The sequence below is a fragment of the Halorubrum sp. B53 genome (assembly GCF_059752395.1).
The window spans coordinates 84,480-142,150 of the sequence record NZ_MWTH01000012.1; the positions used below are offsets into that span (position 1 = coordinate 84,480).

Here is a 57,671-nt window from a genome sequence, read left to right on the forward strand (position 1 = left end):
CCCCCACCTCGACGACCTCGCCGGCCTCGAACTCCTCGGCGAGGTCGGCCTTGTCGTCCCACAGCGTGACGCGCACCCGACCCGTCTCGTCGCCGACGGTGAGGTTGGCCACGCGCCCCTCGCTGCCGTCGTCGCGGTCGAACGTGCGGATCGAGTCGGTGTCGAGCACCTGCCCGACGAGGTCGACGTCGGAGGCGCCGAGCGAGAGGTCCTCGACGCGGTAGGTGTCGAGCACCTGCACGTCGACCTCGGCGTCCTCGTCGGGCTCGACCTTGTCGGCGCTCACTTCAAGCCCGCTGTACCCCTCCTTCGGGCGGCCCATAACGCGGAGCACCTGGCCGACCTCCAGCTGCTCCTCGGCCGCCGCGGCCATCTCGTCCCACAGCGCGACGCGGACGGAGCCGGAGGCGTCCGCGACGTCGACGTTGCAGACGCGGCCCTCCTCGGCGTCCTCCTCGTCGCGCTCGAACGTCTTGATCTCGCCGATGGAGGTCACCTTCCCCAGGAACTTCACGTCGTTCATCCCCGGCTCGATGTCGGCGATGGTGTCGGCCTCCTCGTCGCGCAGCTCGTGGGCGATCAGCATCGCGGCCGTCTCCTCGTCGGCGAGCCCGCCCATCTGCTCGACCTTGTCCTCGACGGCTGCCTCGAACTCCTCGAACTCGACGTCGGTGTCGAGATCCTCGTAGACGTCCTCTATCACTCCCATACGCGTACCTCCTGAGTTGTCGAGTCCGCGGATAAGCGTTGTCCTTGCGGGGGTCTCGCGCCCGGATTCGTGCGCGCCGCCGGTCCGTTCCGGGGCGTCGTCGCACGTCGGGCCCGCGGCGTCGCTGTCGCGGATCGGGGTTCCGTCATACCCGTTCATCGGTCTCCTCGATACAAAAGGTGTGCAATCCCCGCGCGGTCACGCCGGCCGGGTCACGTCGCATGCGACCTTCCGCCACGGGACTCACGGACCGTAACCGTCTTAAGTTCAACCGCGGTACGTTCATTTGAGTCCTGGTAGGGTAGTGGACTATCCTCTTGGCTTGCGGAGCCAGGGACCGGAGTTCAAATCTCCGTCAGGACGCTCACTTTGCGGCTGTCTCACTTCGTTCGACAGCCGCGGCGTTCGGTCCTGACGTGCCCCACGCTCGGTTCCCTCGCGCAGGACTCCGTCAGGACGCTCACTTCTCGCAGGCGCTCCGCGTCCTGACTTGCCCCACGCTCGCTTCGCTCGCGTGGGACTCCGTCAGGACGTTTTCGGATGCACCAAACGGCGAGCATCGCGAGCCGTGCGTGGGTTTCGCGCTGCACGCTCGTTCGCAATTTAAACGAGCTGTGGCGCGTGCCTCCGAACGCCCAACAGGGCGTGAGGAGCACGCGCGAGGGACGCGGCGACCGTAGGGAGCCGCGAGGCTGGGGAGGCGTGAGGCTGCGGTTGCGGCGCGGGTGGGACTCAAAGGGGCAGCCGCGAGGATAGCGCAGGCGTTCACGAGAGCTTTGCTCTCGTGAGCCGATCAGAACGCAACGCGTTCTGATGACGACACAAGCACCGCAAGGAGGGAGCGAAGCGACTGACTGAGGAGCGCAGCGAGCGTGCGCTATCCTCGCGACTGGGGTTTGGAGGTGTTCACCGTCCAGTCACCGACCATTTACTAACGGGCCAAGAGGTCGAGTAACGATCCCTCGTTGGAAAATATTTATAAACAACCGAGCGCCGGTCGGACGCTCTTTGCCCTCGCTCCGCGAACGGACGGTGCCTCTCGGTCGCTGACCGAGACAACGTCTTAATCGTGCGGGTGGAACCGGTCCATCGCCTTCCTGACGGCGTCCGTGTCGCCGATGAAGGTGACGTGGTCGCCGTACTCCAGCACGCTGTCCGCCGACGGGACGTGATTCTCGCCGTCGCGGCTGACGACGGCGACGAAGGTGCCGTCGGGGATCTGCGCGTTGAGGTCGCGGATGCTCTTGCCGGCGAGATTCTCTGAGGTCACCTCGACCTCCTGTACGTCGTGGCTGTCTCCGAGTTCGCTCATCCAGTGGGTGATCGCCGGCCGCTCGATCTCGTCGTCGATGGCCACCGCGGTCGCCGTCGGCGAGTCGATCCCCTTCACGCCGATACTGTCGAAGGCGTCGACGTTGTCGGGCTCGTTCACCCGCGAGTACACCGACTCCACGTCGAACTTCGTGATCGCCAACTGGCACGCGAGGAGATTGATGTCGTCGTCGCCGGTCACCGTGATCACTCGCTTGGCGTCCTCGACGCCCGCGCCGCGCAGGTCCGCCGTGTCGCTGCCGTCGCCCTCGTACACGGTGAACCCGTCCGAGCGCGCTCGCTCGGCCTCTTCGTCGTCGTTCTCGACGATGACGACGTACTCTCCCCGTCTCTCCAGTCGTGTGGCGAGCGCCCGGCCGACCCGACCGCCGCCGATGATTATCGTGCGCATTGGTGACACTCCGAGGGCGTCGCCGATCTGCCGCGCGAGCCCGGCCTCGATCGCGACCGTCGCGAAGATGACGGCGAACACCGTCCCGACGAGCAGTTCGCCCGCCGCCACGTTCCCCGCGAGCTCGAGCTCGATGGCGAACAGCGTGGCCACGCTCGCCGGGATGATCCCGCGCGGGCCCACGCTCGCGAGGAAGAGCCGTTCCGGCCGGGTGAACCGTTCGACGCCGAACGTCGCGATCAGCGCCCCGAGCGGTCGGAGCACGAGCATGATCACGAGCACGAGCCCGACCGCGCCGACGCCGAGCGCCGCGATCGCCTCGACGTCGATCAGCGCGGCCAGCGAGATGAAGACGAACGAGAGGACGACGAGCGTCGTGTTCTCCGCGAACCGCTCGATCTCCTCTCTGTGGTCGATGTCGAGGTTCCCGAGCAGGATGCCGCTCGTCGCGGCCGCCGCGATGCCCGCCTCGGCGGCGACGGCCTCGGCGGCCGCGAACGCCCCGACCGCCGCCGCCAACACGAGGAACTGCGACGCCTGCACGTCGCGCTCGGGGACGAGGTCGCTGTCCAACAGGAGGTAGATCACCACGGCCGCGAGTATCCCCGCGAGCACCCCGACGCCGAGCCGCTTGACGAACGAGAAGAGGGTCGCCGGCACTCCGAGGTCGTCGAGCAGCAGCGTCTCGAAGATCACCACGGCGACGATCGCGGCCGTCACGTCGTTGACGATCCCCTCGGTCTCCAGCGCGGTCGCGACGTGGTCCCTGACGCGGACCACGTTGAGTATCGGCGTGATCACGGTCGGGCCGGTCGCCACGAGCAGCGCCCCGATCAGCAGCGCGATCTCCCAGTTCGCCCCCTCGAAGAACCGGACCGCGGCCGCCGTCCCGAGGAACATCACGAGGGCGCTGACCGTCACCAGCCGGAGCGACACCGTGGACGCGCCGCGGATCCGGTCGATCTGTAAGGCGAACGCCCCCTCGAAGACGATGATCGCGACGCTGATCCCGACGATGATCTCGAGCCCGTTCCCGAACGTCTCGAGGGTCACGAGCCCCAACACCTCCGGTCCGAGCACGACGCCGATGAGGAGATAGAAGATGACGCTCGGCACCTTCAAGCGGTGAGCGACGAGCTGGACGACGAGTCCCGACACGAGGATCGCCGCGATGACCGGCAACAGGCTAGACACGTCTACCGCCCATACGTCCACCGTCCTCCTTAGTGTACTGGTGGGAACGCCCGGTCCCGCCGACCGGATCCTCTCTCACGAATGATTGTGAGAAATATCTCTCCCGCGGAAAATCACGCTATTGATCAGCACACACGGGTAACTATTAACTCGGTTCCTCCTCTGCGTGGGAATAGCCCGAGCGGACTCCCCCCGCCGGGCGCCCCACCATGACCGACCGCGACCCCACTCCGACGTTCGCCCCCCTTTGGAGCGTCGAGAAGGGGATCCGCGGACCGGTCGTCGCTCGCCTCGACGCCGTCGCCGCGTGACCCCGACGCGGGGGCGGTCGGCCCCGCCCGCCGAGGCGAGCGCCGCCTTCTCTCCGTCCCCCGCCGCTCCAGTCGTTTCACCTAGACCCGGTAGCTCAAGCGGCAGAGCCTCGGGGTGAGGAATCGACTCCCTCCCGGGTCCGTATGGCAGCCCCACCCTGCCACCGCGCGACCGACGTCGCGCTCCGGGTGGCGGTCCCCCGCGACGCCGCGGGCGACCTCCGCGCCGGCGTCCGATCGAAGCTCGACGGTCGCGACGGCGTCGACGTGACCGACGTCGACGTCGTCGACCTCCGCCCCCGCCTCAACGACCTCGCGGTCAAGGTCGACGCCTCGGTTCGGCTCGCGCCGGACGCCGAGGTCGCCGACCTCACCGACGTCGTCGGGGTGTCGGAGGCCCGTCCGCGAAAGCGGGCGGCGACCGACGGCGACCGATGACCGATCGCGGGCGACGATCGGACCGCGACGGACGCGACACGGTCCCCGACCGACGAACAGCCACCGACCGCGGCGCGAGGCCCTCGCGCCATCCACCCCATCCGACCATGAGACGAGACCGACCCCCCTCCAGACGCACCGTCCACCCCGACCCGCACGCGGGTCCCGACCCGACCGCGCCCCTCCCGTCGCCGCGCGTGATGGCCGTCTTCGCGGCGTTCCCCGTCGCGCTCGTCGCGGTCGCCTCCTTCCCGGTGGCGGCCGCGCTCGCGCTGGCCCTGGTCGTCGGCGCCGTCGCCGGCGCGGCGATCCAGCGCCGGTACCCGAGCGCCGTCGACCGGACGCTGCCGGTCCCCGGCGGCGACTCGACCGCCGCCAGCGACCGCTGATCCGCGCCGGTCGCCGCCGCGACCGCTCCCGTCGGCGAGATCACCGCTGACGCGTTTCCTCCGCCGACGAACTCCCCGCTGACGCGTTCCCTCCGCCCCCGCGGCCGCTCCGCTCTGTTTTAAATAGCACTCTCTGTCTTCGCGCGCCGAGGCGCGGGCGTCGACGTGTCTCGGCCTTTTTATATCGCCGCCGCCGACGGCCGGGTATGACCGATCGCGACTCGGATCCTCGCGCCGACGCCGGGGGAGTCGACGCCGGGGACGCTCCGCCCGTTCCCGCGGCCGTCGCCGCCGGCGCCGCCCTGTTCAACGAGGGTCACGTGCTCGCGGCCCACGACCCGTGGGAGGCGGCGTGGCTTCCCCTCGACGAGGGCGACGACGAGCGCCTGCTCCACGGGCTGATCGCGGCGTCGGCCGCCACCCACCACGCGACCGAGGGCAACTGGTCCGGCGCGACCGGCTGCGCGAGCAACGCCGTCCGGTATCTCGGCGGTCTTGACGAGGGAGAGGACCACGATGCCGACAAGGGAGAGGACCGCGATGCCGACGAGGGAGGAGTCCGCGGCGCCGACGAGAGCGAAGACCGCGGCGCAGCCGACCCCGCCCGCGGCGTCGACGTCGCCGCCGTCCGGGAGTGGTGCCGACGGCTCGCGGGCGACCCCGAGACGGTCGAGCGCGCCGAGCCGCCGGCGATCCGCGTCGAGGGCGCGACGCCGGAGTTCGCCGATCTGGACCTCGCGGCGGCGCTGCTCGCGGCCCCCGCGCTCGCCGAAGCGGTCGACCACGGCGACGAGGCGACGTTCGAGACGGCCGCGGCGCTCGCGCGCGAGGAGCGCGGCACCGGCCGGACGCGGTTCGCGGAGCTGCTCTTCGCGTTCCTCCGCGAGCCGGACGCCCGCCCGCAGGTGGCCGCGCGGCTCGCGGACCACGTGGACTTGGCGGAGCGGAAGCGACGCGACGTCGACGACCTCTTTTAAATAGCGGCGCCGGACGCGGTCACGCGCCGTCGGTCGGCGTGTCGGGGTCCGACGGGAAGTTCGGTTCCGCGGGCGGATCCTCGGCGACGGTGGGGTCGCCGTCCCCGTCGCGGTCGTCCTCCGCAGCGTCCTCCTTCGGTTCGCCCTCGAAGGTGTAGTTCGCCGAGTTGTCGGCGGGGTCGTAGCCGAGCGCTTCGCGAGCGCGCTCGATGGAGTAGTAGCGCCGGTCGTTGTCCGAGATGCCGTAGACGATCTCGTAGCCGTACTCCGCCTGCAGACACCGGTCGAACAGGTGCGCGCAGTCGCGGTGCGAGAGCCACATCGCCTGCCCGCGCTCGTACTCCCGGGGCGGGTGGTCCTTCGTGAGGTTCCCGATGCGGACGCAGACGACGCTCATCCCGTGCTCGTCGTGGTAGAGGCGTCCGAGCGCCTCGCCGGTCGCCTTCGAGACGCCGTAGAGGTTCCCGGGGCGGGGGAGCTCGGTCCCGTCCAGCCGGTAGTCGTCGTCGGTGCGGTAGAGGTCGGGCGTCCGGTCGTCCGTCTCGTAGCCGCCGACGGCGTGGTTCGAGGAGGCGAACGCGAACTTGTCGACGCCCGCGTCGACGGCGGCGCGCATGACGACCTGCGTCCCGTCGATGTTGTTGCGGAGCACCGAGTCCCACGGCGCCGTCTTCCGCGGGTCGCCGGCGAGGTGGATGACGGCGCCGACGTCCGCCATCGCCTCTCGGACCGCCCGCTCGTCGGTGATGTCCGCGACGTACCGGTCGGCGTCGGTGACCCCGTCGGGCACCTTCGCTGCCGGGAGCGGCTCCCTGTCGAGGAGCCGCCAGTCGTAGTCGTCGCCGATGCCGCGGAGGATGGCCTGCCCCACCCGTCCGCCGGCGCCCGTTAGCAGGACCGGCTCGTCCATTCGGTCGTACGTGGGCGGGAGACGGGCATATAACACACGGTTCGGCCACGCTCCGGCGGTCGCCGTCCGGCCTCGTACCGACCGTCGCGGCAGCCGGGCGCGGCTCCCCCGGAGAGAGTCGCGAAAACGAGACGCGTCCGCGTTAGAGCTTCTCTCGGGCGACCGAGACGCCCGTCGGCGTGATCACGATCTGGTCGTCGCCCTTCTGGACGATGTCGCCGTCGACCTCCTGGGCGACCTGTCGCAGCTCGTCGATGATGTGTTCGACCGTGCGGTCCGACGTTGAGTGGCGGGTGATGTCGGCGATGACGAAGTCGCCGTCGTAGACGGCGTCTTTGATCGGGATGACGTCGCTCTGGTCGCCGATCTCAGCGATGTGTACCTGCATCCCCGCGTCCGCATGCGCCTCGGCGAAGTCGTCGAGGTCGAGCTCGACGTAGTCGTCGACGGAGCGGTTGCCGCCCCCGCCGAGGATCTTGCTCATGATGCCCATACACACCACACGCCGCGGTCGGACATTAGTTCTTACGTCAGACGCACCGCCGGGCCGGTCGTCAGCCGTTCCCGTCGAGCCGGTCCTCCCCGTCGAGCCGATCCTGCCACTCCTGTACCCGCGCGAGCAGCTCGACCGGCGCGGTCGCCGCGACGTCGACGTCGGTCAGCTCCTCGACGACGGCGCGGGTCTCGGGGCCGAGCCGGTCTGCTTCCGCGGTCTCCGCGCGCTCGGTCGACTCGGCGACCCCTCCCGAACCGCCCGAGGCCGACTCCGGACCCGTCCCGTTGCGCCCTCCCGCGGGATCGGGCGCGTCCGACTCGGCGGCTCCGCCGTCGTCGCCGTCGCCCGCGAACGACCCAGACGAGAGGTCGAAGACGACCTGCTTCGTCCCCTCGCCGCTCCCTGTTCCGTCCCCCGCGTCGCTCTCGCTCCCCTTGCCTCCGCCCCGCGACCCCTTCGCCTCGATCGCCTTCTCCTCTCGGAGCCGGTCGAGCACCTCGTCGGCCCGCCCAACCACCGGCTCCGGGACGCCGGCGAGGTCGGCGACGTGGACCCCGTACGACCGGTTCGTCGGCCCGTCGCGGACCGTCCGGAGGAACGTCACCTCGCCGTCGCGCTCGTCGACGGCGACGTGGACGTTGGCGACCCGGGGGAGGTGGTCGGCGAGCGCCGTCAGCTCGTGGTAGTGCGTGGCGAAGAGGGTCCGCGCGCGCACCTCGTTGTGGAGGTACTCGGTCGCGGCCCACGCGATGGAGATCCCGTCGTAGGTGGCGGTACCCCGACCCACCTCGTCGAGGATGACGAGCGAGTCCGCGGTCGCCGAGTGGAGGATGTTCGACAGCTCCTGCATCTCGACCATGAACGTCGAGCGCCCCTGCGCGAGCTCGTCGAGCGCGCCGACGCGGGTGTAGATCCCGTCGACGAGGCCGACCGTGGCCGCCCGCGCGGGGACGAACGACCCCGCCTGCGCGAGCAGCTGGATCAGCGCGGCCTGCCGCATGTACGTCGACTTCCCGCTCATGTTCGGCCCGGTGACGATGAGGAAGCCGCGCTCCGCGTCGAGCCGGAGGTCGTTCGGCACGAAGTCCGTGGTTCGCTCGACCACCGGATGCCGACCGGCCTCGATGTCGAGCCGGCGCTCGTCGGTCAGCTCGGGACGGGTCCAGTCGTTGCCGGCGGCGTGGGTCGCCAGCGACGCGAGGGCGTCGACCTCGGCGACGACCCGCCCGACGTCCTGGAGCAGTTCGGCGTCGTCGGCGACCCGCTCGCGTAACTCCTCGAACAGCTCGTACTCCAGCTCGCCGCGGGCCTCCTCCAAGCGGAGCACATCCCGTTCCCGCTCCGCCAGCTCGTCGGTGACGAACCGCTTGGAGTTCTTCAGCGTCTTGATCTCGCGGTAGTGCTCGGGCACCTGGTCGGCGACGGACTTGCCGACCTGGATGTAGTAGCCGTCCGTCTTGTTGCGGTCGACCGTGACGTGGCTGAGCCCGTACTGGCGCTTCTCCCGCTCCGCGAGCGTGTCGAGCCACTCCGTCGCCTCTTCGTGGCTCGCGATCAGCTCGTCGAGCTCGTCGTCGTACCCCTTTCGGAGCAGCCCGCCCTGCGTCTTCGCCTTCGGCGGGTCGTCCGCGAGCGCGTCGGCGAGCTCGCCGTGGAGAGCGCGGGCGCGCTCGCGGTCGAGGCCCTCCAGCACCTCGGCGACCGGCGACTCGGCGAGCTCGCTTCCCTCGACGGCGTCGACCATCGCCGGCACCAGCGCGAGGGTGTCGCGCACCGAGAGGAGTTCGCGTGCGCCCGCGCTCCCGCTCGTCGCCCGCGCGGCGAGCCGTTCGAGGTCGTACGCGTCTCCGAGCGTCTCGCGCAGGCGGTCGCGCGCGAGCGCCGCCGACGCCAGCGCCTCGACCGCGTCGAGCCGCCGGTCGAGCCGCGCCCGGTCCCGGCGCGGTCGCGTGAGCCACTCCCGGAGGAGCCGCCCGCCGGCCGCGGTGACGGTGTGGTCGACCGTCTCGAACAGCGACCCCTCGCCCTCGCCGCGCATCGTCTCGGTGAGCTCGAGGTTACGCTGGGTCGTCGCGTCGACGTCGACGTGGTCGCCGTCGCCGTACGCCGTGAGCCGGGTCATCGACGCGAGCACGCCGGCGCCCGTCTCCTCGACGTAGCCGAGCACCGCGCCGGCCGCGCGCAGCGCGAGATCGGAGTCGATACCGACGCTGTCGGCGGTCTCCCGCCCGAACTGCTCGCGCACGGTGTGCGTCGCCCGCCCCGGCGCGAACGCCTCCGCGTCGAAGAGGGAGACCGACCCGGAGAGGTCCTCGCGGACCGCGCCGAGCAGCCGGTCGTCGTTGCGGACGCGGGGGCCCGGGAGCACCTCGGCTGGGTCGAACCGGTACAGCTCCGCCCGGAGGTCGCTCTCGTCGTCGACCTCGGTGACGAGGAACCGCCCGGTGGTGACGTCCGCGAGAGCGAGGCCGTAGGGGCCACCGGCGTCGTCGTTCTCGGTCGCCGACGCGCCGCCGGTCGCCGGCGCGCCCGCCGCTCGCTCGTCGTCCTCGCGAACGACCGCCGCGAGGTACCGCGCGTCGTCGTCGGCGGTCTCCAGCAGGGTGCCGGGCGTGACGACCCGCGTAATTTCCCGGGCGTGCCCGTCGTCCGTCTCGTACTGGTCGGCGACGGCGACCCGGTAGCCGCGCTCGACGAGCGCCTTCACGTACGGGGTCAGCTCCGAGAGCGGCACGCCCGCCATCGGGTACGACGAGCCGTGCGAGGACTTCTGTGACACCGTCAGGTCGAGCTCGTCGGCGACCAGCTCCGCGTCGTCCGCGAAGAACTCGTAGAAGTCGCCGCACTGCATCGCGAGGACGTCCGCGTCCGTCTCCGCCTTGAGATCGAGGAACTCCCCGACGATCCCCGTTGCCATATACCCGTACTCCCGCCGTGGGCGGCTAAAACCCTACGGGTGTCGAGCCGAGCGACGACGCTACCCGACCCGGTTCCGACGCGTCACCGTCCGGTGTATCACACCGGAGACGGCGAAGAGCACCGCGAAGAGGATCGCGTACGTGTACCCGGAGACGCTCGCAAATGGGGCGGTTCCGATCGCCGCGGCCCCGCCGAGCAGCCCGCAGACGACCGCAAGCCCCACGTAGTACTCGCTCCACAGGATCTCGTTTTCGGAGACGACCTCGAGGTACACCTCGAGCTTGCGGCTCTCCTCGGTCAGCGAGACGATCCCCCTGTCGGGCTCGTACTCGATGAAGCCGCTGTCGGCCAGCTTCGGCAGGTGCGACTGATGGAGGGCCGTGTAGACGCGCTTCCGCTGTTTGTACGTCACTTCGTTGATCTCGCGGTCGTTCTCCCACGCGGCCAGCTGCTCGGCGATGTCCCTGACGCGAGCGTCGTCGCCGTTCTCTTTCAGGTACGTGATCACGTTTCGCCGGCGGCGGTTGCTCAGTGCGGTGAACACCTCGTCGCGCGAGGGGCCGTCTTCCCCGCTCGACGCCGTTTCCTTCTGAATGCTGAGTTGGGGTGACATTTGGTTTGGGATGACATAGCGCGGGTAGATAGACTATCCATACAGATTGGCACCGGACAACATATCACTTTCTATTATTTTCCCGGTAGTATAAAATATGAATTTTGATCGGTTAATAACCGTCTCACCGCCGTATGTTTGATAGTTATGTATTATTCTAGAGCTTAGACGAGGCTGTTCGCGGCCACGGCTGGCGGCGTCGGGTGCTCCATCCCTCACGGGTCTCCGAGCTCCTTCGCGCCGTAATCGCCGCCGCGCGAGGCGGTATGGCGTCCATACATACGACCGACCGGCGCCTCTCGGGGGGTATGACGACCTCACACGACACTCGTCTCGGTCGGCTCGACCGGCTTCGTCGCCCGGAGTACACCGGTGAGAACCGCTGTCTTCCCTGCACCGCGGTCAACGTCGCGATCGCGGTCGCTGCCGCCGCCGCGATCGCCGTCGTTGCCGCGATCGAACTGGCCGCGCTCGCCCTCGCCGTCTCCCTCGCGGCGATCTGGCTGCGCGGCTACCTCGTCCCCGGCACGCCGGAACTCACGAAGCGCTACCTCCCCGACCGCGTGCTGCGGCTGTTCGGGAAGGGCCGCGCCGCCGCGCCGCCCGCCGACGTCGACGCGGAGTCGTACCTGCTGTCGGCGGACGTCCTCGTCGAGACGCCCGACGGGGCCGACCTCTCGTTCGCGCCGTGGTTCGCGTCCGCGTGGAACGACGCCCTCGACGAGATGCGCCTCGACGCGAGCGTTGCCGACGCCGCGGACGCCTCGGTGACCGCCGGCGCCGACATCTCGGTGACCGCCGCCGACGCCCCGATGACCGCCAACGACGACGCCGGCATCGCTGCCGACGTGGCGGCGCTCGCGACGCTCACCGGCGTCGACGGCGACTCGCTCTCGCTCGACTGGCGCGGCGGGACCGCCTTCGCGTCCGCCGACGGCGAGCGCATCGGTCACTGGGAGTCCCGCGCCGCGTTCCTCGCCGACGTCGCCGCCGACCGCGCGTTATCTGACCGCGTCGACGACTGGACGGCTCTCCCGCTCGCGGCGCGGAGCGGCGTGCTCGGTGCGCTCCGACTGTTCGTCGAGGAGTGCCCCGCCTGCGAGGGTCCGGTGAGCCTCGAGGAGCGCGTCGTCGAGTCCTGCTGTACGAGCTACGACGTGGTCGCGGGCCGGTGTACCGCCTGCAACGCGCGGCTGTTCGAGCTGGACCTGCCGCCGTCGCTCGCGGCCGAATAACACGTTGTGACCGATTGTTTCGTGGTGGATTCTGCCGAAGTTCCAGCCGCTCATTTATAAACGGTTGACGGCGGATCGGCGGTGAACACCTCCAAAGCCCCAGCCGCTCATTTATAAACGGTTGACGGCGGATCGGCGGTGAACACCTCCAAAGCCCCAGCCGTGAGGGGCGCGCACGCTCGCTGCGCTCCTCAGTCAGTCGCTTCGCTCCCTCCTTGCGGTGCTTGGCTTCGCCTCCGCGCCCCTCACGGCTGCCCCTTTGAGCCCCACCCACACAGCACCGCACCTCTCACCTCCCCAGCCTCGTCGGTGGTCCTCCGCGTTGCTCCGGACCACCGACTCCCTCGCGCGTGCGACTCGCGACCGCCGAGGGCGGCCGCTCGCCGGCGCGCGCCGACCGCAGCGTTCGTCTGTTTATATATAGAATCGGCAAGTCGCAGAATTCGTCGTTCGTCTCAGCTTCGGGGCCGCGACAGCAGGCCGCTGCGTCCGATCCGGAACTGCCGGAGCACGGAGAAGCGGTTGACCCACAGCTGGTACGCGCCCGTGAGGGCGAACGCGCCGAGCGAGAGGCTCGTCCAGAGGACCGGGTCGATCACGGAGGCGACCGGGGCTTCGAGCAGGATCGCGAGCAGGACCGTCAGCGACGCGATGCCGAGCGCGCGGTACAGTTCCGACCACGTCACCCCGCCCGTGGCGACGATCTCGGTGTACAGGGACACGTCCCGCGCGTGCCGCGACAGCTCGATCGTCTGCGTCTCCCGGTCGTACTCGACCACGCCGACCGCTTCCAGCTTCGGCAGGTGCGTCTGGACGAGCGAGGTGTACACGCTCTCGCGACAGCGCTTCGGCGGCGGGTTCTCGCCTGTCTCGCGGCCCGCCACCAGTTCGGAGAGCTCGTGGACCGTCACCACGCCGCCGACGCTCCCGAGCTGCTCGAGGGCGCGCCGACGGCGCTCGTTCGCGAGGATGGAATACACCTGCTCCGCCGGAAGGACGTCGGTTCTGAGTTTCATGGGTGGGGGTCCGACGCTCCGCGCGGCACGGAGATCGGTCGTTGACGCTACATCTTCCTTCGAGGGGATATGTATGCGCTCGCTACCCCTGTTCGGACCGTGTTTCGTGGTACCTTATCCCGAGATTCGGCTCTTCGAAACCGATAGCACGCGTCCCCGTGGACCCCGTCGTTCGGTTCGGATCGCCCCCGATCTCATCTTCGATGCGGCACGGATCCCGTACCGCCCCCCGCGTTCGAAGTACGGGGTTCCTGCCGCCGATCTCGCCCGGAGTAGGGACGCCGGACCGCCGGTCGAAGGCGGCCTTTGACCGTCGGCACCGTCCGTTCTACCGAATCGAAGCCTCCGTTCCACGGTGACGTGGCTGCGCGTAACTAGGTGGGTATCCCTCGGAGGAGAGAGTAACCGATTCGGTCAGCCCAGCGCGGACGGGACGCGGGTCGGGGGAGAAACCATGAGCCAAGACACAAACGACACAATCGGACTCTCGCGGCGCAAAGTGCTCGCGGGCCTCGGCGCCGTCGGCGTCGCGTCCGCGGGCGCGGGACTCGGTACCACGGCGTACTTCAACGACACCGAGTCGTTCCAGGGCAACACGCTCACCGCGGGCGAGCTCGACCTGAAGCTGGACTACAAGTCGACGTACCTCGGCGGTCCCGGCCGTCTGGACGACGTCGTCGACATGGGCTACCCGGACGCCGAGGACCTCGGTGACGGGCGGTACCTGCTCGATCAGGCGCCCAGCCCTGCGGACATGCAGGCATGGGAGGACCTTGTTACGGGAGAGGAGTTCGACTTCTGTTCGCCCGAGGCGGACGAGTTCCTCGTCAACGGCGACGGGATCCCGATCTTCACGCTTGACGACGTGAAGCCCGGCGACTCCGGCGAGGTCACGATCAGCATTCACATCTGTGACAACCCCGCGTACCTCTACCTCGCGGGCGAGCTGACCGAGAACGCGGAGAACGGTCAGTCCGAGCCCGAACTGGCAGCCGAGGGCGAGGACACAGACGGCATCGGCGAGCTCGCCGACGCCATCGAGGTCTGCGTCTGGTACGACGAGGACTGCGACAACGTGTACGAGCCCACCGGTACGGGCCAGCAGCAGGAGCTGGAAGTCGCGCTCGTCAGCGACGTCTCCGGCTCGATGAGCGGTTCGATCGACGACCTCCAGGCCGCCGCGAACGGGTTCGTCGACAACCTCTCTGCCCCGGACGAGGCCGCCGCGATCTCGTTCAACAGCTCCGCGTCGCTCGACCAGGAGCTGACCACGAACTACCAGGCCGTCAAGGACGCCATCAACGCCTACAGTGACGGTGGCGGCACGAGCATCGACCTAGGTATCGACGTTGGTGCGGACGAGCTCCTCAACGGGAGCAACGCCACCCCCGGCGCCTCGAAGGTGATGATCCTGTTGAGCGACGGGAACTCCAGCGCCAGCGCCGCGAACGCCGCGGCGGACGCCGCGAAGAACGCGGGCATCCGCATCTTCACGATCGCCCTCGGGAGCGCGAACACCTCGCTGCTCCAGAGCCTCGCGAGTTCGCCAGACGATGCCTTCGTCGCGCCCGACCCGGCCGACCTCGACACCGTCTACGCCGAAATCGCGCAGATCGTCCTCGCGGGCGAACTGAAGATCCTCTCGGGCACGATGAGCGAGGTCTTCGCGGAACTGGCCGACGGCGAGGCGCTCGACGGCAACCGCCAGGAGGAGGGTCGGCAGCCCTACCCCGGCGCGACCACCCAGTGCATCGGCTTCGAGTGGACGCTCCCGGCGGAGGTCGGCAACGAGATCCAGACCGACTCCGTGAGCTTCGATCTCGCCGTCTACGCCGAGCAGTCGCGGCACAACGATAATCCGCAGGTGGCGTTCAACGGAACCGACGTGAACAGCACCAGCCCCGGTCCCGCACCCAACGGTACCGGCAACGTGAGCGGTCAGAACTAGCTCCTCGGAGCAACGCGGCCCCGGACGACGAGACACGTCCGGTTCCCGGCTCGGCGCCTTCGGGCGGCCGACGCGGCGGTTCGCGACCGCCGTCGGGAGTTCCCCCAAACGGGGATGATACATAATGAACGACGACACAATCGGACTATCGCGGCGTAAGATGCTGGTCGGACTCGGTGCGGTCGGCGTGGCCTCCGCGGGCGCGGGCCTCGGGACGACGGCATACTTCAACGACACCGAGACGTTCGTGAACAACGAGCTGACGGCGGGCTCGCTCGACTTGTTCGTCCACGTCGACTACTCTGAGGATCAGGGCAGCTACGCGCAGTACTCCACGGAGCCGGGAACGTACGTCGACGGGAACGTCGTCGGGATCGATGGCCAGGGTTCGACGGGTGAGCCGCTCAGCATCCAGGTCTCCGACCTGAAGCCTGGTGACTCCGGCGAGGGCGAGTTCTGCTTCTCGATCGTCGACAACCCCGCGTACATGTGGATGTGTGGCGAGCTGACCGAGAACGCGGAGAACGGGCAGTCTGAGCCCGAGATGGACGTGGACGACACGCCCGACGAGGGCGAGCTCGCCGACGCGATGCAGGTGACCGTCTCGTACTGCACTGACGTGGAAGGCGAGACCGTCATCGGCGAGGAGATCATCTCCGACTCGCTGGCGAACGTGATGCTCGCGCTCCAAGCCGGCATTCCGCTCTCCGGCGACGGCGACGCGGGCGCGTCGCTCGCCGACCGCCCCGCGTTCGAGGGCGTCACCGAGCCGTTCGTCGATGGAGAACCGAACATCGCCGAACAGTGCGTTTGTTTCGAGTGGGTCGTCCCGACGAGCGTCGAAAACGAGATCCAGACGGACTCGGTCGCCTTCGACTTCGAGTTCTACGCGGTCCAGGCTCGCCACAACGACGGGGCGCACAACCCCTGCGTCGACGAGACTGTCGTCACGGCGTACGACAACGACTGGAAGGGCCAGACCCTGGGTAACCCCACCGACGGGAACGTTTACACCAGCGTCTCGGTCGGCCAGAACCAGACCGTCCTGAGCTTCGCGTTCGCCGACGACGGCGACGGGGTGGACTTCCTCGACATCGCGGACTACTCCAGCACGAATCTCCCCGTGGCGGTCGACGCGGATGCGGACGGCACCCACGACTGGCAGCTCATCTGGCAGCCGAGCGCCGGGTTCCCGGACGCGCCGTTCGGATACCAGCCGAACAACGGCGGGAGCTACGGCGCGACCGAAGCGCTTCCGGCCGGCTTCTCGGCGGCGAAGGTCGGGAACACGATCGTGTTCGGGATCCCGAACAGCGACATCAACTCGACGTTCCGGCTGCTCGGGTACGGCAGCACCGGCGGCGAGGGACCCATCGCGGAGGTCAACGTCGACCCCTCGTTGGGCCCGGACTTCTACAACAGCACGAACGCGATCGAGTTCAGCCCCTGACGCGCTGACGACCCCGCCGCTTCGGGCGGCGTGATCGCTCTCCCATTCCGGACCCGCGCGGGCGGCCGGGACGACGGTTCGACTCCGTCGGTGGGACTTCCCTACGGGGAATTACACTCATGAACGACAAAGACAACATCGACACCATCGGACTCTCGCGGCGGACCGTCCTGGCCGGCCTCGGCGCGGTCGGGCTGGCGTCGGCGGGCGCGGGCTTAGGCACCACGGCGTACTTCAACGACACCGAGTCGTTCGACGGCAACACGCTCACCGCCGGCCAGCTCGACCTCTTGGTCGACTGGCAGCAGACGTACGACTTCGGCGAGGGCCGCCAGTTCGTCAGCGCGCACCCCGACCACGACGGCGACGGCGAGCAGTCCGTCGAGATCGACGGCGACGTGGTCACGTACAGCGACTTCCCGGACGAGGACGACGATGACAGCAACGGCGCGAACCTCCCGGTGCTGACCTGCGACAACATCCCGCCGCTATCGGAGGCGGACTTCGGGACGGATCCGGTCACGGGCGAGGAGATGGACACGCTCGTTCAGCTCACCGACGTGAAGCCCGGCGACTCCGGCGAGATCACCTTCTCGCTGCACCTCTGTGACAACCCCGGCTACATCTGGATGCAGGCGGGCAACGTCAGCGACGACGGCGGCGCAGGCACCGAGCCCGAGCTGCTCGTCGACCCCGATAACCTCGGCGACCTCGGCGACGCCATCCAGGCGACGCTCTGGTACGACGAGGACTGCGACAACGTGTACGACGGCGCGGAGCCGGTCGACATCATGCTGACGCTGGACTTCTCCGGCTCGATGCTGTACGAGCAGTACGGCGGCGTCGTCAACGACGACGACATCACGGTCGGCGGGACCACCCACGGCGAGACGACGAAGATCGACCTCGTCGAGCTCGGCACCCGCCAGTTCGTCAGCTACCTCCAGTCGCAGGGGTCCGACGTTCAGGTCGGCGTCGCGTACTTCGACGGCGAGGGGAGCGGCGACACCGAGCCCCGAACGGGACTCCTCCAGCCGCTGACGAGCGACCTCTCGCTCGTCGACGGCGCGCTCGACGGGCTCCGGAAGAAGCTCGCGAACGTCGTCAGCGGAACGAACAACGACCCCAACATCGACGACAGCAACGCGGACCCGTTCTCGAACGCGAGCGGCATCGCGACGGGCACCTACATCGGCGAGGGGATCAACGACGCGCAGGCCGAGCTCGACGCGAACGGCCGCGGCGGCGTCGAGTACCGGAACATCGTCCTCTCGGACGGGGAGTCGTTCAACGGGACCGGCAGCACCCAGTTCTCCGACCCCGTGGACGCGGCCGACGACGCCCGCGCGGCGTCGCCGAACCCCGCGACCAACGTGTACACGATCAACGTCGACGGCAGCGCGAGCACGCTCCAGGCGATGGCGGGTCCGGCCGGCGGGTCGGGCGGCGACCCGACGTTCTTCAACGACGTCAGCGATCCGCTCAACATCCCCTCGGTGTTCGGGAACCTTGCGGCGCAGACCGGACAGGAGAAGATCATCATGGACGGCTCGCTCGCGGACGTGCTCGACGCGCTCGAGGACGGCGACGGGATTCCGCTCGACGGGAACCGGTCGACGCCGTACGACGAGTTCGACGACGACCCCGCCGACGCAAATCGCGAGCCGTTCGCGGGCGACGGCGTGATGCACTGCGTCGCGCTCGAATGGGAACTGCCGTTCGACGTGGGCAACGAGGTCCAGGGCGACACGCTCGGCTTCGACCTCGGCTTCTACACCGAGCAGGCGCGCCACAACGACGGGGCGGGACCCCAGTCGGCCTGATCCGATCGCGGCCGGGACAAACGACCGCCGTTCGCTTCGATGCGATCTGACCGGTATGCGGCCCGTACCGCACAGGTACGGGCGTCGGTCCGCCCGGGTAGGGCGCGCATACATACCAGCGCAGTCGGCGTACGGGGGTATAGACGAGAGGAAGCGCATCGACGAAACGGCCGTTCGGAGCCGCACACACGCACAATGACACAAAAAGAATCGGGACTCACGCGGCGGGAGGCACTCGCGGGCGTCGGAGCCGTCGGCTTCGCGACCCTCGGAGCCGCCTCCGGACGGCGGACGGGAACGGACAACTGGGACGAGTACTCGGCGTACACGTACGCCCAGACGGACACGCCGTTGAATCTGCTCGTCGGGTGGCGGCGCACGGAGAACGGGACGGTCGTCGATTCGAGCCCGACCGACGCCGAAGACGACGTCGAAGCGGCCGGGATCCGGCTATTCGACGTCGAAAACGCGCTACCGCACGACTACGGAACGGCGAGCGTCGGGCTCCGGCTGGAAGACCCCGAGGACACCGCCCGCGTGTGGCTGAAGATCGATCCGCACCTCGAAACCGCCGACGCGGCGAGCGCCGCCCTCGCGGAGCGCATCAGACTCGACATCCGGCACGATACCGGGATATTCGGAATCGGCAGCTGCGGCGGCGCCGAAAGCGAGTTTGCGGCCGTCGGCGAGCAGATCGACGCCGGAACGCTCGCGGAGATCGACGGGTCAGCGCTCGCGGACGGGGTCGAACTGCGTCCGGGGATTCTCGGCGACGGCTGCCTCGGGCCCGGCGAGCAGCGCTGTCTGACCTTCGAGTGGGAGTTTCTCGGCGATGGCGGCAACGCCGGACAGGGCGGCGCGGTCGACTTCCGCGTGGAGTTCGCCGCGGTCGACTGCGACGACGAGGCGAACCCCTTTGAGGAGAACGTCCTGACGGGCGGCGACGCCGCCGGAGGGAGCGCATGACCCCCGGAAACGACGCGGGACGGCGCCCGAGCCGCCTGAGCCGGCGCCGGCTCCTCGCGAGCATCGGCGGCGTCGGCGCCGTCGGGATGGCGAGCGGCCTCGGGACCGGCGCGTACCTCTCGGACCGCGAGACGTTCCCGGACAACGTCTTCGGCGCCGGCTCCGTCGAGCTGGTCGTGAACGAAACGGTCTCCGACGGGGCCTTCGCGGTCGACGTGTCGGGAATTGGACGCGGCCCGGACAAGAGGGCCTTCGACTCGTTCAATATCGAAGTTCGGACGAACCCCGCCAGGGTCTGGCTCGCGGCGAAGTGTCCCACGGTCAACGACGACCTTTCGGACGCCCTCGAAGTCGACGTCCGCGTGGACGGGAGTTCGATCACGGGCGGGTTCCGCCCGTTCGCCACGGTCGCTGCCGGACTCGTCGACGGCGAACGGATCGACATCGGCTGTCTCGATCCCGAAAGCTCGATCGAGGTCGAGGTCTTCGCGGAGCTCCCCGTCGACGCGCCAGATTCGCTGTCTGGACAAAACAGTTCACTCTCGTTCCGGCTGTACGCCGAGCAGTGCCGCCACGTCTCCGAGGCGGACGCGGCGGGGTCGAACCCCTTCGCCGACCGGGTCTGTGAGGAGCCGGGCGACGACTGCCCCGCGTGCGTCAAGTTCGGCAAGGCGGACGACATCGAGGCGACACTTGCGCCGGGCGACGTCCTTCCGCTGACCGAACTCCCTGAGGGCGTGGCCGCACATGAGATTGAGATCACCGAGGTCGAGACGAAAGACGACGGCGAGGCGGTCGGCGCCGCGTTCGTCCTCCGCGGCCCCGACGGAAACCCCGGACCGGACGTGTGCACCGTCGAGATCAAGGGCGGGCAGGGGACCGAACGCTACGAGATCGACCCGATCTCCGCGGAGACGGGCGAGATCCTGTTCGCCCCCCTGAAGCCCGATGGAGACGATCGGTACGGGATCAGCAACATCGTCGTCTTCGTCTGTTCCGATTCGGGCGACGACCCCGACGAGCCGGACGAGACGGTCGACTGCGTCGTCTGCGACGACGAGAACGCCTCGCTCGCGACGCTCGACATGCGTTACCGCGGCGACGACGAGCCGTCGGTCACCGTCGTCTCGACGAATGGCGGCACCGGCGGGACGCTGTTCACTGGAACGGTCGCTAACGGCGACGTGTTCACCCTCGACGGGAGCGACGTCGAGCGCCAGGGGAAGGGGAAAGGCCCCGACAAGCTCGGCCCGGAGGTCGAGATAACGGTCGACGGCGGGGAGCCGATATCGCTTCACGTGAGCTGCTCGGAGCCGCTCGCGGTCGGCATGCGGTTCGGACCCGACGACGAGTTCGAGATCGACGGCGGCACGACCACGACGGGCGCGCCGATCTGCGGCGCGGAGGACAACTGATGCACAACACACTCACATCACCACGACTCAGGAAGGCGGCGAACGTACTCGGGATCGTCCTGTTGCTAGCGCTCGTCGCGCCGTTCGCGGTGTACGCCGCGCCCGAGATCGTCGGCGCCGACGAGAGCTTCGTGGTACTCACGGCGAGCATGACGCCCGCCATCGCGCCGGGCGACGTGGTGATCGTCGCCGATCGCGACCCGACGACGGTCGTCGACGGCGACGTGATCACGTTCATGCGCGGCACGAGCGAGGTGCCGGTGACCCACCGCGTGATCGACGTCGTCGGCGAGGGCGGGACCCTCGCCTTCGAGACGATGGGCGACGCGAACGAGGGGCCGGACCCGGGGCTCGTCCCCGCCGGGAACCTCGTCGGCGTGGTCGCGCTGACGATCCCGTACATCGGGTACGTGATCCAGTTCGCGGGGACCCAGGCCGGGTTCGTCACGCTGGTGTTGCTCCCGTTCGGGCTGCTCGCGGTCACAGAGGTCTGGTCGATCGTTCGCGGCCGCGAGGAGGTAGACGGGGGCTCGGAGGCGCCGGACGCACCGGCCGACCGAGTCGTCGACGCGGACGCGACCGCGGCGCCCGCCACCGCGGCGTCCGCCGGGACCGACGCGGCAGGCGTCGAGACCGCCGAAACCGACGTGGCGCCCGCAGAGACCGCCGCGACCGGTTCCCCGGGAGTCTCCGTCGACGCGGTCGGCGGGGCGGCGGCGGTGTTGCTGGCGTTCGCGCCGTACACGGCCTACGTCGCGGTCCAGCTCCGCACCGCTGCGGCCATCGCGGTCGCGGTCGCGGCGGCGACGCTGCTGCTCGGCGCGCTCGCGACGTGGGTGCCGGCAAGCGGCGTCCTCGACCGGAACCGACCGAGCGCGGAGGCGGCGGCGGACGACGACACGGCGAACGACCGCGCGGCGAGCGGCGATGCCGCGGACGACGGGGCGGATGACGACTACGTGGCGAATGACGACTACGTGGCGAATGACGACCGCGGAGCGGAGCGCGACGACGGAGCGACTGACCCGGTCGAGCCGTCGGGATCGGTGACAGTGACAGACGGGTCCGGGGAGCTTCAGTCGCCGCCGACCACCCCACCGTCACAGCCGGACCGCGCGGGGGAGGTGGACTGATGGCCGTGAACCGCGGCCTCGTCGGCCTCGTCGCCGTCGCGGTGCTGGTGTGGGCGGTCGCGTTCGGCGGCGGCCTCACGCTCGCCGTGCTCACGTCGAACGCGACCGTGACGACGACGTTCGAAACGGTCGAGGAGTTCGCCCCGATCGAAACGTCGACGGACGGCGATCTCGGGACGTCGACGCTCTCGGTTGGGAACGAGACGAACACGACAGCGCCCGTGGGCAACGCGACGGAGAGATCGGTGAACGCGAACGCGTCGGCTCCCGAGACCGTCTCGGTGCCGCCGGGCAACGCGACCGCCCCGAGCTCCGAGAACGTTTCGGCTCCGGAAAACGAAACTGCGCTGCCCGAGAACGGAACCGAACCGGCGCCCGAGAACGTCACGGCTCCGGATACCGAGCCCGCGCCGCCCGAGAACGTCACGGCTCCGGATACCGAGCCCGCGCCGTCCGAGAACGAATCGGCACCGGACGAGGAGCCCGCGCCGGACGGGGAGCCGAAGACGAACGATGAGCCCGCGCCGGACGAGGAGCCGAAGACGAACGATGAGCCCGCGCCGGACGAGGGGCCCGCGCCGGACGAGGAGCCGAAGACGAACGATGAGCCCGCGCCGACGGGAGACGAAACGACGTTCGACGGGAACGTTCCGGATCCTGCGGAGAAGGGGTCTGAAACGACCAGTTCGGACGCCGCGGCGTCCGCCCCGACCGGGGTGTGAGCGTGAGCTCGCCGACCCGGCTGCGGGAATCCGCACCGAAACGCGGCGGTGGGGCGTGCGCTCGCCGGCCTCCGCCCGGGACGAAGCTCGGGGTGCTGCTGTTGCTCCTCGCGCTGTTCCTGATCCTGCTGCTCGCCGGTCTCGTTCGCAGTATCGGATGACCGCTCCCGGACTCCGGGTTTCGTCGGCGGGATTATGTACCGGACTGACGAAGTTTCTTGCAAACGTATGGTCGCACTCGACGCGTTCGCGTTCGTCTTCGTCGCCGGGCTGATCACGGCCCTCGCGACCGGGATCGGCGCGCTGCCGTTCTTCTTCTTCGACTCGATCAGCGACCGCGGGAACGTGGCGCTGTGGGGGTTCTCCTCGGGGATCATGCTCTCCGCGTCGCTGTTCGGGCTCGTTCGGGAGGGGCTCGCGGAGGGGACGCCGGTCGAGATCGGGATCGGCCTGGCCGCGGGCGTCGTCCTGGTCGTCGTCGCGCACGACGTGCTGCTGGACGCCGATATCGACCCGCGGGAGTACGAGGAGGCGGACTTCAAGAAGCTCGTGTTGATCCTCGGCGTGCTGACCGTCCACAGCTTCCCCGAGGGGGTCGCCGTCGGCGTCTCGTTCGCGGACCTCGGGCTGGCGGGCGGCACCTCGCTGTTCGGGTTCACCGTCCCGCTGCTCGCGGTGTTCATGACGGTCGCGATCTCGATCCACAACGTCCCCGAGGGGACCGCGATCTCGATCCCGCTGCGGGCGATGGGCGTCTCGAAGTGGAAGATGGTCTGGTGGTCGGTGTTCTCCAGCCTCCCGCAGCCGATCGGTGCGGTCCTCGCCTTCGCGTTCGTCCGGTACGCCCGGGAGTTCCTCCCGTACGGCTTCGGGTTCGCCGCCGGCGCGATGATCTACCTCGTCGCCACCGAGTTCATCCCCGAGGCGCTCGAGACCGGCGCGGCGCTCCCCCGCGGCGGGAAGCCCGTGCTCGCGGGCGGGATCGCGCTCGGCGTCGTGCTCATGGTCCCTCTCGCGTTCCTCTGATCGAGGCCGCGGCCCGTCTCTGATCGCCTCAGCGGTCGCCGCCGAACGCCGTCGGGTTCACCGCGCCCGGCCCCTCGCCGACGTCGTAGCCGCGACGGATCGCGGACTCCATCTCGTCCACCGCGCGTGCGACGGCCTCGCGCAGGGGGTCGCCGCGCGCCAGCCGGGCCGCGATCGCGCTCGACAGCGCGCAGCCGGAGCCGTGCGTCGCGTCGGTCGCTACGCGCGGATTCTCGAAGCGAACGACGGTCGGGTCGTCGCAGTCGCCGAGTTCGTCGCCGCTCCCGTCCGCGCCGCCGCTCCCCTTCGCGTCGCCGACCACGAGCGTGTCGACGACCGTCTCGCCGCCCTCGTCGAGGTGGCCGCCTTTTATAAGAGCGGCCTCGGCGCCGCGGGCGACGAGCTCCCGGCCGGCCGCCTCGGCGTCCGCCGGCGTCTCGACCGGCTCGCCGACTAGCACCGCCGCCTCGTCGGCGTTGGGAGTGACGAGCGTCGCCTCCTCGATCAGCCCCTCGTAGGCGTCCTCGGCGGCGGGCGAGAGCAGCCGGTCGCCGGTCGCGGCGACCATCACCGGGTCGACGACGACCGGGGCCGAGAGACGGGCGAGCAGGTCGGCCGCGGTCTCGACGATCGGCGCCGTGGCCAGCATCCCCGTCTTGACCGCGCCGACGTCGAAGTCCTCGACCACGGCCTCGTACTGGCTCGCCACGTGGTCGGCCGGGACGGCGTGGACGTCCTCGACGCCGCGCGTGTTCTGCGCCGTCGTGGCCGTCACGACCGCGGTCCCGAAGACGCCGTGGGCCGTCATCGCCTTCAGGTCGGCCTGGACCCCCGCGCCGCCGCCGGCGTCGCTGCCGGCGATCGTCAGCGCGACCGGCGGGGAAACGGGGTCGCGAGCGTGTGTCATACTTGAGTGGTACCACTTAGTAATATTAAATCGTGGCGATCGCCGCCGCCGAACGCCCTTTGCCGCTCGCCGCCGAACGGGAGGTATGTCGAACACGCACTCCGACGACGCGGCCGACGGCGACTCGGCCGGCGACGCGACCGAGTCGATCACCGTCTACTCCGACTACGTCTGCCCGTTCTGCTACCTCGGCCGGCGGTCGCTCGCCGAGTACCAGGAGACGCGCGACGAGCCGCTCGCGGTCGACTGGCACCCGTTCGACCTCCGGGCCGGCAAGCGGAACCCGGACGGCACGATCGACCACGAGGTCGACGACGGGAAGGGCGACGACTACTACGCGCAGGCCCGCGAGAACGTCCGTCGCCTGCAGGAGCAGTACGGCGTCGACATGGCCCAGGAGATCGCGACCGAGGTCGACTCGCTGCCCGCCCAGCTCGTCTCCGTGCACGTGAAGGAGACCGCCCCCGAGGCGTGGCCCGCCTTCGACGACGCGGTGTTCGCGGCGCTGTGGCAGGAGGGCCGCGACATCGGCGACCGCGAGGTGCTCGCCGACATCGCGAGCGACGTCGAGGGGCTCGGCGCCGATGTCGTCGACGCCGCACTCGACGACGAGGACCTCCGCGAACGCGTGACGGAGCTGTTCGACGCGGCGCGACAGCGAGGGATCACCGGCGTGCCGACGTTCGCGTTCGACGGCCACGCCGCCCGCGGCGCGGTCCCGCCGGAGCAGCTCGAACGGCTCGTCGAGGGCGCCTGAGCTAGGCGGCGGTGCCGTCGACGTCGACGTCGCGGTCGGTCTCCCCCTCCTCGTCGACGAACCGATACGAGAGGTAGACAGACCCCAGCGCGAGCGCGATCCCGCCGATCACGTCGGTGAGCCAGTGGATCCCGAGGTACATCGTCGCGAGTACCACCGACGTCGAGAGCCACAGCGCGACCGGCGTCCACCGCGGGTACTCCCCGCGCGTCAGCACCGCGAACGTCGCGACCGTCACCGACAGCGACGTGTGGAGCGACGGGAAGACGTTCGCGGCCTCGTTCACCTCGCTCGTCAGCGCCATGAAGTCGGGGTTGTACGTGAACAGCAGCGACGTCACCATGTCGGGCATGAGGTTCCGCGGACCGTGCGCGTACACGACCGTGTAGACCACGAGTCCGATCGAGTAGTTGAGCCCGTACGCGACGATCAGCCGCTTCAGCGTCGTCGTGTCCGGCAGCGCGAGGTAGGCGACGAACGGGAACACCAGCAGGAACACGTACCCGTACACGTATATCCCGGAGAAGTACACCGTCAGCTCCGGGGTAACGAACGTCGCCTGCACCCACGCGACGAAGTTGCCCTCGATAGCGTAGATCAGCCCCGTCAGGCGCAGCCCGAACAGCTCCGAGACGGTCTGGAGCGCGCTCCGACCGACCGCGCTCGCGAGCAGTACCGCGCCCAGCGCGACGAGCGGTCGCCGGACGCTCCACAGCCGCGGCGCGAGTTCGGTCCGAAGGCGGGCGAGCCGGTGCGGACCGACGATCGCCGCCCCCGCCACGAGCAGCGCTCCCCCGACCCACAGCACGAGCGAGCCGACGACCGACAGAAGCGGGCTCATCCCCCCCGAGAGAGCAGGTGCCCCGCGTCGTTGAAGCGATACCCCGCCTCCCGGAGCAAGTCCTTCGCGCGCCCGATGTCGAGCGTTCCCCCCTCTCCGACGAACGGGTACACCGGGTCCGTCTCCCGGTCGTCCCACCGCAGGTCGTCCGGCACCCACTCGGGCGAGGCCGCCAGCGGCGACGTCGCCGGCTCGGCGTACCCGCTGAACGCCTCGCGAACGAGCGTCTGCTTGTCTATCAGCGACGCGAGGACGGCCCGGAAGCGCGGGTTCGACAGGGGCGCCCGCCGCGCGTTGTACCCGACGTGGTAGAACCCGCCCGAGCGCCCGGTCACGAGCCGCGAGTCGGCCTCCCTCCCGACCCGGGGGACCGCGTCCGGGCCGAGGGTCGAAACGGTCGCGTCCGCGATCCCGTCGCTGACCGCCTCCACCGCGGCGATGTCCGAGGGCGACACCTCGATCCGCAGCCGATCGAAGGCCGGCTTCCCGCGGAACCGCTCCGGGATCCCCGCCGCGGGGTCGCTCTCTCCGTCCGCGGTCTCCCCGTCCGTCGCGTCCGCGCGGACGAGGAAGTGGTCCGGGTTGCGCTCGAAGACGACCGACTCCTCAGCCGTCGCCTCGACGAACCGTATCGGCCCGCTGCCGACCGGGTTCTCGTTGGTCGACACCACCGCCTCGGTCGTCTCCACGTCGAACTCGAAGCCGGCGATGGTCGCGGCGTCGGTCCGCTCGGACCAGACGTGTTCCGGGAGGATCGGGACCTGCAGCGCCCGGACCGCGACCGCGTCGTTCACGTCGCCGATCTCGAGCTCGACCCGTCCCTCGTCGACGACCGTCGCCGACTCGACGACCGAGCTCCGGCCGCGGAACCGCGGCGTCGGCACCGCCGCCTCGAGCGAGCCCATCGAGGTGTCGCGGAGGAACTCGTAGGTGAACGCCACGTCGCCCGCGGTCACCGGCTCGCCGTCGTGCCACCGGGCGTCCCGGAGGTCGAGCGCGAGCGTCCCCTCGTCGACCCGTTCCCACCCCGCCGCGAGCCACGGGACGACCTCGCCGCCGTCCACCAGCGCGAGCTGGTCGTACAGCAGCGTCGTGAACGTCCCCTCGCGTCTGTACTCGGCCGCGATCGGGTTCCAGTTCTCCGTGATCTGATCGTCCGTCGTGACGAGCCGGAGGGTGGCGCCGCCGTCGGCGGTCTCCCCGTCGGCCGTGGCGTTCTCGCCGCTCCCCGCGTCGCCCTCCGTCGTTCCGTTCGTCGTCCCCGCCTCGTCGCTCGTCCCCGCGTGCTCGAGGCCCAGCAGCGCGCCGACCGACAGGGGCTGTCGGTTCGTCCACCCCTCGAACCGCTCCTCGCGGACCGCGGTGAGCGGGTCGGGGAACGCGACGACGGTGAACGGCTGGAGCTCGCACAGCGAGCGCTGGAGCTCGGCCACGACCTCCGGCCGCTCTCCTTCCGCCCGCCGCTGGCGTTCGAGCTGCTCGTCCACGCCGTTGACGTCGGTGAAGCCGAACGGATTCTGCCGGCCCGCCTCGGCGACGAACCGCGAGTGGGTGAACGCGTACATCGCGTCGGGATCGAACGGCTCCGGCTCCAGGAACTGTCCGACGTATATATCGAAGTCCTGGTTGATGAGCACCTTCCGCCAGAGGTCGGTCCGGTTCAGGGTGTTGATCCGGGCGTCGATCCCCACCGCGTTCAGATTCTCGGCGAGGTGTCGGGCGATCCGGATCGCGTTCGGGTCCCTGTCGGCCGGCGCGGCGACGATCCGCAGCGTGAGCTGCGACGACCGGTCGCGGCCCGCGATGTTGCGGGTCCGACCGAGACAGCCGGCGCTCAGGGCCCCCAGACCGATCCCCGCGAGCGCCTCGCGCCGGCTGACCTGCCCGTTCATTCGTCCCTTCCTCTTTCGGCGCCGGCGTATATCTCTTCTGTGGTGCCGTCGGCCGGGATCGATCGACCGCTCCGGGAGCCTCGGCCGCGCTCCGGCCTCAGATCACGTCCGCGAGCGGGAGCGCCAGTCCGATCGCCCACGCGAGGGCCCCCGCGGCAAGCACGGGGCGGTCGGCCGCCGCGCGCCCGATGGCGACCACGCCGAGCGCCGCGAGCAGCGCGATCCGGTGCACGATGAGGTCGGGGGGCACCGCGACGCCGAGCGCGGCGAAGTCGACCACGAACCCCGCTCCGAGCCCGACGGCGACGCCGAGGGCGGCCGCCGCTGGGTCGCACTCGCGCGACCGCGCGACGACGAGGGCCGGGAGGCCGACGGCGAGGACGAGGTACAGCGGGCCGGCGATCGCCTTCGGCGGGAGGCTCGGGTACGCGAGCTCCAGCCCGACCCCGGCGGCACGGACGCCGACGACGACGGCGGCGAGCGCGGCCCCGAGCACCGCGGCGTCAGCGTGTCTCGCCGCCTCCCGGCGGCTCCGTCGCGCGAGGTCGACGGCGGCCGCCCGCGTTCGGCGCCGGAGCAGCGCGCCGGCGACGGTGACGAGCGACGCCAGCCGGATCACCGATATCCAGCCGTCGCTCCAGCCGCCCTCGATCCCGCGGTACTCGCGGCGGACTTCGGCGTCGACCCCGCCGCGGATGAACTCGTCCTCCAGCCGGACCGCCGGCTCGTCGATCCCGGGTACCGTGTGGCGGAGCCGGAACCAGTCGTAGTACTCCTCGTGGGCCTGTATCGCGGTGTATGCCCCGTCGGGGGACTCGTACGCCCGGAGGTGGTCGCGCACGCCGAGGTACGCCCCGTCGTGGAGCTCGAACGTCTCCGTCAGCCAGACGCCGCCGGTGGGCCCCTCCACGTAGGTGTACCGCGTCGAGCTGCGTGCGTCGTCCCAGTCGCGCTCGACGAACGCCCGCACCTGTTCCGTGTCGGCGGTCGTCGCCGACTCCGTCTCGTCGGTCTCCTCCCAGTCGGCCGCCGCGCCGCTCTCGATCGCCGCGCGCGTCGCCGCCGCGTCGGCGTGGAACACGACGTTGATCGCGAGCGTCCGCCCCTCGACCGACGTGCTCCGGCTCGTATACGGCCACAGTCGGTAGTCGCCCTCGACCGCGATGAGCGACTCCTCGGGGACCGTCGACGCCGCCGGCTCCTCCGCGGGCGGCCCGGAGAAGGCGCCGGAAAGCGCCAGTCCGACCGCGACGACGACGAGGAGCGCGACCACGACCCTTGGCCGCTTCATGACCGTCCCGAGGGAGCCAGTATCAAAACGCCTTCGGGTGGTCGGCGGGGCCGCGCTCCGGTCGGCGCGTCGGCCGAGCCCCGGCTCACCAGGTCTCGACGTACCCGTCGCGCACGTCCTCCGCGCAGCCCTCGCAGTCCGGGTGGCCGGCGTCGAAACACGACGGGCGCCCCCCGGCGTCGACGGCGACCGCCCGCCGCTCTGCGTGCCGCCGGCAGACGATCCGCGCTCGGCCGTCCTCGTCGGTCGGGAGGTCGTACCGCTCCGCCCCGCCGGCGTCGCCGTCGGGATCGCCCTTCCCCTCGGCGTACGCCCGCTTCGCCTCCTCGAACTGCTTGCCCGCCTCGCGGAGCTTCCGGCGGATGACGCGTTCGAGTCGGTCGTCCATGGGGGTCGTACCGGCGCGCGGAATATAGGTCCGTTGGCGAGACGAGGCCGCTGGGTGCCTAGTTGGTGGGCCCGGTGTGGGAGGTGTATCTATCGTTGCCGTCGCGGTGGACCTCTCGGAAGCTCCAGTCGATCGCTTATAAATGGCTGACTCTGAATCGGCGGTGAAGATATCCGAAGCCCCAGCCGTTCGGCGATATGTGATCGATGACTTCGCGGTGAAGGCATTCAAAGCCCCAGTCGCGAGGACGGCGCACGCTCGCTGCGCGCTTCGGTCGTTCGCTTCGCTCACTCCCTGCGGTGTCGCCGGCGGCAAAGCCGCCGGCTGCCCGTGGCGCTACGCGCCACGCTGCTTACGTCGTCATCAGAACGCAAAGCGTTCTGATTGGCTCACGAGAGCTTTGCTCTCGTGAACGCCTGCGCCGTCCTCGCGACTGCCCCTTTGAGTCCCGCCCGCACCGCAACCGCACCTCACGCCTCCCCAGCCTCGTCGCTGGCGCCGAGGGCGCCAGCGACTCCCTCGCGGGCGGTTCGCGCCCGTCGGGCGCTCACCGGCGCGCCACCGCGCTCTATTTATAACTGAACGTTGCGTCCGGTCGAGCCGTTTTAAATAGGCACCGTCGTGGCCGTCTGCGACGTCTTCTTCGCGGAAGTTCCCATCGGCGCGTGGGGACGCTTCGCGTGGTACGGTTCCACTTGAAACGAAGCCCGCGCGTGGCGTACGAGCGTCTGACGCGGCCGGCCGTCGAACCCCGGAACCGCCGGAAGAGGCCGGTCAGCGCGTCGGAGACGACCACTTTCACCGTGGTTGCGGGATTTTTAATACCGTGAGGAACCAACCGGCGTACGCCTCCCATTGAAACACGACCGGAGGCGGAGACACCCCATGAGCGAACTGCGACAGGAAGCGGAAGCGATAGCGGAACAGTTCTCGGACCACCTCAACGTGGACGCCGACGAGGTCGAGGAGCGGCTGGAGAACCTCGTCAACGAGTACCGCGTCCCGGTCGACGAGGCGCGCCGGAGCGTCACTAACAGCTACCTCGAAGACGCCGGGATGGAGCGCGACGAGCTCGGCCGCGGCGGCAGCGAGTCCGTCTTGGTCAACGAGATCGACGAGGACGAACAGTGGGTCGACCTGCGCGTGACGCTGGTCGACCTCTGGGAGCCCCGTAGCGACTCGATCTCGCAGGTCGGACTCTTAGGCGACGAGTCGGGCACGATCAAGTTCGTCGCCTTCGAGACCTCCGATCTCCCCGAGCTGACGGAGGGACAGGCGTACGAGCTCTCGAACGTCGTCACCGACGAGTACGAGGGCAGCTACTCGGTGAAGCTCAACCGGACCACCGGTATCACCGAGATCGACGAGGAGATCGAGGTCGGCGACAACGCCGACACCGTCGAGGGCGCCCTCGTGGACATCCAGTCCGGCTCCGGGCTGATCAAGCGCTGTCCCGAGGACGACTGCACGCGCGTCCTCCAGAACGGCCGGTGCTCCGAGCACGGCCAGGTCGAGGGCGAGTTCGACCTCCGGATCAAGGGCGTCCTCGACGACGGCGAGACCGTCACCGAGGTCATCTTCGACCGCGAGGCCACCGAAGAGCTCACCGGGATGGGCTTGGAGGAGGCCAAGGACATGGCGATGGACGCGCTCGACACCACCGTCGTCGCCGAGGAGATGGCCGACGACGTACTCGGGCGGTACTACCGCGTCACCGGTCCCACGTTCGGCCGGTACGTCCTGGTCGACGAGATGGAGGACCCGGGCGCCGTCGACGTCGAAAGCGCGCTGATCGAAGCGAGGTCGATCTAACATGAGTCAATCCGCACCCACCCGAGAGGTCGCCCGGCGCGTGTTCGCGAGCGAGTTCAACGACGCCGGCTACACGTTCACCGAGTCCGACGACGAGCGCGCCCCCGTCTACGCGCTGTTGCCGACGGGCGAGTCCTCGAACCGCGTGTTCTTCGTCGGCACCCTCACCGAGAAGGAGGACGTCGGCGAGGACAGCGAGTACTGGCGCGGCCGCATCGTCGACCCGACGGGCACGTTCTTCGTGTACGCCGGCCAGTACCAGCCCGAGGCCGCCTCCAAGCTCCGCGACCTGGAGCCGCCCGCCTACGTCGCAGTCGTGGGGAAGCCCCGGACGTACGAGACCGACGACGGCACCGTCCGGGTCTCCGTCCGCCCCGAGTCGATCACCGAGGTCGACGCCGCCACCCGCGACCGCTGGGTCGCCGAGACGGCCCGCCGCACCGTCGAGCGCGTCGCCGCGTTCGACGACGAGGGCAACGAGTACGCGCGGATGGCCCGCGAGGAGTACGACCTCGACCCCGAGACGTACAAGGCCGCCGCGCTGTCGGCGCTGGAGGACCTCGACGACGGCGCCGGCGACGAGCTCGCCGGCGACGCCGCGGACGAGGGCCTCGGGGACGGAGACGTTCCCGACGACGCCGACGCGACGGGTCCGGCCGGGACGCCGGACCCCTGAGCGGCGCCGAGGCCGACCCGCTCCGTGGAGAGATCGGGCGTCTCACGCCCGAAAAAGTCGGTATTTCCCCGTTCCCTGCCACCGTCTGACAAACGCTTAAGTGGATCGCGAGAGGGATCTTCCGGTAATGGGCAACAAGAACAAGACGATCTCGTTCCGCGTCAACGAGGACGCGTTCGAGGCGCTCCGAGACATCGCCGAGGAGCGGGACATCTCGCTGTCGGCGGTGTTCCGAGACTACGTGGACACGCTCGTTGCCCACGACGGACAGGTCCGCGCCGTCCCGGAGGCGGAGCTCCAGAGCGAGACCGAGACCGGCGAGGTGTTCCCCCCGCGCGTCGAGGTCCCCAAGAGCTTCGTCCGCGAGCACGAGCGGCTGGAGCTGGAAGCCGACCACCTCCGCGAGCAGCTGGACGAGTACAAGCGGTACGTCAACCACCTCCGCGAACAGCTGGACGACGACGACGAGGACGTGATCCACTTGGAGGACCTCGACGGCGAGCGCGATGACCGCGACGAGCGCGACGAACCCTCCTTCCGACTCGGATAGCCGAGGGGCCGGCGGCCGCACGCTTCGTGCCGCTCGCCCGCACGCTTCGTGCCGCTCGCCCGCACGCTTCGTGCCGCTCGCCCGCACGCTTCGTGCCGCTCGCCCGCACGCTTCGTGCCACTCGACTCCCCCGAGTTGCGACCCCATCCGGCCGCGACTCCGACTCCCGTCGCGGTTCCGACCCGCTGCGAAACTCTCCTGTTTGTTCGTTATATTAGCGGAAACCGCCGAGGCGCCGAAAATATTGCCGGCCTCGGAGCGAGTTGTACAAAAACGTCCGATTCCCTCGCAATCTGATGGACAGTTTCTCAGGCCACACACCGATTTCTGATTATAATAAATTATTTACGAAAACAATATTACCCGGGCGGCGAACCGTTTGGACATGAACAGGTGGGTCCGACCGTGAGCGTATTCGACAGAGCGTACGACGATCCGGTCCGCGTGCTCGACGAGGACGGCGAAGTCGTCGGCGACGTCCCCGACCTCGACGACGAGGCGCTCGTCGACATGTACCGACACATGCGGCTCGCCCGGCACTTCGACGGCCGGGCGGTGAGCCTCCAGCGACAGGGGCGGATGGGAACGTACCCGCCGCTGTCGGGGCAGGAGGGCGCGCAGATCGGCTCCGCGACGGCGCTCGCCGAGGACGACTGGATGGTCCCCTCCTACCGCGAGCACGGTGCCGCCCTGGTCCGCGGGCTCCCGCTGAAACAGACCCTCCTCTACTGGATGGGCCACGAGGCCGGCAACAAGGCGCCCGAGGGCGTCAACGTCTTCCCGGTCGCCGTCCCCATCGCCTCGCAGGTCCCCCACGCCACGGGCGCGTCGTGGGCCGCGAAGCTCCGCGACACCGACGAGGTGTTCCTCTGTTACTTCGGCGACGGCGCGACCAGCGAGGGCGACTTCCACGAGGGGGTCAACTTCGCCGGCGTCTTCGACACGCCGACCGTCTTCTTCTGTAACAACAACCAGTGGGCGATCTCCGTGCCTCGCGAGCGGCAGACCCGGAGCGCGACGCTGGCCCAGAAGGCCGAGGCGTACGGGATAGACGGGGTGCAGGTCGACGGGATGGACCCGCTCGCGGTGTACAGCGTCACGCGGGACGCCGTGGAGAAGGCGCGCGGGCCGGAGACGGACCGGCCCCGCCCGACGCTGATCGAGGCGATCCAGTACCGGTTCGGCGCGCACACGACCGCCGACGACCCCACCGTCTACCGCGACGACGAGGAGGTCGAGCGCTGGAAGGCGAAGGACCCGATCCCGCGGCTGGAGGCGTACCTCCGCTCGGAGGCGATCCTCGACGACGAGCGCGTCGCGGAGATCGAGACCGCGGTCGAGGAGCGCGTCGCCGACGCGATCGACGCGGCGGAGGCGGCGGCGCGGCCGGAGCCGAGCGAGCTGTTCGAGCACGCGTACGCTGAGCTCCCGCCCGAACTGGCGCGGCAGCAGGAGGAGTTCGCGGCCTTCCGCGAGGCGCACGGCGACGAGGCGTTCCTGGAGGAGTAAATGAGCGACACACAGAACCTCACCGTCGTACAGGCGGTGCGTGACGGGTTGTACAGCGAGATGCGCGAAGACGACGACGTCCTCGTGTTGGGCCAAGACGTCGGGAAGAACGGCGGCGTCTTCCGGGCGACCGAGGGGCTCTTCGACGAGTTCGGCGGCGACCGCGTCGTTGACACCCCGCTGGCGGAGTCGGGCATCGTCGGCGCCGCGGTCGGCATGGCCGCGATGGGGCTGCGGCCGGTCCCGGAGATCCAGTTCTCCGGGTTCATGTACCCCGGCTTCGACCAGATCGTCTCCCACATGGCGCGGTTCCGCGCCCGGAGCCGGGGCCGGTTCACCCTCCCGATGACGCTGCGAGCCCCCTACGGCGGGGGGATCCGCGCGCCGGAGCACCACTCCGAGTCGAAGGAGGCCTTCTACGCACACGAGGCCGGCCTGAAGGTCGCCATCCCCTCGATGCCGTACGACGCGAAGGGGTTACTCGCGGCGTCGATCCGCGACCCCGACCCGGTGATCTTCCTCGAACCGAAGCTCATCTACCGCGCGTTCCGCGAGGAGGTGCCCGAGGAGCCGTACACCGTCCCGCTCGGCGAGGCGGCCACCCGCCGCGAGGGCGACGACGTGGCGGTGTTCACCTACGGCGCCATGACGCGCCCGACGCTGGAGGCCGCCGAGAGCCTCGCCGAGGAGGGGATCGAGTGCGAGGTCGTCGACCTCCGCACCGTCTCCCCGCTGGACCGCGAGGCGATCGTCGACGCCTTCGAGCGCACCGGCCGCGCGGTCGTCGTCCACGAGGCGCCCAAAACCGGCGGGCTCGCCGGGGAGATCACGGCGATCATCCAAGAGGAGGCGCTGTTGTACCAGGAGGCGCCCGTCAAGCGCGTCACCGGCTTCGACGTGCCCTACCCGCTGTACGCGCTGGAGGACTACTACCTCCCGACCGCGGCGCGCATCGAGGAGGGAATCTTGGAGGCGGTCGAGTTTTAAGATGGCTCCCGCGGAGATCCACCACATGACAGTCGCGGAGGTCGACGCATGACAGTCGAGGAGTTCAGGCTGCCCGACGTCGGCGAGGGCGTCGCGGAGGGCGAGCTGGTGTCGTGGCTCGTCGCCCCCGGCGACCGCGTCGAGGAGGACCAGCCGGTCGCGGAGGTCGAGACGGACAAGGCGCTCGTCGAGGTCCCGTCGAGCTACGACGGGACCGTCGAGGAGCTGTTCGTCGAGGAGGGCGAGATGGTCCCCGTCGGCGACGTGATCATCTCGTTCCGCGTCGACGATGTGGGCGCCGAGGAGCCGACCGACGAGACCGGCTCGGCCGCCCACGAGGAGGAGGCCGACGAGGCGAGCCCGGATGCGAGCGACCCGGAGCCGGCCGAGGCGGACGCCGCCGTCGAGTCGGAGCCGGAGACGCCCAGCGGCCGCACCTTCGCGCCGCCGTCCGCCCGCCGGCTCGCGCGCGAACTCGGCGTCGACGTCGCCGCGGTCGACGGGAGCGGCCCCGGCGGCCGCGTCACCGAGGCCGACGTGCGGGCGCACGCGGAAGGAGGAGGCGGGAGCGCCGAGGCTGGCGGCCCCGGCGACGACGCCCCCGAACCGCGGCCCGCGCCGACGCCGACCGACGTCGGCTCGGGCGACCGCGAGTCCGCAGTGAGCAAGCGCGGCGAGGAGGGCGCCGCCGAGCCCTCGGCGACCGCCGATTCCGGCGCGGCCCCCGAGCCGGCCGGCCGCGAGACGACGCTCGCGACGCCGGCGACGCGGAAGCTTGCGCGCGACCTCGACGTCGACGTCGACGACGTGCCGACCGACGAGACCCGCGACGGCGAGGCGTTCGTCACGGGCGAGGACGTGCGGGCGTACGCCGACGCGCTGGAGTCGGGGACGGCGGCCGAGTCGGCGCCCGAACCGGAGCCGGTCGACTTGGACAGCACGGCGGCCGCGACCGCTGACGCGGGCACGCCCGCGGCGAGCGCGTCCGCCGCCGGCGACGAGGCGACCGCGCCCGACGCGGGCGACGAGACCGTCCCCTACCGCGGGGTGCGCCGCACCATCGGGAAGCAGATGGAGCGATCGAAGTTCACCGCCCCGCACGTCAGCCACCACGACACCGCCGAGGTCGACGCCCTCGTGGCGGCGCGCGAGGAGCTGAAACCGCAGGCGGAGGAGGCCGGCGTGAAGCTCACCTACATGCCGTTCGTGATGAAGGCGATCGTCGCGGGGCTGAAAGAGCACCCCTACCTCAACAGCGAGCTGCGCGAGGACGACGAGGAGATCGTCTTAAAAAAGGAGTACAACCTCGGGATCGCGGTCGCGACCGACGCCGGACTGATGGTCCCCGTCGTCGACGACGTCGACGAGAAGGGGCTCTTCGAGCTGGCCGCGGAGGTGCGCGACCTCGCGACGCGCGCCCGGGAGCGGACGCTGAAGCCCGCGGAAATGAAGGGGAGCACGTTCAGCGTCACCAACTTCGGCGCCATCGGCGGGGAGTACGCCACGCCGATCATCAACTACCCCGAGACCGCGATCTTAGGGCTCGGCGCCATCGAGGAGCGGCCGGTCGTCCGCGACGGCGAGGTCGTCGCGGCGCCGACGCTGCCGCTGTCGCTGTCGATCGACCACCGCGTCGTCGACGGCGCGGTGGCGGCCGAGTTCGCGAACACCGTAATGGAACACCTTGAACACCCGCTGCTGCTGTTGACTCAATAATGGTCGTCGGAGACATCGCAACCGGAACGGAAGTACTGGTGATCGGGGGCGGACCGGGCGGCTACGTCGCCGCCATCCGCGCCGCGCAGGAGGGGCTCGACACGACGCTCGTCGAGAAGGACGCCTACGGGGGTGCCTGCCTGAACCGCGGCTGTATCCCCTCGAAGGCGCTGATCACGGGGAGCGGCCTCGCCCACGAGGCCGGAAACGCGGAGTTCATGGGGGTCCACGCGGACCCCGCCGTCGACATGGGGAAAATGGTCGAGTGGAAAGACGGCGTGGTCGACCGGCTGACGAGCGGCGTCGAGAAGCTCTGTAAGGCCAACGGCGTCAACCTCGTGCCGGGGACCGCCTCGTTCGTCGACGAGCACACCGCGCGCGTCGCTCACGGCGGCGAGGGGCAGGGCTCCGAGTCGATCGAGTTCGAACACGCGATCGTCGCGACCGGGTCGCGCCCGGTCCAGATCCCCGGCTTCGACTTCGCCGAGGACCACGTCTGGACCTCCGCCGACGCGCTCGACGCCGACACCGTCCCGGACCGACTCGGGATCGTCGGCGGCGGCTACATCGGCATGGAGCTGGCGACGACGTACGCGAAGCTCGGCGCCGACGTGACCGTCGTCGAGATGCTCGACGACATCCTCGACCCCTACGAGGACGACGTGAAGCGGATCGTCCGCAAGCGCGCCGAGGAGCTGGGCGTCGAGTTCTCCTTCGGCGAGGGCGCGAGCGAGTGGTCCGAGGCGGCCGACGGCGGCTACCTCTTGCACACGGAAACGGACGAGGGAGAAGAGTCGACGTACGGCGTCGATAAAATCCTCGTCGCCGTCGGCCGCCAGCCGGTCACGGACGGGCTCGACCCGGAGAACGCGGGGATCGAGACGGACGACCGCGGCTTCATCGAGACGGACGACCGGACGCGGAGCGCGGTCGAGCATATCCACGCCGTCGGCGACGTCGCCGGCGAGCCGATGCTCGCGCACGCGGCCTCGACGGAGGGGATCGTCGCCGCCGAGGTGATCGCCGGCGAGCCGGCCGCGCTCGACCAGCAGGCGATCCCCGCGGCCGTCTTCACCGACCCCGAGATCGGGACGGTCGGCATGACCGAGGCGGAGGCCGAGGCCGAGGGGTTCGACCCGGTCGTCGGCGAGATGCCGTTCAACGCCTCCGGGCGCGCGATGACGACGGGCCACACCGAGGGGTTCGTCCGGCTCGTCGCCGACGAGGAGACCGGCTTCGTGCTCGGCGGGCAGATCGTCGGGCCGGAGGCCTCCGAGCTGGTCGCCGAGGTCGCGCTCGCGATCGAGATGGGGGCGACGCTGGAGGACGTGGCGGCGACGGTCCACACGCACCCCACGCTCGCGGAGGCGGTGATGGAGGCCGCGGAGAACGCCCGTGGCCAGGCGATTCACACGCTGAATCGGTAGTCGCGAGCCGAGTCGACTGCTACGTTTTTTTAAGCGGACGCGTCGTAGCCCGCCTCGTCCACCGCGGCCACGAGCGCGTCCGGGTCGGCGTCGCCCTCGACGGTCGCCGACGCGCTCTCGCGGTCGGCGCTCGCGCGCTCGACGCCCGCGACCCCCTCGAGCGCCTCCGCGACGCTCTGCTCGCAGTGTTCACAGGACATCCCTTCGACGGTGAGCGTTCGGCTCATGACGCCTACCCGTACGCGGGGAAGACGTTTGTCGTTTATTGCTTCGCGACAGCGGCTCCGCGTCCGTTTTGACTTTGGAATCGTAAGCGAACCGGGGCAACCGTCTTGTGTCGCGAGGTCGTCGTCTCGGGTATGCGCGACCTCGACGAGACGGACTTGGAGATCCTGTCGCTGCTGGCCGAGGACGCCCGCCGGCCGTTCAGCGAGATCGGCGAGCGCGTGGGGCTGTCGGGACCGGCGGTCTCCGACCGCGTCACGCGGCTGGAGGAGACCGGCGTCATCCAGGGGTTCACGGTCGACGTCGACCGCACGAAGCTCCGGGCGGGCGTCCCCGTGTTGGTGGACGTGGAGCTGCCGGTCGGCGGCGCGTCGTCCGACGGGGCGGCCCCCCTCGACGAGGCCCGCGAGCGCGCCCGGGAGGCCGACGCCGTCGAGCACGTGTTCGTCACGGCCGAGGGCGACCTCCGGGTGTACGCCCGCGTCGACGGGCGGACCGCGCGGGAGTGGGTCGCCGGCCTGTTCGACGGGATCGCCGTCGACGACTACGCCGTCACGCTGGTCGACGAGTTCGAGTGGACGCCCTCGATCGAGGGCGTGGAGTTCGCGCTGACCTGCGCGGAGTGTTCGAACACCGTCGACAGCGAGGGAGAGACGGCCCGAATCGACGACGAGGTGTACCACTTCTGCTGTCCGTCTTGCCTGTCGCGGTTCCGAGAGCGGTACCAGCGTCTGGAGGAAGGGGCGTAATTCGGCGGAGCGGTCGGTCTCCCTCCCGCTCGGTTTCGTTCCGTTTTCGAGCCCGTGGCTGCCTCCGAAGTCTCAGTGGCTCGTTTATAAGTGTCTAGTGGCTATGCGGAGCACACCTCCAAAGCCCCAGCCGGCGAGGCGGGCGCACGCTCGCTGTCGTTCGAGACGCCAAAGGCGTCTCGTGATGACGAAACGGCTTCGCCGTTTCGAACCACGCGCTTCGGTCGCTCGCGTTGCTCGCTCCCTGCAGTGCTTACGTCGTCATCAGAACGCGAAGCGTTCTGATTGGCTCACGAGAGCAAAGCTCTCGTGAACGCCTGTGCCCGCCTCGCCGGCTGCCCCTTTGAGTCCCACCTGCCCCCAACAGCACAGCACCTCACGCCTCCCCAACCTCGTCGGACCGGCGCCGCGGCGCCGGTCCGACTCCCTCGCGCGTGCTTCTCGCGGGCCGACGGCCCGCTCGGAGGCGCGCGCCACCGCCTTTTTAAGAGCGGTTTCGCCCCTCGTCCCGCCCTCATCTCTCACTGACGCCTTGTCCGTCCCGGTCGCTTTGGAATCGAAGGTTACGCCCCGATCGAACCCCCCGATCTCGAAGCAGAAAACCGCCTAAGGGGGGAACACGTAGTAGTACACATGCCAACGAGAACAGCCCACCTGAACGTCACGGGGATGTCCTGCGCCAACTGCTCGGCGTCGATCGAGGACGCCCTCGGCGACCTCGACGGGGTGGCGTCGGCGAACGCCAACTACGCCACCGACGAGGGGTCGGTCGAGTACGACCCCGAGGCGGTATCGCTCGGCGAGATATTCGACGCGATCGAGTCCGCGGGGTACGGCGCGGTCACCGAGACCGTCACCGTCGCGATCACGGACATGTCCTGCGCGAACTGCGCGGAGGCCAACGCGGACGCCCTCGAATCGACGCCCGGCGTGATCGAGGCGACCGTGAACTACGCGACCGACGAGGCGCAGGTCAGGTACAACCCGGCCGACGCCTCGCTCGGCGACCTCTACGACGCGATCGAGTCGGCGGGCTACTCGCCGGTCCGGGAGCGCGACGAGGACGGCGACGGGGCCGACGGTGAGGGGTCGAGCGGCGACTCCGGTCAGGACGCCCGCGACGCGGCCCGCGAGGAGGAGATCCGCAAACAGCTCCGGCTGACGCTCTTCGGGGCGGTCCTCTCGGCGCCGCTGCTGCTGTTCATGGCCGACCACCTGCTGCTCGACGGGGCGCTCTTCCCGGAGACCGTCTTCGGCGTCTCGGTCGGCTGGGTGCAGTTCCTGCTCGCGACGCCCGTGCAGGTCGTCTTAGGCCGCCCGTTCTACAGGAACTCCTACAAGGCGCTCGTGACGAACGGGCGCGCCAACATGGACGTGCTGATCGCGCTGGGGTCGACCACCGCGTACGTCTACTCCGTCGCGGTCCTGCTGGACGTGATCGCCGGCGGGGTCTACTTCGACACGGCGGCGCTCATCCTCGTGTTCATCACGCTCGGTAACTACCTCGAGGCCCGCTCGAAGGGACAGGCCGGCGAGGCGCTCCGCAAGCTCCTGGAGATGGAGGCCGACACCGCCACGCTCGTCGACGAGGACGGCAACGAGGAGGAGGTCCCCCTCGACGAGGTCGAGGTCGGCGATCGGATGAAGATCCGCCCGGGCGAGCAGATCCCGACGGACGGGGTCGTCGTCGACGGCCAGAGCGCGGTCGACGAGTCGATGGTGACCGGCGAGTCCGTCCCGGTCGAGAAGGAGGCGGGCGACGAGGTGGTCGGCTCCACGATCAACGAGAACGGCGCGCTCGTCGTCGAGGCGACCAAGGTCGGCGCGGACACCGCCCTCCAGCAGATCGTCCGGACGGTGAAGGAGGCGCAGTCGCGCCAGCCCGATATCCAGAACCTCGCCGACCGGATCTCGGCGTACTTCGTGCCGGCGGTCATCGCCAACGCGGTCCTCTGGGCGGCGGTCTGGTTCCTGTTCCCCGAGGCGCTCGCCGGGTTCGTCGACGGGCTCCCGCTGTGGGGGCTCGTCGCGGACGGTCCGGCGGCCGCCGGCGGCGGCGTCTCGGTCTTCGAGTTCGCCATCGTCGTGTTCGCTTCCGCCGTCCTCATCGCCTGTCCCTGCGCGCTGGGACTGGCGACGCCAGCCGCGACGATGGTCGGCACCACGATCGGCGCCGGCAACGGCGTCCTGTTTAAAGGCGGTGACGTGCTCGAACGCGCCAAGGACGTCGACACCGTCGTCTTCGACAAGACGGGGACGCTCACCGAGGGCGAGATGGAGCTGACGGACGTGGTCGCGTTCGACCGCGACGGCAACCCGATCCCCGACGGCGGGACGGCGTCGCAGACGGACGCCGGCGAGGGCGACCTCGCGAGCCCGGACGCCGACCGCCTCGGGGAGAACGACGTGCTCCGGCTCGCCGCGATCGCCGAGCGCGGCAGCGAGCACCCCCTCGCGCGCGCCATCGTCGAGGGCGCCCGCGAGCGCGGCCTGGAGGTCCCCGACCCTGACGACTTCGAGAACGTCCCCGGTCACGGGGTCCGCGCGACGGTGGAGGTCTCCGGCTTTGCCGGAGGCTCGTCGGACTCGTCCGACGGTGGCGACGAGGTCTTGGTCGGCAACCGCAAGCTGCTGGCGGACGAGGGGATCGACGCCTCGCCCGCGGCCGAGACGATGGAACGCCTCGAACGCGAGGGGAAGACGGCGATGCTCGTCGCTCGCGTGCCCGCTGGCACGAACGAGGGCGAGCTGGCCGGCGTCGTCGCCGACGCCGACACGGTCAAGCCGAGCGCGGCGGACGCCGTCGCCGCGCTTCGCGACCGCGGCGTCGACGTGATGATGATCACCGGCGACAACGAGCGTACCGCCCGCGCCGTCGCCGAGCGGGTCGGGATCGACCCCGAGAACGTCCGCGCCGGGGTCCTCCCCGAGGACAAGTCCGACGCCGTCGAAGCGATCCAAGCTGACGGCCGACGGGCGATGATGGTCGGCGACGGCGTCAACGACGCGCCGGCGCTCGCGGTCGCCTACGTCGGGACCGCCATCGGCTCGGGAACCGACGTCGCCATCGAGGCCGCGGACGTGACCCTGATGCGGGACGACCCGCTGGACGTGGTGAAGGCCATCCGCATCTCCGACGCGACGCTCCAGAAGATCAAACAGAACCTCGTGTGGGCGCTCGGGTACAACACGGCGATGATCCCGCTGGCGTCGCTCGGACTGCTTCAGCCCGTGCTCGCCGCCGGCGCGATGGCGTTCTCCAGCGTGAGCGTCCTCACCAACAGCCTGCTGTTCCGCCGGTACGAGCCCGACCACGACTACCGGCTGCTCGGCCGGTTCCGGTAGTCGCCGCGTCCCTCTCTTCTCCGAACCCTACCGACCTGTAACCCGGAGTGCTACCGGAACGACCCCTGTGACGTCCTCGTCCGGCCGGTCCGCCGGTCGTGCTCGGGGTCGCCGGTCGTGCTCGGAGTCGCCATGTCGGTCTGTCGATCGACGCACTCTCGGTTCCGCCTGCCGCACTCGCCGTCCCGCCGCCACCGGCCCTCGATCCGGCCACATCTTTTGATATAGCATTATATGATTTAATTAGTGTCTGCCGGCCGGACCGACGCTCGACGAGGCCCCTCCGTCTCCAGCGCCGACCCCGATGCTATCGGTCGGTTCCGCCGTCTCGCCGGCGATCGACCGGCTTTTTCATCGCGGGGCCCTCGGACCCGACATGGCCGACGAGTTCGACCCCGAGAAGTTCGAGGACAAATACGCCCACTACTTCAATGAGCTCCAGCGGGCGTACAAGAACGCGTTCAACCACATGAACGAGCGCCACGACTCCCAGTTGATCCACGGGATCGACCAGACGATACTCAACGAGTCCGAACCCTTCTACGAGGACGGCGAGTTCTACGTCGAGCTCCCCGAGAACCCGCGCGACCGGCTGGAGGGCGTGCTCGTCGACGACGAGACGTTCGAGGAGACGCTCGAGGAGTACGTCGAGCGGATCGAAGCGGAGCTTCACCGGACGTTTCAGGTCGACCGACCGGAGTGACGGGACCCCTCTCGCCGTCGATACCCGCCTCTTCGTCGGCGCCTGCGTGTGACCCCTGAGCGGGGTCGCATTCCGGCGAACCAAAGGCATAAGCCCGCCGCCCGCCAACTCGCTGGCATGAGCACGGACACAGCCGACGGGGAAAACGAGCTCCGCGAGCGGATCACGAACTTCCTGCGGCGCAACTTCCCGCAGATCCAGATGCACGGCGGGAGCGCCGCCATCAACCACCTCGACCGCGAGAGCGGCGAGGTCACGATCCAGCTCGGCGGCGCCTGCTCCGGCTGCGGTATCTCACCGATGACGATCCAGGCGATCAAGTCCCGGATGGTCAAGGAGATCCCGGAGATCGAGACCGTCCACGCCGATACGGGCATGGGCTCGGGCGCCGACGGCGACCTCGGCGGGACCAGCAGCGGCGGCACGTCGCCGTCGTTCCCCGGCGAGACGACCGACGACGGCGGCGACGACGAAGGCCCGCAGGCCCCGTTCTGAACCGGTCCAGTACTCTTTCGCACCCCGTTTTCCCTCGTTTTTGACGCCATAGCGACGGTTTCTGTGAGTTGCCCGTCCGTCGCGATTTCTCAGGTATAAATCTAATGGCGCTATATCAATTCGGTTCGAGTCGGTCACGCGCGCCGCGACTGAAGCCTTTTTGCCCCCGGCGGCCGTGGGCGGTTCCTATGCACCACCGGGAAGTCGAGACGACGGCGGAGTACGTCGCGCGGTTCGAGACCGGCGCCGACTGGCGCGAGGAGATCGAGGACCTCGCCCGCGCGGAAGACGTCGAGGCGGGCTGGTTCACGGCGCTCGGCGCCGTCCAGGACGCGGACGTCTGGTTCTACGACCAGGAGGACACCGAGTACCAGTCGGTGACGTTCGACGAGCCGCTGGAGGTCGCCGCCTGCGTCGGGAACGTCTCGCTGCTCGACGGGGAGGTGTTTGCGCACACCCACGCCGTGCTGTCGCGGCCGAGCGGGCAGGCGCTCGCCGGCCACCTCGACTCCGCGACGGTCTGGGCGGGCGAATGCCACCTCCGCGCGTTCGACGAGCCGCTGGAACGGTCGCACGACGCGACCACCGACCTCGACTTATGGCTGTGAGGCGGGTCTCGCGGCGATGAGACCCGACGACGAGCGATACTTCGCCCGGATCGAAGACCGGCTCGACGAGGCGCTGGAGCTCGCGGAGACGGCGAAGGGACAGGGGTACGACCCGGAGCCCGAGGTCGAGATCCCCGTCGCCCGCGACATGGCCGACCGCGTCGAGAACATCCTCGGCATCGACGGCGTCGCGGAACGCGTCCGCGAGTTGGAAGGCGAGATGTCTCGCGAGGAGGCGGCCCTGGAACTCGTCACCGACTTCGTCGAGGGGACGGTCGGCGACTACGACTCCCGCGCGGGGAAGGTCGAGGGCGCGGTCCGGACCGCGGTCGCGCTGCTCACCGAGGGGGTCGTCGCCGCGCCGATCGAGGGGATCGATCGGGTCGAGCTGCTGGAGAACGACGACGGCACCGAGTTCGTCAACGTCTACTACGCCGGTCCGATCCGGTCGGCGGGCGGGACCGCGCAGGCGCTCTCTGTGCTCGTCGCCGACTACGCCCGCTCGCTTTTGGGCATCGACGAGTACAAGCCGCGCGACGTGGAGGTCGAGCGCTACGCCGAGGAGATCGCCCTCTACGACAAGGAGACCGGACTCCAGTACACGCCGAAGGACAAGGAGTCGAAGTTCATCGCCGAGCACATCCCCATCATGCTCGACGGGGAGGCGACGAGCGACGAGGAGGTCTCCGGTTTCCGCGACCTCGAACGCGTCGACACCAACTCCGCGCGCGGCGGGATGTGCCTCGTCGCCGCCGAGGGGATCGCGCTGAAGGCCCCGAAGATCCAGCGGTACACCCGCGACCTCGACGAGGTCGACTGGCCGTGGCTCCAGGACCTGATCGACGGGACGATCGGGACAGACGGGTCCGGCGCGAGCGACGAGGGGGGCTCGGACGGCGAGTCGCTCGACTCGGACGGGGACGTGGGGGACGACGCGAGCGAGGGCGACGAGAGCGAGTCGGAGTCCGGCGGCGAGGCGCCCGACGGCCCGCCGCGCGCGAAGCCCTCGCAGAAGTTCCTCCGCGACCTGATCGCGGGTCGCCCCGTGTTCACCCACCCGAGCGAGGCGGGCGGGTTCCGGCTCCGGTACGGTCGCGCGCGGAACCACGGGTTCGCGACCGGCGGGGTTCACCCGGCGACGATGCACCTCGTCGACGACTTCCTCGCGGCCGGCACGCAGATCAAGACGGAGCGCCCGGGGAAGGCCCACGGGGTCGTCCCCGTCGACTCCATCGAGGGGCCGACGGTCCGGCTCGCGAACGGCGAGGTCCGCCGCATCGACGACCCCGAGGAGGCGAAGGAGGTCCGAAACGGCGTCGAGAAGGTGCTCGACTTAGGCGAGTACCTCGTCAACTACGGGGAGTTCGTCGAGAACAACCACCCGCTCGCGCCCGCCTCGTACGTGTACGAGTGGTGGGTCAAGGAGTTCGCCGACGCCGGCGCGGACGTGCAGGCCCTGCGGGACGACCCCCACGTCGACCTCGAACACCCCGACGTCGACGAGGCGCTCGCGTGGGCGCGCGAGTACGACTGCCCGCTCCACCCGGAGTACACCTCCCTCTGGCACGACGTGTCGGTCGCGGCGTTCGAGGCGCTCGCCGAGGCGGTCGCCGACGGCGACGTGGTCGAGGGCGTCCTCGCGATCGAGCGCACGGAGACGACGCAGGGGGCCTTGGAGTCGCTGCTGGTCGAGCACACCGCCACCCCGGACGCCCTCCGGGTCCCGACGTGGCGCCCGCTCGCGCGGTCGCTCGGTGTCGACGATGGTCTCCGGAAGACGTGGGAGGAGAGCGACCTCTCGGCGGCGGCCCGCGAGTGGGCCGACGGCGAGAACGCCGTGAAGGCCGTCAACGAGGTCGCGCCCTTCGAGGTGCGCGAACGCGCACCGACCCGGATCGGGAACCGGATGGGCCGCCCCGAGAAGTCGGAGAGCCGCGACCTCTCCCCGGCGGTCCACACCCTGTTCCCGATCAACGAGGCCGGCGGCCCCCAGCGCGACGTCGCCGAGGCCGCGAGCGTGATGGACGACTCGGGCCACCGGGGGCGGCTGGAGGTCGAGGTCTCCGACCGGGTCTGTCCCGACTGCGGCGAACACACCTACAAGGCCCGGTGTCCGGACTGCGAGGTCCACACCGAGCCCCACTACGAGTGCGGCGACTGCGGCACCGTCTGCGAGCCCGACGAGGCCGGTCGCGTCGAGTGCCCGCGCTGCGAGTGGGAGGTGCGCGCGGCGACGTACCAGGAGGTCGACCTCAACGACGCGTACCGCTCCGCGCTGGCGAACGTCGGCGAGCGCGAGGCGTCCTTCGAGATCCTCAAGGGGGTCCAGGGGCTCACCTCGCGGAACAAGACCCCCGAGCCGATCGAGAAAGGCATCCTGCGCGCGAAGAACGGCGTCACGTCGTTCAAGGACGGCACCGTCAGGTACGACATGACGGACCTCCCGGTCACGTCCGTCCGGCCCGAGGAGCTCGACGTCACCGCCGACCACCTCCGGGAGATCGGCTACGAGACCGACATCGACGGCGAGCCCCTGCGCCACGACGACCAGCTCGTGGAGCTCCGGGTCCAGGACATCGTCCTCTCGGACGGCGCGGCCGAGCACATGCTGCGGACCGCCGACTTCGTCGACGACCTGCTCGAACAGTTCTACGGGCTTCCGCGGTTCTACGAGGTGAACGAGCGCGACGACCTCGTCGGCGAGCTCGTCTTCGGGATGGCGCCGCACACGAGCGCGGCAACTGTCGGAAGAGTGGTAGGATTTACGTCGGCGGCCGTCGGATACGCGCATCCGTACTTTCACGCCGCCAAACGAAGGAACTGTTTCCACCCGGAGACGGAAATCGAGTATCGAGACGACGCGGGTTGGCACCGCGAGACTATCGAAGCCTTCGTTGAGGATCGGCTGGACAATCCGCGAACCGATGACTTCGGAACGCTCGTGGACGAACTCGACGGCTCGATCGAAGTCCCTTCGATCGACGAACGCGGAAACAGGTCGACACAGTCGGTGACTGCCGTCTCAAAACACCTGAGTCAGGACCACCTTGTCCGGGTCGAGACCCGGGGTGGACGCTCAATTCGCGTGACGCCCGACCATACGATGCTGCGAGCCGAGGACGGGCGTGTTCGGAAGGTCGCCGCGAACGAACTGGAGATCGGTGATTTGGTTCCAGCGACGACTCTCGATTACGAGACGTCGGCGGAAGTCGCCGCTGATGTGGCTGCAGATGGAGGGATCGAGACGGACGTAGTCGACTCGGTGGAATTCCTCGAAAGCGACGTCGAACACACCTACAATCTCACGGTCGCCGAGACGCACACCCTCGCGGCGAACGATTTACTGGTCGCTCAGTGCGACGGCGACGAGGATTGCGTGATGCTCCTGATGGACGGACTTCTCAACTTCTCGAAAGAATTTCTCCCCGACCAGCGCGGGGGGCGCATGGACGCGCCCCTCGTGATGTCCTCGCGGATCGACCCCTCCGAGATCGACGACGAGGCGCACAACATGGATATCGTGCGCGAGTACCCGCGCGAGTTCTACGAGGCGACGCTGGACCTGACGGACCCGGAGGAGCTGGAAGACCGGATCCAGCTCGGCGAGGACACGCTCGGGACCGACGAGGAGTACCACGGGTTCGACCACACCCACGACACGACGGACATCGCGATGGGGCCGGACCTGTCTGCGTACAAAACGCTCGGGGACATGATGGAGAAGATGGACGCGCAGCTGGAGCTGGCCCGGAAGCTCCGCGCGGTCGACGAGACCGACGTGGCCGAGCGGGTCATCGAGTACCACTTCCTGCCGGACATCATCGGGAACCTCCGGGCGTTCTCGCGGCAGGAGACGCGGTGTCTCGACTGCGGCGAGAAGTACCGCCGGATGCCGCTCTCGGGCGACTGCCGCGAGTGCGGCGGGCGCGTGAACCTCACCGTCCACCAGGGGTCGGTGAACAAGTACGTCGACACCGCCATCGAGGTCGCCGACCGGTTCGGCTGCCGGCCCTACACGAAACAGCGGCTGAAGGTGTTAGAGGAGTCGCTCGAATCGATCTTCGAGGACGACACCAACAAGCAGTCCGGCATCGCCGACTTCATGTAGGGGTTGCGGGCGAAGACGCGCTTTTCGAAAGCTTCCGAGTGATTGTCGCCTCCGTCTGTCCTTTATAAAGAACCGATCTCGATCTGGCGGTGAACACCTCCAAAGCTCCATCAGCTCATTTATACGCGGTTGATGATAGATCGGCGGAGAGCACCTCCAAAGCCCCAGCCGCGAGGCGGATGCACGCTCGCTGCGCTCCTCGGTCGCTCACTTTGTTCGCTCCCTGCGGTGTCGCCGGCGGCTTCGCCGCCGGCTGCCCGTGGCGCTACGCGCCACGCTGCTTACGTCGCCTGCGTCCGCCTCGCGGCTGCCCCTTTGAGTCCCACCCCGACCGCACCGCAACCGCACCTCACGCCTCCCCAGCCTCGCGGTTCGCGCTCTCCGAGCGCTCACCGCGTCCCTCGCACGCGCACCTCGTGGCCGCCGAGGGCGGCCACTCGAAGGCGCGCGCCACCGCTGCTGCCGTATTTATTTGTTTATAACGAGACCGTCGCTATTGCGTCGCCTCAGTCGTCTGCGCGCGCCTCCTCGACCACGTTCACGAACTCTCGAGCCGTTTCGGTGATCGACTCGTAGTCGCCGCGCTCGGCGGCGTCGTAGTCGACGAGGGCGCCGCCGGCGCCGACCGCGAACGCGCCGGCGTCGATGTAGTCGGCCGCGTTGCCGGGGCCGACGCCGCCGGTCGGCATCATCGGGATCTGGCCGAGCGGTCCCTTCATCGCGCCGAGGTGGGCCGGACCGACGGTCTTCGCGGGGAACACCTTCACGAAGTCGGCGCCGGCTTCGTACCCTCGGATCGCCTCGGTCGGCGTCATCACGCCGGGCGCGGTGACGGCGCCGTAGCGGTTGCAGGTCTCGATCACGTCCTCGTGGAGGCTCGGCGAGACGACGAACTCGGCGCCGGCCATCAGGGTCGTCCGGGCGGTCTCGCTGTCGAGCACGGTGCCGGTGCCGACGACGACCTCGTCGCCGAACGAGCCCGTCACCGCTTCGAGCTTCCCGGCGACGTCTGGCGTGTCCGCGGTGATCTCGACGGCGGTGACCCCGCCCTCGCGGAGCGCCTCCGTGATCCCGATGAGCTGGTCGGCCTCGACCCCGCGCAGCACCGCGACGACGCCGGTGTCGGCGAGCCGCGAGAGCGTCTCGTTCATACGCCTCGGTTCCCCACCGAGCACTTAAATCCGCGTGGAGACGGCCGCGGTCGTCTCGCGGCCGTTCGTCTCGCCCACCCATCCCGAACCGCGTGGCTCGCGCTCACCGAACCGCGCGGCTCGCGCTCACCGAATCGTGCTGCCCACACGCATCGAATCGTGCGACCGATCGACACGAAATCTCCGGCGATCAGGGGTGATCCTCGGCGAAACGGCCGCGGAGAAACACTACCCTTTTGACCCTGCTATCGGTAACAAGCGGTATAATGGGCCGACGCAAGAAGATCGTTCAAGAGTGCGAGCGGCTGATGGACACTCCGGAGAACATCCGGAACATCGCCATCGCCGCCCACGTCGACCACGGCAAGACGACGCTCTCCGACAACCTGCTGGCCGGTGCCGGCATGATCTCCCAGGACACCGCGGGCGAGCAGCTCGCGATGGACACGAAGGAGGACGAGCAGGAGCGCGGCATCACCATCGACGCGGCGAACGTCTCGATGACCCACGAGTACGAGGACACCAACCACCTCATCAACCTCATCGACACCCCGGGCCACGTGGACTTCGGGGGCGACGTCACCCGCGCGATGCGCGCGGTCGACGGCGCCTTAGTGGTCGTCGACGCCGTCGAGGGCGCGATGCCGCAGACGGAGACGGTGCTCCGGCAGGCGCTCCGCGAGGGCGTGAAGCCGGCGCTGTTCATCAACAAGGTCGACCGCCTCATCTCCGAGCTTCAGGAGGGGCCTCAGGAGATGCAGGAGCGGCTGATGTCCGTCATCGCCGACGTCAACGAGCTCATCCGCGGGATGGCCGAGAACATGGACGACATCCCCACGGACTGGACCGTCTCCGTCGAGGACGGGACGGTCGGCTTCGGCTCCGCGCTGTACAAGTGGGGCGTCTCGATGCCGTCGATGCAGCGGACCGGCATGGACTTCGGCGACATCATGGAGCTCGAACAGAACGACAAGCGCGAGGAGCTCCACGAGCGGACGCCGCTCTCGAACGTCGTGCTCGACATGGTCTGCGAGCACTTCCCGAACCCGGTCGACGCCCAGCCTCGTCGTGTCCCGCGCATCTGGCGCGGCGACGCGGACAGCGAGCTGGCCGACACGATGCGGATGGTCAACGAGGACGGCGAGGTCGTCTTCATGGTCACCGACATCTCCATGGACCCGCACGCGGGCGAGATCGCGACGGGCCGCGTCTTCTCCGGCACACTGGAGAAGGGCCAGGAGCTGTACGTCTCCGGGACCGCCGGCAAGAACCGCATCCAGAGCGTCGGGCTCTTCATGGGGTCCGAGCGCGAGGAGGTGGACCGCGTCCCGGCCGGGAACATCGCGTCCGTCACCGGACTGCGTGACGCCATCGCCGGTTCCACGGTCTCGTCCGTCGAGATGACGCCGTTCGAGTCGATCGAGCACATCTCCGAGCCGGTCATCACGAAGTCCGTCGAGGCCCAGAACATGGACGACCTGCCGAAGCTCATCGAGACGCTCCAGCAGGTCGCCAAGGAGGATCCGACGATCCAGATCGAGATCAACGAGGACACGGGCGAGCACCTCATCAGCGGGCAGGGCGAGCTCCACCTCGAAGTGATCACTCAGCGGATCCGCGACAACCAGGGCATCCCGGTCATCACCGGCGAGCCGATCGTCGTCTTCCGCGAGCAGCCCCAGGAGTCCTCCCGCGAGGTCGAGGGGCAGTCGCCGAACCGTCACAACAAGTTCTACATCACCGTCGAGCCGATGGACCAGGACATCGTCGACGCCATCCAGCTCGGCGAGGTCTCGATGGACATGCCCGAACTGGAGCGCCGCGAGGCGCTGCAGGAGGCCGGCATGGACAAGGACACCTCGCAGAACGTCGAGGACATCCACCGGACCAACATCCTCATCGACGACACGAAGGGGATCCAGCACCTCAACGAGACGATGGAGCTCGTCTTAGAAGGGCTCCAAGAGGCGCTCGACGACGGGCCGCTCGCCGCCGAGCCGGTCCAGGGGTCGCTGTTCCGCCTGCACGACGCGAAGCTCCACGAGGACACCATCCACCGCGGGCCCGCGCAGGTCATCCCCGCCGTCCGCGACGCGGTCCACCGCGCGCTGATCGACGGCGAGGTCCGCCTGCTGGAGCCGATCCAGGACGTCCGGATCGACGTGCCCTCGGAGCACATGGGCGCCGCGTCCGGCGAGATCCAGGGCCGCCGCGGCCGCGTCGACGACATGTACCAGGAGGGCGACCTGATGGTCGTCGAGGGCATCGCGCCCGTCGAGGAGATGATCGGCTTCTCCTCCGACATCCGCTCGGCCACCGAGGGCCGCGCCTCGTGGAACACCGAGAACGCGGGCTTCCGCGTCCTCGTCGACAACCTCCAGCGCGAGAAGATCATGGAGATCCGCGAGCGCAAGGGGATGAAGCTCGAACTGCCGCAGTCGATCGACTACTTCTAAGTCGGCGACGCGGTCCGCGGTCGCGGTCTGCTTCGGGTTAGCGGACTCCGCTTTTGCGGCGTTTCCTCGTGACCGAGAGATCTCTCCCGCCGAATCCGGATGGGCTCTCGCGGTCGCGGTCACCCGACGAAGGTGACCGTCTCCGTGATCTCGCACCGAAGCGTCCCGGCCTCGATCCGGCCGCCGACCCCCCGAAGCCACGTTTTCAGTATCGGAACGGTAACGGTCGACTCCATGGTCGCGTCCGCACTGGTTCCGTCGCCGTCGGCGGGCCCCGAGTAGTTCAGGATCGGATTCACGGCTCCCCGGCCGCTCCCGGCGTCGAACGCGTGGCGGATCTCGGTGCGTCCGGTCACGTCGCGGTCCGACGTGTCCCCGTACGCGTTGGCGTTCGAGAAGAAGACCGTCCCCGCGCCGTTCGTGCCGAGGCGGAGCGAGAGGCGCGGTCGTCCGAGGGTGTAGGTCCAGTCCGGGTCGTCGTCGTCCACGATCGCCTCGTAGCTGACGATGCGGATCCCCTCGTCGTCGAACCGGTCGGAGCCGTCGTTCGGCCCCTGAACCGTCAGCACGAGGGTCGCGTCGATCCCCTCGTCGTCGACCCGGTCGGTGTCCTCGTCGATGATCGCCCAGTCCCCGTGCCCGCCCTCGACGGGAGGGCCCCACGAGGGCGGTTCGTCCCGCGATTCGGTCGCTTTCACCGCCAGATCGGCTCCGACCAATCCCGTCATCGCGAGCGCGATGTACGTCAGCACCGGTCGCCTGTCGGTGGAGGGCATCAGCGCTGACGGTACCGCCGCCATCCGAAAATTCTTTTTGCCCGTTTCGAGGGCTGTACACCCACCTCGTCCGGGGGCTCGACGGAACTCCTCCCTCCCCGTCGGACCGTCCCCGCCGCTCTCCGTGCCGTAAGTTCACACGGAACGAAGCGAGGCAACGCCTGCCATCGCCGAAGGCTTATACCGGATCCCCCGACTCCTTTCTGGTATGCAGACGGGCACGACTCCCGCTCGGCGCACCGCGACGGAGCCAGCAAGCGACCGCTCCGCGCCGCCGACAGGACCGTGCCGGACGCCGACCACAGCGGCGATCGCGCCGCTGGCGACGGTCATCCCCGGTGTCGATCCGGCGGGCCCCGCGGAGGTGGCGGCGTGAGCGACGCGCCCGAGGGAGTCGACGGCCGGGCGGATGACGATCCCACCCCAGACGGCGGGCACGCCTCGGCGACGCCGTCGACGCACACGGTGCGGCTCGAGCTCGTCGACGAGCCGGGGCAGTTGCTCGCCGCCCTCCAACCGATCGCCGACAACGGGGGGAACCTCCTCTCGATCTACCACGAGCGCGGGAACAAGACCCCGCGCGGTCGGATCCCGGTCGAAGTCGACTTCGAAGCCACGCAGGAGCGCTTCGAGGGGATCGTCGAGGCCCTCCGGAGCGAGGGCGTGAACGTGATGCAGGCGGGGACGGAGCGGTACGCCGAGGAGGTGACGCTGCTGCTGTTCGGCCACCTCATCGACACCGACCTCTCCGACACGCTCTCGCGGATCGAGGCGTGCGCGTCGGCGTCGGTCGCCGACGTGTCGCTCGCGGCCCCCCAGGGGACCGAGGAGGCGTCGAGCGCGCGGCTTCGCCTAGAGGCCCGCGCCGGCGAGACGGAGGCCGCGCTCGCGGCGGTCCGGGAGCTGGCCGAGGAGAAGGAGCTACGCCTGGTCGAGCCGCTCACGGGGGTGGAGGCGTGAGACTCGCCGTCGTCGGCGCGGGCGCGGTCGGGCGCTCTGTCGTCGACCTCGCGAGCGAGTACGGCCACGAGGTCGTCGCCGTCGCGGACTCCTCGACGGCGGTCGTCGCGGACGGGACGGGCGGCCGGGACGCCGGCGTCGACCCCGACGCCGTCGTGGCTCGGAAGGCGGAGCGGGGGATCGTCGGCGACGCCGACCCCGCGGACGCGCTGGCGGCCGACTACGACGTCCTCGTCGAGGCGACGCCGACGACCCTCGGCGACGCCGAGCCCGGCTTCTCGCACGTGACTCGCGCGCTGGAGCGCGACCGCCACGCCGTGCTCGCGAACAAGGGCCCGGTCGCGGAGCGCTTCGGCGACCTGCGGGCCGCCGTCGACGACAGCGCGGGCGAGATCCGGTTCGAGGCGACCGTCGGCGGGGCGATCCCCGCGGTCTCGACCGTCGAGGACATCGAGCCCGGCCACGTCACCGCGGTCCGCGGCGTACTCAACGGGACGGCGAACTTCATCCTCACCCGGATGGCCGCGGAGGGGCTCGACTACGAGCACGTGCTCGCGGAGGCGCAGGACCTCGGCGTCGCCGAGGCCGACCCCTCCTTCGACGTCGACGGGACCGACGCCGCGCTCAAGTGCGTCATCCTCGCGAACGTGCTCTCGTTCGGCGCGGCTGACGACCCGGCCGACGCCCGGGAGTTCACGCTCGACGACGCCGACGTGGCGGGGATCCGCGACGTGCCCGGTTCGGCGCTCCGGCTCGCCGCCGAGGACGGCCGGACGGTCCGGCTTATCGGCGAGGCGACCGGGGAGACCGTCCGGGTCGCTCCGCGGCTCGTCCCCGAGAACGGGACGCTCGCGGTCTCCGGGACGCAGAACATCGTCCAGATCGAGACCACGCACGCCGGCCGGCTCAACATCTCGGGCCGGGGCGCCGGTGGTCCGGAGACCGCGAGCGCGGTGCTCGGAGACGTCGGCCGGTTGGAGTAGCCGCTGCCGCTCCGGTCGGGTCGATTCCGACGCGGTCAGCTCCCGCTATCGCGACCCCGCCCATGCGTCGCGCTGCCGTGCCCCGCGTTGTCGAGAATCGCCCGACTGCGGCGCGATACTCTGTGGGCCGTATCGAAACCGTTTTAGTGGAATCAACCGAAACTTACTCACAGAGCGCCTTAGCGCGTGATTACCCCATGAGTGACAAACCGCACCAGAACCTGGCCATTATCGGCCACGTCGACCACGGCAAGAGTACGCTCGTGGGTCGCCTCCTCTTCGAGACGGGGAGCGTCCCCGAGCACGTAATCGAGCAGCACCGCGAGGAAGCCGAAGAGAAGGGCAAGGGCGGCTTCGAGTTCGCCTACGTGATGGACAACCTCGCCGAGGAGCGCGAGCGCGGCGTCACGATCGACATCGCCCACCAGGAGTTCGACACGGACAACTACTACTTCACCATCGTCGACTGCCCGGGCCACCGTGACTTCGTGAAGAACATGATCACGGGCGCCTCGCAGGCCGACAACGCGGTGCTCGTCGTCGCGGCCGACGACGGCGTCGCGCCCCAGACCCGAGAGCACGTGTTCCTGGCCCGCACGCTGGGCATCAACGAGCTCATCATCGGCGTCAACAAGATGGACCTGGTCGACTACCAGGAGTCCACCTACAACGAGGTCATCGAGGAGGTCAAGAACCTGCTCAACCAGGTCCGCTTCGCGACCGACGACACGACCTTCGTGCCGATCTCCGCGTTCGAGGGCGACAACGTCTCCGAGGCGTCCGAGAACACGCCTTGGTACGACGGCCCCACTCTGCTGGAGTCGCTTAACGACCTGCCGGAGTCCGAGCCGCCGACGGACGCGCCGCTCCGACTCCCCATCCAGGACGTCTACACCATCTCCGGCATCGGGACCGTCCCCGTGGGACGCGTCGAGACCGGGATCCTCAACACCGGCGACAACGTCTCCTTCCAGCCGTCCGACGTGGGCGGCGAAGTGAAGACGGTCGAGATGCACCACGAGGAAGTGCCCAAGGCCGAGCCCGGTGACAACGTCGGGTTCAACGTCCGCGGCATCGGCAAGGACGACATCCGTCGCGGCGACGTCTGTGGTCCGGCCGACGATCCGCCGAGCGTCGCCGAGACGTTCAAGGCGCAGGTCGTCGTCATGCAGCACCCGTCGGTCATCACGGCCGGGTACACGCCCGTCTTCCACGCCCATACGGCGCAGGTCGCCTGTACGATCGAGTCGATCGATCAGAAGATCGACCCGTCCTCCGGCGAGGTCGCCGAGGAGAACCCGGACTTCATCAAGTCCGGCGACGCCGCGGTCGTCACCGTGCGCCCCCAGAAACCGCTCAGCATCGAGCCGTCCGGCGAGATCCCGGAACTCGGCAGCTTCGCCATCCGCGACATGGGTCAGACCATCGCGGCCGGCAAGGTGCTCGAAGTCAACGAGCGATAATCGATGCAGCAGGCACGCGTCCGCCTCGCCGGCACGAGCCCCGAGGACCTCGACGACATCTGCGACGACGTCCGCGAGATCGCGGACTCGACGGGGGTCGCCCTGTCGGGCCCGATCCCGCTGCCGACGAAGACGCTCGAGATCCCGTCGCGAAAGTCCCCGGACGGTGAGGGGACGGCGACGTGGGAGCACTGGGAGATGCGCGTCCACAAGCGTCTGATCGACATCGACGCCGACGAACGCGCGCTCCGCCAGCTCATGCGCGTCCAAGTGCCGAACGACGTCAGCATCGAGATCGTTCTCGAAGACTAAGCGCTAGGGCGTATTTCCGCTCTCTTCGTTTTATTTACCGTCGCCAGCGGCGGCGCCGTCGCTCCGTTTTCACCGAACGTCCAATACCCCCACGCGTCCCGCGAGGAGCCCGCAGAACGCGCCGGTCGCGTGGGCGATCAGGGCGACGCCCGGCGCCGCGGTCGTCGCGGTGAGCGCGACGGCGGCGAGCCCGAACAGCGCGAACTGCGCGCGCGGCGGGAGCCGCAGTCGGTCGAACAGCGTCGCGGTCACGACGTTGCCGGCGAGCAGGTAGCCGCCGATCGCGAAGACGGCGCCGCTCAGTCCCAACACGGCGGTCGGCGGACCGATCAGCCCGCCGAGCGTCACCTGCGCGATCCCGGCAACCGCCCCGGTCGCCACCACGAACGCGTGGAAGCGGGGCCGCGTCGTCCGCCGTTCGACGAGCGGGCCGACGAGGAGCAGCGCGAGCCCGTTCGCCAGCAGGTGACCGATCGACCCGTGCGCGTACACGCTGGTGACGATGGTCCAGGGAGCGACGGACAGCGGGGCCGCGAGCGCGAAGACGCCCGCGAGGCCGACGAGGCGCAGCGCCCCCTGCGCGACCCCGACGAGCGCGGCGGCCGCGAGGGTTTCGAGGGTGGCGCGCATCGGCGGGACGTTCGCGTCGGACCGACTTAAACGCCGCCGCGGCTTGCCGACGGCGGCGCCGCGTCCCGACGGGCACGGCGGTCGGTTCCGCCGATCAGATCACGTCGTCGGGGGCGTGGGCCGCCGCCATTCGCTCTGCCTCGGCCGCGTAGCGCTCGCGGTCGGCCGGGTCCTCGACCGCGCCGACGTTCTCGGGCTCGGCGTCGACGGCGGCCGTCGTGTCGCGCACGTCGGTGAAGGAGGTGAGCGCGCGCTCCTTCCGGAAGTAGCGCTCGCCGTCCGGGGTGGCGTACGTGAGGATCACCATGTTCTGCTCGTCGTCGGAGTACGTCCGCTCGACGAGCCACATTCGGACGGTGTCGGACATGTGCAGTATTTCGATAGACACACAAAAGCACCTTTCGGCGGTCGGCATCTCGCGGGAACGCGGACGGTTGCTCTCCCGACGGCGGCCGACCCCGGTCGCCGAACCGTCAGCGTTATATGTTTTAGGGCAACCTAAATCAACGTATGACCGTCGAACGGCGCCCCGAACGCCCGC

49 protein-coding genes and 1 tRNA gene are annotated in these 57,671 nt (G+C 69.5%); 33 read left to right on the forward strand and 17 right to left on the reverse strand.

Annotation, left to right across the window (positions count from 1 at the left end; genetic code table 11):
* On the reverse strand, positions 1-709 hold a 709-nt coding region (locus B4V06_RS09705), incomplete at its 3' end, for an OB-fold nucleic acid binding domain-containing protein (protein ID WP_498169485.1).
* Positions 710-999: 290 nt separating this feature from the next.
* Between B4V06_RS09705 and B4V06_RS09710 the strand changes: the two genes are divergently transcribed.
* A tRNA-Arg gene (locus B4V06_RS09710) sits at positions 1,000-1,072 on the forward strand.
* Positions 1,073-1,772: 700 nt separating this feature from the next.
* Here B4V06_RS09710 and B4V06_RS09715 read toward each other — a convergent pair.
* Positions 1,773-3,614 carry a cation:proton antiporter domain-containing protein gene (locus B4V06_RS09715; RefSeq protein ID WP_498170058.1) on the reverse strand — a complete coding sequence of 614 codons (1,842 nt, stop codon included), beginning with the start codon at positions 3,612-3,614 and terminating at the stop codon, positions 1,773-1,775.
* Between the two features lie 467 nt (positions 3,615-4,081).
* Here B4V06_RS09715 and B4V06_RS09720 point away from each other — a divergent pair, with 467 nt between their 5' ends.
* The 3 genes from B4V06_RS09720 to B4V06_RS09730 all read left to right on the forward strand — a co-directional run bounded on the left by B4V06_RS09720 (position 4,082) and on the right by B4V06_RS09730 (position 5,741).
* Positions 4,082-4,375 carry a hypothetical protein gene (locus B4V06_RS09720; protein WP_498169488.1) on the forward strand — a complete coding sequence of 98 codons (294 nt, stop codon included), beginning with the start codon at positions 4,082-4,084 and terminating at the stop codon, positions 4,373-4,375.
* 107 nt (positions 4,376-4,482) lie between these two features.
* Positions 4,483-4,764 carry a hypothetical protein gene (locus B4V06_RS09725; protein WP_498169490.1) on the forward strand — a complete coding sequence of 94 codons (282 nt, stop codon included), beginning with the start codon at positions 4,483-4,485 and terminating at the stop codon, positions 4,762-4,764.
* A 206-nt stretch (positions 4,765-4,970) separates the two neighbouring features.
* The gene (locus tag B4V06_RS09730; RefSeq protein ID WP_498169491.1) at positions 4,971-5,741 is read left to right on the forward strand and encodes a DUF309 domain-containing protein; all 771 of its coding nucleotides are present in this window, start codon (positions 4,971-4,973) and stop codon (positions 5,739-5,741) included.
* Between the two features lie 19 nt (positions 5,742-5,760).
* Here B4V06_RS09730 and azf read toward each other — a convergent pair whose 3' ends face one another.
* The 4 genes from azf to B4V06_RS09750 form a co-directional block, all read right to left on the reverse strand.
* Complete coding sequence (gene azf, locus B4V06_RS09735) at positions 5,761-6,651, reverse strand: NAD-dependent glucose-6-phosphate dehydrogenase Azf (protein ID WP_498169493.1); 891 nt, start codon at positions 6,649-6,651, stop codon at positions 5,761-5,763.
* 142 nt (positions 6,652-6,793) lie between these two features.
* Positions 6,794-7,144, reverse strand: a complete 351-nt coding sequence (locus B4V06_RS09740) for a cell division protein SepF (RefSeq protein ID WP_123113676.1) — start codon at positions 7,142-7,144, stop codon at positions 6,794-6,796.
* A 61-nt stretch (positions 7,145-7,205) separates the two neighbouring features.
* The gene (gene mutS, locus B4V06_RS09745) at positions 7,206-10,064 is read right to left on the reverse strand and encodes a DNA mismatch repair protein MutS (RefSeq protein ID WP_498169497.1); all 2,859 of its coding nucleotides are present in this window, start codon (positions 10,062-10,064) and stop codon (positions 7,206-7,208) included.
* Positions 10,065-10,124: 60 nt separating this feature from the next.
* A complete protein-coding gene (locus tag B4V06_RS09750; RefSeq protein WP_123113678.1) occupies positions 10,125-10,679 on the reverse strand; it encodes a DUF7344 domain-containing protein in 555 nt (184 codons plus the stop codon).
* Positions 10,680-10,987: 308 nt separating this feature from the next.
* On the opposite strand from B4V06_RS09750, the gene B4V06_RS09755 reads away from it, so the two are divergent.
* Positions 10,988-11,914: a DUF8054 domain-containing protein gene (locus B4V06_RS09755; RefSeq protein WP_123113679.1), complete on the forward strand. Its 927-nt coding sequence runs from the start codon at positions 10,988-10,990 to the stop codon at positions 11,912-11,914.
* Positions 11,915-12,369: 455 nt separating this feature from the next.
* Here the strand turns inward: B4V06_RS09755 and B4V06_RS09760 are convergent, their stop codons facing one another.
* Positions 12,370-12,930, reverse strand: coding sequence for a DUF7344 domain-containing protein (locus B4V06_RS09760; protein ID WP_123113680.1), 561 nt, complete (start codon positions 12,928-12,930; stop codon positions 12,370-12,372).
* A 454-nt stretch (positions 12,931-13,384) separates the two neighbouring features.
* On the opposite strand from B4V06_RS09760, the gene B4V06_RS09765 reads away from it, so the two are divergent.
* The 8 genes from B4V06_RS09765 to B4V06_RS09800 all read left to right on the forward strand — a co-directional run bounded on the left by B4V06_RS09765 (position 13,385) and on the right by B4V06_RS09800 (position 23,413).
* Positions 13,385-14,878, forward strand: a complete 1,494-nt coding sequence (locus B4V06_RS09765; RefSeq protein ID WP_123113681.1) for a vWA domain-containing protein — start codon at positions 13,385-13,387, stop codon at positions 14,876-14,878.
* Positions 14,879-15,002: 124 nt separating this feature from the next.
* A complete protein-coding gene (locus B4V06_RS09770; RefSeq protein ID WP_123113682.1) occupies positions 15,003-16,328 on the forward strand; it encodes a SipW-dependent-type signal peptide-containing protein in 1,326 nt (441 codons plus the stop codon).
* 119 nt (positions 16,329-16,447) lie between these two features.
* Complete coding sequence (locus B4V06_RS09775) at positions 16,448-18,151, forward strand: SipW-dependent-type signal peptide-containing protein (protein ID WP_123113683.1); 1,704 nt, start codon at positions 16,448-16,450, stop codon at positions 18,149-18,151.
* A 195-nt stretch (positions 18,152-18,346) separates the two neighbouring features.
* Positions 18,347-19,117 (forward strand): hypothetical protein, encoded by a 771-nt coding sequence (locus B4V06_RS09780; RefSeq protein ID WP_123113684.1) that lies wholly within the window; start codon positions 18,347-18,349, stop codon positions 19,115-19,117.
* Positions 19,114-20,532, forward strand: coding sequence for a DUF7467 domain-containing protein (locus B4V06_RS09785; protein WP_498169502.1), 1,419 nt, complete (start codon positions 19,114-19,116; stop codon positions 20,530-20,532). Before B4V06_RS09780 ends, B4V06_RS09785 begins: the two co-directional genes overlap by 4 nt.
* Positions 20,532-21,665 (forward strand): signal peptidase I, encoded by a 1,134-nt coding sequence (locus tag B4V06_RS09790; protein WP_498169505.1) that lies wholly within the window; start codon positions 20,532-20,534, stop codon positions 21,663-21,665. Before B4V06_RS09785 ends, B4V06_RS09790 begins: the two co-directional genes overlap by 1 nt.
* Positions 21,665-22,387 carry a hypothetical protein gene (locus B4V06_RS09795; RefSeq protein WP_498169508.1) on the forward strand — a complete coding sequence of 241 codons (723 nt, stop codon included), beginning with the start codon at positions 21,665-21,667 and terminating at the stop codon, positions 22,385-22,387. Before B4V06_RS09790 ends, B4V06_RS09795 begins: the two co-directional genes overlap by 1 nt.
* 228 nt (positions 22,388-22,615) lie before the next feature.
* Positions 22,616-23,413, forward strand: coding sequence for a ZIP family metal transporter (locus tag B4V06_RS09800; protein ID WP_498169511.1), 798 nt, complete (start codon positions 22,616-22,618; stop codon positions 23,411-23,413).
* A 28-nt stretch (positions 23,414-23,441) separates the two neighbouring features.
* Here B4V06_RS09800 and thiD read toward each other — a convergent pair whose 3' ends face one another.
* Positions 23,442-24,320: a bifunctional hydroxymethylpyrimidine kinase/phosphomethylpyrimidine kinase gene (gene thiD / locus B4V06_RS09805; protein ID WP_498169513.1), complete on the reverse strand. Its 879-nt coding sequence runs from the start codon at positions 24,318-24,320 to the stop codon at positions 23,442-23,444.
* Between the two features lie 85 nt (positions 24,321-24,405).
* Here thiD and B4V06_RS09810 point away from each other — a divergent pair, with 85 nt between their 5' ends.
* Positions 24,406-25,077 (forward strand): DsbA family oxidoreductase, encoded by a 672-nt coding sequence (locus B4V06_RS09810; protein ID WP_498169515.1) that lies wholly within the window; start codon positions 24,406-24,408, stop codon positions 25,075-25,077.
* Between the two features lies 1 nt (position 25,078).
* Here the strand turns inward: B4V06_RS09810 and B4V06_RS09815 are convergent, their stop codons facing one another.
* From B4V06_RS09815 to B4V06_RS09830, 4 genes are all read right to left on the reverse strand, one after another.
* Positions 25,079-25,918, reverse strand: coding sequence for a phosphatase PAP2 family protein (locus B4V06_RS09815; protein ID WP_123113691.1), 840 nt, complete (start codon positions 25,916-25,918; stop codon positions 25,079-25,081).
* On the reverse strand, positions 25,915-27,810 hold the full coding sequence (locus tag B4V06_RS09820) for an ABC transporter substrate-binding protein (RefSeq protein WP_498169517.1): 1,896 nt from the start codon (positions 27,808-27,810) through the stop codon (positions 25,915-25,917). Before B4V06_RS09820 ends, B4V06_RS09815 begins: the two co-directional genes overlap by 4 nt.
* 97 nt (positions 27,811-27,907) lie before the next feature.
* Positions 27,908-29,101, reverse strand: a complete 1,194-nt coding sequence (locus B4V06_RS09825) for a hypothetical protein (protein ID WP_498169519.1) — start codon at positions 29,099-29,101, stop codon at positions 27,908-27,910.
* A gap of 85 nt (positions 29,102-29,186) precedes the next feature.
* On the reverse strand, positions 29,187-29,489 hold the full coding sequence (locus tag B4V06_RS09830) for a DUF7091 family protein (protein WP_498169521.1): 303 nt from the start codon (positions 29,487-29,489) through the stop codon (positions 29,187-29,189).
* Positions 29,490-30,374: 885 nt separating this feature from the next.
* Between B4V06_RS09830 and B4V06_RS09835 the strand changes: the two genes are divergently transcribed.
* The 7 genes from B4V06_RS09835 (at position 30,375) to lpdA (ending at position 38,166) form a co-directional block, all read left to right on the forward strand.
* Entirely contained in the window at positions 30,375-31,301 is a 927-nt protein-coding gene (locus tag B4V06_RS09835; protein WP_123113694.1) for a replication factor A, read from the forward strand.
* A 1-nt stretch (position 31,302) separates the two neighbouring features.
* Positions 31,303-31,977 (forward strand): RPA family protein, encoded by a 675-nt coding sequence (locus B4V06_RS09840; RefSeq protein WP_123113695.1) that lies wholly within the window; start codon positions 31,303-31,305, stop codon positions 31,975-31,977.
* A gap of 127 nt (positions 31,978-32,104) precedes the next feature.
* Entirely contained in the window at positions 32,105-32,527 is a 423-nt protein-coding gene (locus B4V06_RS09845) for a DUF8146 domain-containing protein (protein ID WP_123113696.1), read from the forward strand.
* A gap of 405 nt (positions 32,528-32,932) precedes the next feature.
* Positions 32,933-34,036 (forward strand): pyruvate dehydrogenase (acetyl-transferring) E1 component subunit alpha, encoded by a 1,104-nt coding sequence (gene pdhA, locus B4V06_RS09850; RefSeq protein WP_498169525.1) that lies wholly within the window; start codon positions 32,933-32,935, stop codon positions 34,034-34,036.
* Positions 34,037-35,023, forward strand: a complete 987-nt coding sequence (locus tag B4V06_RS09855) for an alpha-ketoacid dehydrogenase subunit beta (RefSeq protein ID WP_123113697.1) — start codon at positions 34,037-34,039, stop codon at positions 35,021-35,023. It abuts the gene before it with no gap.
* 48 nt (positions 35,024-35,071) lie between these two features.
* Complete coding sequence (locus B4V06_RS09860) at positions 35,072-36,739, forward strand: dihydrolipoamide acetyltransferase family protein (RefSeq protein ID WP_498169528.1); 1,668 nt, start codon at positions 35,072-35,074, stop codon at positions 36,737-36,739.
* Positions 36,739-38,166, forward strand: a complete 1,428-nt coding sequence (lpdA, locus tag B4V06_RS09865; protein WP_123113699.1) for a dihydrolipoyl dehydrogenase — start codon at positions 36,739-36,741, stop codon at positions 38,164-38,166. The genes B4V06_RS09860 and lpdA overlap by 1 nt, the downstream gene beginning before the upstream one ends.
* Before the next feature lie 29 nt (positions 38,167-38,195).
* Here lpdA and B4V06_RS09870 read toward each other — a convergent pair whose 3' ends face one another.
* Positions 38,196-38,393 carry a CopZ family metallochaperone gene (locus B4V06_RS09870; RefSeq protein WP_498169531.1) on the reverse strand — a complete coding sequence of 66 codons (198 nt, stop codon included), beginning with the start codon at positions 38,391-38,393 and terminating at the stop codon, positions 38,196-38,198.
* A 132-nt stretch (positions 38,394-38,525) separates the two neighbouring features.
* Between B4V06_RS09870 and B4V06_RS09875 the strand changes: the two genes are divergently transcribed.
* The 6 genes from B4V06_RS09875 (at position 38,526) to B4V06_RS09900 (ending at position 48,399) form a co-directional block, all read left to right on the forward strand.
* Positions 38,526-39,140: an AsnC family transcriptional regulator gene (locus tag B4V06_RS09875; RefSeq protein ID WP_498169534.1), complete on the forward strand. Its 615-nt coding sequence runs from the start codon at positions 38,526-38,528 to the stop codon at positions 39,138-39,140.
* 633 nt (positions 39,141-39,773) lie between these two features.
* A complete protein-coding gene (locus tag B4V06_RS09880) occupies positions 39,774-42,485 on the forward strand; it encodes a heavy metal translocating P-type ATPase (protein WP_498169537.1) in 2,712 nt (903 codons plus the stop codon).
* Between the two features lie 376 nt (positions 42,486-42,861).
* Entirely contained in the window at positions 42,862-43,188 is a 327-nt protein-coding gene (locus tag B4V06_RS09885) for a DUF5783 family protein (RefSeq protein ID WP_123113703.1), read from the forward strand.
* Between the two features lie 117 nt (positions 43,189-43,305).
* The gene (locus B4V06_RS09890) at positions 43,306-43,683 is read left to right on the forward strand and encodes a NifU family protein (protein ID WP_123113704.1); all 378 of its coding nucleotides are present in this window, start codon (positions 43,306-43,308) and stop codon (positions 43,681-43,683) included.
* 188 nt (positions 43,684-43,871) lie between these two features.
* Entirely contained in the window at positions 43,872-44,291 is a 420-nt protein-coding gene (locus B4V06_RS09895) for a PPC domain-containing DNA-binding protein (RefSeq protein WP_123113705.1), read from the forward strand.
* 16 nt (positions 44,292-44,307) lie between these two features.
* The gene (locus B4V06_RS09900) at positions 44,308-48,399 is read left to right on the forward strand and encodes a DNA-directed DNA polymerase II large subunit (protein ID WP_498169542.1); all 4,092 of its coding nucleotides are present in this window, start codon (positions 44,308-44,310) and stop codon (positions 48,397-48,399) included.
* Between the two features lie 506 nt (positions 48,400-48,905).
* On the opposite strand, the gene B4V06_RS09905 is transcribed toward B4V06_RS09900, so the two are convergent.
* Entirely contained in the window at positions 48,906-49,550 is a 645-nt protein-coding gene (locus B4V06_RS09905) for a bifunctional 4-hydroxy-2-oxoglutarate aldolase/2-dehydro-3-deoxy-phosphogluconate aldolase (protein WP_498169544.1), read from the reverse strand.
* Between the two features lie 266 nt (positions 49,551-49,816).
* On the opposite strand from B4V06_RS09905, the gene B4V06_RS09910 reads away from it, so the two are divergent.
* Positions 49,817-52,006: an elongation factor EF-2 gene (locus B4V06_RS09910; protein WP_498169546.1), complete on the forward strand. Its 2,190-nt coding sequence runs from the start codon at positions 49,817-49,819 to the stop codon at positions 52,004-52,006.
* 119 nt (positions 52,007-52,125) lie between these two features.
* On the opposite strand, the gene B4V06_RS09915 is transcribed toward B4V06_RS09910, so the two are convergent.
* The gene (locus tag B4V06_RS09915) at positions 52,126-52,782 is read right to left on the reverse strand and encodes a hypothetical protein (RefSeq protein ID WP_498169549.1); all 657 of its coding nucleotides are present in this window, start codon (positions 52,780-52,782) and stop codon (positions 52,126-52,128) included.
* Between the two features lie 208 nt (positions 52,783-52,990).
* On the opposite strand from B4V06_RS09915, the gene B4V06_RS09920 reads away from it, so the two are divergent.
* The 5 genes from B4V06_RS09920 (at position 52,991) to rpsJ (ending at position 56,500) form a co-directional block, all read left to right on the forward strand.
* Complete coding sequence (locus B4V06_RS09920; RefSeq protein WP_158606072.1) at positions 52,991-53,158, forward strand: hypothetical protein; 168 nt, start codon at positions 52,991-52,993, stop codon at positions 53,156-53,158.
* Positions 53,155-53,742 (forward strand): amino acid-binding protein, encoded by a 588-nt coding sequence (locus tag B4V06_RS09925; protein ID WP_123113710.1) that lies wholly within the window; start codon positions 53,155-53,157, stop codon positions 53,740-53,742. The genes B4V06_RS09920 and B4V06_RS09925 overlap by 4 nt, the downstream gene beginning before the upstream one ends.
* Positions 53,739-54,725, forward strand: coding sequence for a homoserine dehydrogenase (locus tag B4V06_RS09930; protein WP_498169553.1), 987 nt, complete (start codon positions 53,739-53,741; stop codon positions 54,723-54,725). Before B4V06_RS09925 ends, B4V06_RS09930 begins: the two co-directional genes overlap by 4 nt.
* Before the next feature lie 197 nt (positions 54,726-54,922).
* A complete protein-coding gene (tuf, locus tag B4V06_RS09935; protein WP_123113712.1) occupies positions 54,923-56,188 on the forward strand; it encodes a translation elongation factor EF-1 subunit alpha in 1,266 nt (421 codons plus the stop codon).
* Positions 56,189-56,191: 3 nt separating this feature from the next.
* On the forward strand, positions 56,192-56,500 hold the full coding sequence (gene rpsJ / locus B4V06_RS09940) for a 30S ribosomal protein S10 (protein WP_004048854.1): 309 nt from the start codon (positions 56,192-56,194) through the stop codon (positions 56,498-56,500).
* 69 nt (positions 56,501-56,569) lie between these two features.
* Here the strand turns inward: rpsJ and B4V06_RS09945 are convergent, their stop codons facing one another.
* Positions 56,570-57,130: a rhomboid family intramembrane serine protease gene (locus tag B4V06_RS09945; RefSeq protein WP_498169558.1), complete on the reverse strand. Its 561-nt coding sequence runs from the start codon at positions 57,128-57,130 to the stop codon at positions 56,570-56,572.
* Positions 57,131-57,224: 94 nt separating this feature from the next.
* A complete protein-coding gene (locus tag B4V06_RS09950) occupies positions 57,225-57,497 on the reverse strand; it encodes a DUF7967 family protein (RefSeq protein WP_498169561.1) in 273 nt (90 codons plus the stop codon).
* Positions 57,498-57,671: the final 174 nt, after the last annotated feature.

Coding starts and splice junctions, on each gene's coding strand:
- B4V06_RS09730 (WP_498169491.1), top strand. CDS start 4,971: ATGACCGATCGCGACTCGGATCCTCGCGCCGACGCCGGGGGAGTCGAC.
- B4V06_RS09755 (WP_123113679.1), top strand. CDS start 10,988: ATGACGACCTCACACGACACTCGTCTCGGTCGGCTCGACCGGCTTCGT.
- B4V06_RS09835 (WP_123113694.1), top strand. CDS start 30,375: ATGAGCGAACTGCGACAGGAAGCGGAAGCGATAGCGGAACAGTTCTCG.
- B4V06_RS09830 (WP_498169521.1), bottom strand. CDS start 29,489: ATGGACGACCGACTCGAACGCGTCATCCGCCGGAAGCTCCGCGAGGCG.
- B4V06_RS09915 (WP_498169549.1), bottom strand. CDS start 52,782: ATGCCCTCCACCGACAGGCGACCGGTGCTGACGTACATCGCGCTCGCG.
- B4V06_RS09785 (WP_498169502.1), top strand. CDS start 19,114: ATGACCCCCGGAAACGACGCGGGACGGCGCCCGAGCCGCCTGAGCCGG.
- B4V06_RS09910 (WP_498169546.1), top strand. CDS start 49,817: ATGGGCCGACGCAAGAAGATCGTTCAAGAGTGCGAGCGGCTGATGGAC.
- mutS (WP_498169497.1), bottom strand. CDS start 10,064: ATGGCAACGGGGATCGTCGGGGAGTTCCTCGATCTCAAGGCGGAGACG.
- B4V06_RS09770 (WP_123113682.1), top strand. CDS start 15,003: ATGAACGACGACACAATCGGACTATCGCGGCGTAAGATGCTGGTCGGA.
- B4V06_RS09800 (WP_498169511.1), top strand. CDS start 22,616: ATGGTCGCACTCGACGCGTTCGCGTTCGTCTTCGTCGCCGGGCTGATC.
- B4V06_RS09890 (WP_123113704.1), top strand. CDS start 43,306: ATGAGCACGGACACAGCCGACGGGGAAAACGAGCTCCGCGAGCGGATC.
- B4V06_RS09885 (WP_123113703.1), top strand. CDS start 42,862: ATGGCCGACGAGTTCGACCCCGAGAAGTTCGAGGACAAATACGCCCAC.
- B4V06_RS09870 (WP_498169531.1), bottom strand. CDS start 38,393: ATGAGCCGAACGCTCACCGTCGAAGGGATGTCCTGTGAACACTGCGAG.
- B4V06_RS09950 (WP_498169561.1), bottom strand. CDS start 57,497: ATGTCCGACACCGTCCGAATGTGGCTCGTCGAGCGGACGTACTCCGAC.
- B4V06_RS09900 (WP_498169542.1), top strand. CDS start 44,308: ATGAGACCCGACGACGAGCGATACTTCGCCCGGATCGAAGACCGGCTC.
- thiD (WP_498169513.1), bottom strand. CDS start 24,320: ATGACACACGCTCGCGACCCCGTTTCCCCGCCGGTCGCGCTGACGATC.
- azf (WP_498169493.1), bottom strand. CDS start 6,651: ATGGACGAGCCGGTCCTGCTAACGGGCGCCGGCGGACGGGTGGGGCAG.
- B4V06_RS09795 (WP_498169508.1), top strand. CDS start 21,665: ATGGCCGTGAACCGCGGCCTCGTCGGCCTCGTCGCCGTCGCGGTGCTG.
- B4V06_RS09920 (WP_158606072.1), top strand. CDS start 52,991: ATGCAGACGGGCACGACTCCCGCTCGGCGCACCGCGACGGAGCCAGCA.
- rpsJ (WP_004048854.1), top strand. CDS start 56,192: ATGCAGCAGGCACGCGTCCGCCTCGCCGGCACGAGCCCCGAGGACCTC.
- B4V06_RS09825 (WP_498169519.1), bottom strand. CDS start 29,101: ATGAAGCGGCCAAGGGTCGTGGTCGCGCTCCTCGTCGTCGTCGCGGTC.
- B4V06_RS09780 (WP_123113684.1), top strand. CDS start 18,347: ATGACACAAAAAGAATCGGGACTCACGCGGCGGGAGGCACTCGCGGGC.
- B4V06_RS09880 (WP_498169537.1), top strand. CDS start 39,774: ATGCCAACGAGAACAGCCCACCTGAACGTCACGGGGATGTCCTGCGCC.
- B4V06_RS09810 (WP_498169515.1), top strand. CDS start 24,406: ATGTCGAACACGCACTCCGACGACGCGGCCGACGGCGACTCGGCCGGC.
- B4V06_RS09905 (WP_498169544.1), bottom strand. CDS start 49,550: ATGAACGAGACGCTCTCGCGGCTCGCCGACACCGGCGTCGTCGCGGTG.
- B4V06_RS09840 (WP_123113695.1), top strand. CDS start 31,303: ATGAGTCAATCCGCACCCACCCGAGAGGTCGCCCGGCGCGTGTTCGCG.
- B4V06_RS09765 (WP_123113681.1), top strand. CDS start 13,385: ATGAGCCAAGACACAAACGACACAATCGGACTCTCGCGGCGCAAAGTG.
- B4V06_RS09845 (WP_123113696.1), top strand. CDS start 32,105: ATGGGCAACAAGAACAAGACGATCTCGTTCCGCGTCAACGAGGACGCG.
- tuf (WP_123113712.1), top strand. CDS start 54,923: ATGAGTGACAAACCGCACCAGAACCTGGCCATTATCGGCCACGTCGAC.
- B4V06_RS09720 (WP_498169488.1), top strand. CDS start 4,082: ATGGCAGCCCCACCCTGCCACCGCGCGACCGACGTCGCGCTCCGGGTG.
- B4V06_RS09725 (WP_498169490.1), top strand. CDS start 4,483: ATGAGACGAGACCGACCCCCCTCCAGACGCACCGTCCACCCCGACCCG.
- B4V06_RS09740 (WP_123113676.1), bottom strand. CDS start 7,144: ATGGGCATCATGAGCAAGATCCTCGGCGGGGGCGGCAACCGCTCCGTC.
- B4V06_RS09750 (WP_123113678.1), bottom strand. CDS start 10,679: ATGTCACCCCAACTCAGCATTCAGAAGGAAACGGCGTCGAGCGGGGAA.
- B4V06_RS09945 (WP_498169558.1), bottom strand. CDS start 57,130: ATGCGCGCCACCCTCGAAACCCTCGCGGCCGCCGCGCTCGTCGGGGTC.
- B4V06_RS09875 (WP_498169534.1), top strand. CDS start 38,526: ATGCGCGACCTCGACGAGACGGACTTGGAGATCCTGTCGCTGCTGGCC.
- B4V06_RS09820 (WP_498169517.1), bottom strand. CDS start 27,810: ATGAACGGGCAGGTCAGCCGGCGCGAGGCGCTCGCGGGGATCGGTCTG.
- B4V06_RS09855 (WP_123113697.1), top strand. CDS start 34,037: ATGAGCGACACACAGAACCTCACCGTCGTACAGGCGGTGCGTGACGGG.
- B4V06_RS09815 (WP_123113691.1), bottom strand. CDS start 25,918: ATGAGCCCGCTTCTGTCGGTCGTCGGCTCGCTCGTGCTGTGGGTCGGG.
- B4V06_RS09760 (WP_123113680.1), bottom strand. CDS start 12,930: ATGAAACTCAGAACCGACGTCCTTCCGGCGGAGCAGGTGTATTCCATC.
- B4V06_RS09895 (WP_123113705.1), top strand. CDS start 43,872: ATGCACCACCGGGAAGTCGAGACGACGGCGGAGTACGTCGCGCGGTTC.
- lpdA (WP_123113699.1), top strand. CDS start 36,739: ATGGTCGTCGGAGACATCGCAACCGGAACGGAAGTACTGGTGATCGGG.
- B4V06_RS09790 (WP_498169505.1), top strand. CDS start 20,532: ATGCACAACACACTCACATCACCACGACTCAGGAAGGCGGCGAACGTA.
- B4V06_RS09775 (WP_123113683.1), top strand. CDS start 16,448: ATGAACGACAAAGACAACATCGACACCATCGGACTCTCGCGGCGGACC.
- B4V06_RS09860 (WP_498169528.1), top strand. CDS start 35,072: ATGACAGTCGAGGAGTTCAGGCTGCCCGACGTCGGCGAGGGCGTCGCG.